This is a genomic window from Frankia sp. CpI1-P (assembly GCF_001421075.1).
GTDB classification, from domain to species: domain Bacteria; phylum Actinomycetota; class Actinomycetes; order Frankiales; family Frankiaceae; genus Frankia; species Frankia torreyi.
Window position 1 is genome coordinate 55,466 of sequence record NZ_LJJX01000011.1, and the last position, 57,671, is coordinate 113,136.

The 57,671-nt window shown below is 73.1% G+C and carries 35 protein-coding genes and 29 pseudogenes (2 of these 64 running past the window's edge); 39 read left to right on the plus strand and 25 right to left on the minus strand.

Annotated features, from left to right (window positions below; all coding sequences use genetic code 11):
- From FF86_RS09850 to FF86_RS44800, 3 genes and pseudogenes are all read right to left on the minus strand, one after another.
- Window positions 1–301, minus strand: partial view of a WhiB family transcriptional regulator gene (locus tag FF86_RS09850; protein WP_009740477.1) — the 5' portion only. Its footprint begins 32 nt before the window's first position; the window shows 301 of its 333 coding nt (coding positions 1–301); the start codon lies at window positions 299–301; its stop codon lies beyond the left edge, outside the window.
- Window positions 302–1,242: 941 nt separating this feature from the next.
- On the minus strand, window positions 1,243–1,386 hold a 144-nt coding region (locus FF86_RS44795; protein ID WP_242418498.1), incomplete at its 5' end, for a DUF5319 family protein.
- Window position 1,387: 1 nt separating this feature from the next.
- Window positions 1,388–1,659, minus strand: a pseudogene (locus tag FF86_RS44800) (DUF5319 family protein); the annotation flags it as partial.
- Window positions 1,660–2,165: 506 nt separating this feature from the next.
- On the opposite strand from FF86_RS44800, the gene guaB reads away from it, so the two are divergent.
- From guaB to FF86_RS62115, 6 genes and pseudogenes are all read left to right on the plus strand, one after another.
- The coding region (gene guaB / locus FF86_RS09860) for an IMP dehydrogenase (protein ID WP_242418499.1) at window positions 2,166–3,265 on the plus strand (1,100 nt) is incomplete at its 3' end.
- 1 nt (window position 3,266) lies between these two features.
- A pseudogene (locus FF86_RS44805) lies at window positions 3,267–3,653 on the plus strand (IMP dehydrogenase); the annotation flags it as partial.
- Between the two features lie 179 nt (window positions 3,654–3,832).
- Window positions 3,833–4,937: pseudogene (locus FF86_RS09865) on the plus strand (GuaB3 family IMP dehydrogenase-related protein); the annotation flags it as partial.
- Between the two features lie 5,180 nt (window positions 4,938–10,117).
- Window positions 10,118–10,879 (plus strand): ABC transporter substrate-binding protein (locus tag FF86_RS44810; protein ID WP_242418471.1); only part of this gene is annotated, 762 nt, incomplete at its 3' end.
- A 3-nt stretch (window positions 10,880–10,882) separates the two neighbouring features.
- Window positions 10,883–11,355: ABC transporter substrate-binding protein (locus FF86_RS44815; RefSeq protein WP_242418472.1), on the plus strand; the 473-nt coding region annotated here is incomplete at its 3' end.
- Between the two features lies 1 nt (window position 11,356).
- Window positions 11,357–11,527 (plus strand): hypothetical protein, encoded by a 171-nt coding sequence (locus tag FF86_RS62115; protein WP_255355751.1) that lies wholly within the window; start codon window positions 11,357–11,359, stop codon window positions 11,525–11,527.
- A gap of 89 nt (window positions 11,528–11,616) precedes the next feature.
- On the opposite strand, the gene FF86_RS09885 is transcribed toward FF86_RS62115, so the two are convergent.
- From FF86_RS09885 to FF86_RS44845, 8 genes and pseudogenes are all read right to left on the minus strand, one after another.
- Complete coding sequence (locus FF86_RS09885) at window positions 11,617–12,213, minus strand: ATP/GTP-binding protein (RefSeq protein ID WP_044884233.1); 597 nt, start codon at window positions 12,211–12,213, stop codon at window positions 11,617–11,619.
- The gene (locus tag FF86_RS09890; RefSeq protein ID WP_011602350.1) at window positions 12,194–12,553 is read right to left on the minus strand and encodes a DUF742 domain-containing protein; all 360 of its coding nucleotides are present in this window, start codon (window positions 12,551–12,553) and stop codon (window positions 12,194–12,196) included. The genes FF86_RS09885 and FF86_RS09890 overlap by 20 nt, the downstream gene beginning before the upstream one ends.
- 25 nt (window positions 12,554–12,578) lie before the next feature.
- On the minus strand, window positions 12,579–12,909 hold a 331-nt coding region (locus FF86_RS09895; protein WP_242418473.1), incomplete at its 5' end, for a roadblock/LC7 domain-containing protein.
- A gap of 1 nt (window position 12,910) precedes the next feature.
- Window positions 12,911–13,001 (minus strand): annotated as a pseudogene (locus FF86_RS44820) (roadblock/LC7 domain-containing protein); the annotation flags it as partial.
- Complete coding sequence (locus FF86_RS44825; RefSeq protein WP_313954315.1) at window positions 12,998–15,337, minus strand: ATP-binding protein; 2,340 nt, start codon at window positions 15,335–15,337, stop codon at window positions 12,998–13,000. The pseudogene FF86_RS44820 and the gene FF86_RS44825, both read right to left, overlap by 4 nt.
- Window positions 15,338–15,351: 14 nt before the next feature.
- Window positions 15,352–15,666 (minus strand): annotated as a pseudogene (locus tag FF86_RS44830) (hypothetical protein); the annotation flags it as partial.
- 301 nt (window positions 15,667–15,967) lie between these two features.
- Window positions 15,968–16,453 (minus strand): annotated as a pseudogene (locus FF86_RS44840) (nitrate- and nitrite sensing domain-containing protein); the annotation flags it as partial.
- 1 nt (window position 16,454) lies between these two features.
- Window positions 16,455–16,663 (minus strand): annotated as a pseudogene (locus tag FF86_RS44845) (nitrate- and nitrite sensing domain-containing protein); the annotation flags it as partial.
- Between the two features lie 850 nt (window positions 16,664–17,513).
- On the opposite strand from FF86_RS44845, the gene guaA reads away from it, so the two are divergent.
- The 8 genes and pseudogenes from guaA to FF86_RS44880 form a co-directional block, all read left to right on the plus strand.
- Window positions 17,514–18,632: glutamine-hydrolyzing GMP synthase (guaA, locus tag FF86_RS09905; protein ID WP_396229825.1), on the plus strand; the 1,119-nt coding region annotated here is incomplete at its 3' end.
- A gap of 1 nt (window position 18,633) precedes the next feature.
- Window positions 18,634–19,118 (plus strand): annotated as a pseudogene (locus tag FF86_RS44855) (GMP synthase (glutamine-hydrolyzing)); the annotation flags it as partial.
- Window positions 19,119–19,358: 240 nt separating this feature from the next.
- The coding region (locus FF86_RS09910) for a pyridoxal-phosphate dependent enzyme (RefSeq protein WP_242418475.1) at window positions 19,359–20,287 on the plus strand (929 nt) is incomplete at its 3' end.
- Window position 20,288: 1 nt separating this feature from the next.
- Window positions 20,289–20,651, plus strand: a pseudogene (locus FF86_RS44860) (pyridoxal-phosphate dependent enzyme); the annotation flags it as partial.
- A gap of 193 nt (window positions 20,652–20,844) precedes the next feature.
- Window positions 20,845–21,490, plus strand: a 646-nt coding sequence (locus FF86_RS44865; RefSeq protein ID WP_242418476.1) for a UvrD-helicase domain-containing protein, incomplete at its 3' end; no start/stop codon positions are given.
- 1 nt (window position 21,491) lies between these two features.
- Window positions 21,492–22,041: pseudogene (locus FF86_RS44870) on the plus strand (UvrD-helicase domain-containing protein); the annotation flags it as partial.
- A gap of 1 nt (window position 22,042) precedes the next feature.
- Window positions 22,043–22,592 (plus strand): annotated as a pseudogene (locus FF86_RS44875) (3'-5' exonuclease); the annotation flags it as partial.
- A gap of 1 nt (window position 22,593) precedes the next feature.
- Window positions 22,594–23,373: pseudogene (locus FF86_RS44880) on the plus strand (3'-5' exonuclease); the annotation flags it as partial.
- A 303-nt stretch (window positions 23,374–23,676) separates the two neighbouring features.
- On the opposite strand, the pseudogene FF86_RS64030 reads toward FF86_RS44880, so the two are convergent.
- From FF86_RS64030 to FF86_RS65745, 3 genes and pseudogenes are all read right to left on the minus strand, one after another.
- Window positions 23,677–24,021: pseudogene (locus FF86_RS64030) on the minus strand (esterase/lipase family protein); the annotation flags it as partial.
- A 325-nt stretch (window positions 24,022–24,346) separates the two neighbouring features.
- Complete coding sequence (locus tag FF86_RS09930; RefSeq protein ID WP_044884239.1) at window positions 24,347–25,894, minus strand: carboxyl transferase domain-containing protein; 1,548 nt, start codon at window positions 25,892–25,894, stop codon at window positions 24,347–24,349.
- A gap of 147 nt (window positions 25,895–26,041) precedes the next feature.
- Complete coding sequence (locus FF86_RS65745; RefSeq protein WP_128423508.1) at window positions 26,042–26,329, minus strand: pentapeptide repeat-containing protein; 288 nt, start codon at window positions 26,327–26,329, stop codon at window positions 26,042–26,044.
- Here FF86_RS65745 and FF86_RS44890 point away from each other — a divergent pair.
- The 14 genes and pseudogenes from FF86_RS44890 to purH form a co-directional block, all read left to right on the plus strand.
- Window positions 26,213–26,512, plus strand: a 300-nt coding sequence (locus FF86_RS44890) for a protein kinase domain-containing protein (protein ID WP_242418477.1), incomplete at its 3' end; no start/stop codon positions are given. The two genes, FF86_RS65745 and FF86_RS44890, sit on opposite strands and share 117 nt — an antisense overlap.
- A gap of 1 nt (window position 26,513) precedes the next feature.
- Window positions 26,514–28,293, plus strand: a pseudogene (locus FF86_RS09935) (protein kinase); the annotation flags it as partial.
- 1 nt (window position 28,294) lies between these two features.
- A pseudogene (locus FF86_RS62120) lies at window positions 28,295–28,366 on the plus strand (hypothetical protein); the annotation flags it as partial.
- A gap of 447 nt (window positions 28,367–28,813) precedes the next feature.
- The gene (gene sucC / locus FF86_RS09940) at window positions 28,814–29,980 is read left to right on the plus strand and encodes an ADP-forming succinate--CoA ligase subunit beta (protein WP_044884241.1); all 1,167 of its coding nucleotides are present in this window, start codon (window positions 28,814–28,816) and stop codon (window positions 29,978–29,980) included.
- Window positions 29,981–30,004: 24 nt separating this feature from the next.
- The coding region (locus FF86_RS44895; protein ID WP_242418478.1) for a CoA-binding protein at window positions 30,005–30,510 on the plus strand (506 nt) is incomplete at its 3' end.
- 1 nt (window position 30,511) lies between these two features.
- Window positions 30,512–30,723: pseudogene (locus tag FF86_RS44900) on the plus strand (succinate--CoA ligase subunit alpha); the annotation flags it as partial.
- A gap of 1 nt (window position 30,724) precedes the next feature.
- Window positions 30,725–30,877: pseudogene (locus FF86_RS44905) on the plus strand (succinate--CoA ligase subunit alpha); the annotation flags it as partial.
- Between the two features lie 192 nt (window positions 30,878–31,069).
- The gene (locus tag FF86_RS09950; RefSeq protein ID WP_044884243.1) at window positions 31,070–32,059 is read left to right on the plus strand and encodes a hypothetical protein; all 990 of its coding nucleotides are present in this window, start codon (window positions 31,070–31,072) and stop codon (window positions 32,057–32,059) included.
- A 264-nt stretch (window positions 32,060–32,323) separates the two neighbouring features.
- A partial coding sequence (locus FF86_RS44910) for a DUF6350 family protein (protein WP_242418501.1) occupies window positions 32,324–33,555 on the plus strand: 1,232 nt, incomplete at its 3' end.
- A gap of 1 nt (window position 33,556) precedes the next feature.
- Window positions 33,557–33,829 (plus strand): annotated as a pseudogene (locus tag FF86_RS44915) (hypothetical protein); the annotation flags it as partial.
- Between the two features lie 192 nt (window positions 33,830–34,021).
- Window positions 34,022–34,436, plus strand: a pseudogene (locus FF86_RS09960) (helix-turn-helix domain-containing protein); the annotation flags it as partial.
- 316 nt (window positions 34,437–34,752) lie between these two features.
- Window positions 34,753–34,983: formyltransferase family protein (locus FF86_RS44925; protein ID WP_304438119.1), on the plus strand; the 231-nt coding region annotated here is incomplete at its 3' end.
- Window position 34,984: 1 nt separating this feature from the next.
- Window positions 34,985–35,238, plus strand: a pseudogene (locus FF86_RS44930) (phosphoribosylglycinamide formyltransferase); the annotation flags it as partial.
- A 182-nt stretch (window positions 35,239–35,420) separates the two neighbouring features.
- Window positions 35,421–37,067 carry a bifunctional phosphoribosylaminoimidazolecarboxamide formyltransferase/IMP cyclohydrolase gene (purH, locus tag FF86_RS09970; protein ID WP_044884246.1) on the plus strand — a complete coding sequence of 549 codons (1,647 nt, stop codon included), beginning with the start codon at window positions 35,421–35,423 and terminating at the stop codon, window positions 37,065–37,067.
- Window positions 37,068–37,672: 605 nt separating this feature from the next.
- Here the strand turns inward: purH and FF86_RS09975 are convergent.
- The 3 genes and pseudogenes from FF86_RS09975 to FF86_RS44940 form a co-directional block, all read right to left on the minus strand.
- Complete coding sequence (locus tag FF86_RS09975; protein WP_044884247.1) at window positions 37,673–37,993, minus strand: hypothetical protein; 321 nt, start codon at window positions 37,991–37,993, stop codon at window positions 37,673–37,675.
- A 176-nt stretch (window positions 37,994–38,169) separates the two neighbouring features.
- A pseudogene (locus FF86_RS44935) lies at window positions 38,170–38,355 on the minus strand (forkhead-associated protein); the annotation flags it as partial.
- Between the two features lies 1 nt (window position 38,356).
- A pseudogene (locus FF86_RS44940) lies at window positions 38,357–38,805 on the minus strand (FHA domain-containing protein); the annotation flags it as partial.
- A gap of 1,186 nt (window positions 38,806–39,991) precedes the next feature.
- Here FF86_RS44940 and FF86_RS09990 point away from each other — a divergent pair.
- Window positions 39,992–40,297: a DUF3017 domain-containing protein gene (locus FF86_RS09990; protein ID WP_082121748.1), complete on the plus strand. Its 306-nt coding sequence runs from the start codon at window positions 39,992–39,994 to the stop codon at window positions 40,295–40,297.
- 91 nt (window positions 40,298–40,388) lie between these two features.
- Here the strand turns inward: FF86_RS09990 and FF86_RS44945 are convergent.
- Together FF86_RS44945 and FF86_RS09995 are read right to left on the minus strand one after the other, a co-directional pair.
- Window positions 40,389–40,712 (minus strand): annotated as a pseudogene (locus tag FF86_RS44945) (geranylgeranyl reductase); the annotation flags it as partial.
- A gap of 1 nt (window position 40,713) precedes the next feature.
- Window positions 40,714–41,714, minus strand: a pseudogene (locus tag FF86_RS09995) (NAD(P)/FAD-dependent oxidoreductase); the annotation flags it as partial.
- 148 nt (window positions 41,715–41,862) lie between these two features.
- Between FF86_RS09995 and FF86_RS10000 the strand changes: the two are divergent.
- The 4 genes and pseudogenes from FF86_RS10000 to FF86_RS31775 form a co-directional block, all read left to right on the plus strand.
- Window positions 41,863–42,656 (plus strand): serine hydrolase (locus FF86_RS10000; protein WP_242418479.1); only part of this gene is annotated, 794 nt, incomplete at its 3' end.
- A 371-nt stretch (window positions 42,657–43,027) separates the two neighbouring features.
- On the plus strand, window positions 43,028–43,376 hold a 349-nt coding region (locus FF86_RS44950), incomplete at its 3' end, for a 2'-5' RNA ligase family protein (protein WP_242418480.1).
- A gap of 1 nt (window position 43,377) precedes the next feature.
- Window positions 43,378–43,585 (plus strand): annotated as a pseudogene (locus tag FF86_RS44955) (2'-5' RNA ligase family protein); the annotation flags it as partial.
- A gap of 123 nt (window positions 43,586–43,708) precedes the next feature.
- Window positions 43,709–44,896 (plus strand): YihY/virulence factor BrkB family protein, encoded by a 1,188-nt coding sequence (locus FF86_RS31775; RefSeq protein WP_339325596.1) that lies wholly within the window; start codon window positions 43,709–43,711, stop codon window positions 44,894–44,896.
- A gap of 461 nt (window positions 44,897–45,357) precedes the next feature.
- On the opposite strand, the pseudogene FF86_RS65750 reads toward FF86_RS31775, so the two are convergent.
- Window positions 45,358–46,185 (minus strand): annotated as a pseudogene (locus FF86_RS65750) (D-alanyl-D-alanine carboxypeptidase family protein); the annotation flags it as partial.
- Between the two features lie 170 nt (window positions 46,186–46,355).
- On the minus strand, window positions 46,356–47,621 hold the full coding sequence (locus tag FF86_RS44960) for a DUF1003 domain-containing protein (protein WP_044884253.1): 1,266 nt from the start codon (window positions 47,619–47,621) through the stop codon (window positions 46,356–46,358).
- 848 nt (window positions 47,622–48,469) lie between these two features.
- Between FF86_RS44960 and FF86_RS10020 the strand changes: the two genes are divergently transcribed.
- A partial coding sequence (locus FF86_RS10020; RefSeq protein WP_242418481.1) for a putative zinc-binding metallopeptidase occupies window positions 48,470–49,414 on the plus strand: 945 nt, incomplete at its 3' end.
- A gap of 1 nt (window position 49,415) precedes the next feature.
- A pseudogene (locus tag FF86_RS44965) lies at window positions 49,416–49,882 on the plus strand (putative zinc-binding metallopeptidase); the annotation flags it as partial.
- Here FF86_RS44965 and FF86_RS44970 read toward each other — a convergent pair.
- The 4 genes and pseudogenes from FF86_RS44970 to FF86_RS65760 form a co-directional block, all read right to left on the minus strand.
- Window positions 49,821–50,121 (minus strand): N-acetyltransferase (locus tag FF86_RS44970; RefSeq protein WP_242418482.1); only part of this gene is annotated, 301 nt, incomplete at its 5' end. The pseudogene FF86_RS44965 and the gene FF86_RS44970 sit on opposite strands and share 62 nt — an antisense overlap.
- 1 nt (window position 50,122) lies before the next feature.
- Window positions 50,123–50,441: pseudogene (locus FF86_RS44975) on the minus strand (hypothetical protein); the annotation flags it as partial.
- An 807-nt stretch (window positions 50,442–51,248) separates the two neighbouring features.
- On the minus strand, window positions 51,249–51,722 hold the full coding sequence (locus tag FF86_RS65755) for a hypothetical protein (RefSeq protein ID WP_396229827.1): 474 nt from the start codon (window positions 51,720–51,722) through the stop codon (window positions 51,249–51,251).
- An 8-nt stretch (window positions 51,723–51,730) separates the two neighbouring features.
- Window positions 51,731–53,294: pseudogene (locus FF86_RS65760) on the minus strand (toll/interleukin-1 receptor domain-containing protein); the annotation flags it as partial.
- Between the two features lie 2,981 nt (window positions 53,295–56,275).
- On the opposite strand from FF86_RS65760, the gene FF86_RS10045 reads away from it, so the two are divergent.
- From FF86_RS10045 to FF86_RS44980, 4 genes are all read left to right on the plus strand, one after another.
- The gene (locus FF86_RS10045; protein ID WP_236705587.1) at window positions 56,276–56,542 is read left to right on the plus strand and encodes a type II toxin-antitoxin system HicB family antitoxin; all 267 of its coding nucleotides are present in this window, start codon (window positions 56,276–56,278) and stop codon (window positions 56,540–56,542) included.
- Window positions 56,539–56,766: a type II toxin-antitoxin system HicA family toxin gene (locus FF86_RS10050; RefSeq protein ID WP_006542954.1), complete on the plus strand. Its 228-nt coding sequence runs from the start codon at window positions 56,539–56,541 to the stop codon at window positions 56,764–56,766. The genes FF86_RS10045 and FF86_RS10050 overlap by 4 nt, the downstream gene beginning before the upstream one ends.
- Window positions 56,767–56,798: 32 nt before the next feature.
- Window positions 56,799–57,083 carry an SCO4848 family membrane protein gene (locus FF86_RS10055; protein ID WP_044884260.1) on the plus strand — a complete coding sequence of 95 codons (285 nt, stop codon included), beginning with the start codon at window positions 56,799–56,801 and terminating at the stop codon, window positions 57,081–57,083.
- A gap of 173 nt (window positions 57,084–57,256) precedes the next feature.
- Window positions 57,257–57,671, plus strand: part of the annotated coding region (locus FF86_RS44980; RefSeq protein WP_242418502.1) for a DEAD/DEAH box helicase (this coding region is incomplete at its 3' end). Its footprint extends 788 nt past the window's final position; 415 of its 1,203 annotated nt are in view.

Here is a 57,671-nt window from a genome sequence, read left to right on the forward strand (position 1 = left end):
GGACGCGGCGAGCCGCCCCCCGCCGCGAGCGGCCGGTGAGGATCGCCTCCCGTTCCGATTCGCTGAGCCCTCCCCAGACGCCGTACGGCTCCCGGGCGGTCAGTGCGTACTCCCCGCAGGCGCGGATGACCGGGCATCGGGCGCAGATCGCCTTGGCCGCGGCCTCGCGGGCGGCCCGGGCCGGCCCGCGTTCGCCCTCCGGGTGGAAGAACAGCTCGGTGCTCTCCCCGCGGCACGCGCCATGTAGTTGCCACTCCCACTTCTCCGCGCCGGGGCCGGGAAGTCGTCGGACGTCGGTCATCGGCCTGAGCCCCCCTTTCGACCTGAGCGGCAAGCGCCGCGGGCTCACCGTAGTACCGGTCACCCACCCGGTGATCTTGAAAAATTCACCCGGGCGACCCCGCGTCGCCTGCCGTCAGGTCTGGTGTGCCGCGCCGGCACAGCCCCCGCCCGGACGCGGCGCGGATCCACGGGTTTGTCCGATCGCTCCGTGACCGGGCCGACCCCTCCCGTTCGGTGCCACCGGCTGCCCGGACGGACCCGGGATCGGGAGGGACGTCCAGTCCGCGGGTCCGGCGGACAACTTCGTGGACGGTGATTCGCCTACCCCGGCGATCGCCTGGTCACACGGCCAGGCCGGGAACGTCGCCAGCGAATGCTTCCACTCGGGGCCGCCGGGGCGGCCTTCGCCGCCCGGCGGGTCGCCGACAGGGTCGCCAAAACGGACGAACAGGACGAACAGGACGAACGGGACGAACGATCGGGATGGCCGACAGGCGATGGCCGGGAGCGCCCCGGGTCGGCCCCGGCTGGCAGGGATCTGCCAACGGATGGCGGGCGGCGTCGGTCGGCCGGCTCGGACTGTCCGGGAACGGACTGTTCGGGCTAGCCCGAAAGTCGTATCGGCGGCGGGCCGGCGGAAGACGCGCGGCGGCGCTGGGACGCCGCCCGGGGCCAAACCCGACCGCCGAGGTCGACGAGACCCGGGCTCGGGCGGCCCAAGACGATCGTGCTGGAGGAGGGTCGTGCGGCGCAGGCGTGCCTCAGTGATCGGCCGGGTGGGCGCCGCCGACCTCGCTCGCGACCGCGATGGCCGCTGCGAGTCCGCGGAAGTGATCATGGCGGCACGGGTGTGCCCAGGCGGCCCGAAGGATGCCGTCCAGCCCGCAGGCGCCATCCGGCCGCGGGCGCCGTCCACCTCCGCCCGCGGGGCTCCAGCCTAGNCCGGGACGGGCCCGGCGCTCAGCGGGAGTCGGCCTCCGAGGCGGCTGACGCCTCGTACACGCCGTCGGCGAAGCCGCGGGCGTACTCCCAGCTCACGTAGCACGACGGGTCGGGAGAGAAGGCCGGCTCATGGACGCGAGTCCGCCCCTCGTTGAGGAGGTTNCGCAGGTTGCCGGCCAACAGCTCCCAGTCGAAGTAATGAGGCTCGGCGCAGCCCTCGCAGTCGACGACGAGGCCGCGGTAGCCGCGCGGCTCGAGCAGCGTGCGGAAGACGTCGAGGTCTCCCAGCTCGGCGAGGACCTCCTCCCGCTCGTGCAAGGACAGCGGTTCGAGCAGGTCGAGGTCGTCGACGGAGTCGAGGCGCGCGAGCTCGGCGGCCGGATCCTCGGGGTCACCCGCGAAGGGGTCGACAGGCTCGTCGCTCACGTCGACCACGCTACGCTTGCCCGGACTGCTAAGTGGTCCCGATCAGGAGTATCGGCACCGTTGTGCGGTGCTTGTGGACAGGTCCGTGTAGGTCCGTCTCCTGTTGCGTAACCCGCGTGGCGCTGGTCGGCCGCCGGAAAGGCCCGCTCCCGTCGGCTGCGGCGCGATCTCCGTCACGCCGCAACCGCCCATAAGCGCCGCCGACCTCTACGATGGGGTACATGCCGCCGCCCGGCGACCGGCTCGCCGGTAACGGGTTGATGCTCCGTTCCGCCTGGTGGGCGGCCGGGCCGGCCGCCCACGGGAACCCGGCGGGGCCGTGGCCGCCGGGCGGGTATCCCCAGCGCCGCGGCACCGGTCATCGCGGAACGGAAGGTGCCATGAACGCTCCCGTCGCCACCGATCACTCCACGTCGGCTCCCCGCACGTCGGCTCGCGCGGCGTCGGCGGGCGGCTCCGCCGACTCCCAGGTGGACCTCCTGGGAGCCGACGCACCGGTGCCGCCGAAGCTGGCGATGCTGGGCCTGACCTTCGACGACGTCCTGCTGCTGCCGGCGGCCTCCGATCTCGTGCCCGCCGAGGCCGACACCACGACCCGGCTGTCGCGGTCCATCTCCCTCGCCGTGCCCCTGGTGTCCTCCGCCATGGACACAGTGACCGAGGCGCGGATGGCGATCGCGATGGCGCGCCAGGGCGGCGTCGGGGTGCTGCATCGCAACCTCTCGATCGAGGACCAGGCGCAGCAGGTCGACATGGTGAAGCGGTCCGAGTCCGGGATGATCACCGCGCCGGTGACCTGCGGGCCCGAGGCCACCCTCGAGGACGCGAACGTGCTCATGGCGCGTTACCGCATCTCGGGTGTTCCGGTGACCGAGCCGGGTGGCCGGCTCGTCGGCATCGTGACCAACCGCGACATCCGCTTCGAGAGGGACTACTCCCGCCGGGTGCAGGACGTCATGACGCCGATGCCGCTGATCACCGCGCCGGTCGGCGTGTCGCCCGAGGACGCACTGGATCTGCTGCGCCGACACAAGATCGAGAAGTTGCCGATCGTCGATGACCAGGGCCGGCTGCGGGGGCTGATCACGGTCAAGGACTTCACCAAGCGTGAGCAGTACCCGCACGCCACCAAGGACGCCGACGGCCGGCTGATGGTCGGTGCCGCGATCGGGGTGGGCGAGGACGCCTACAAGCGGGCGCAGGTCCTCGTCGCGGCGGGCGTCGACTTCCTCATCGTGGACACCGCACACGGTCACCAGCGGGCGGTGCCGGACATGGTGCGCCGGATCAAGACCGACATCCCGACCGGGGCCGACGGTCGGCCGCTGGACGTGATCGGCGGCAACGTCGCGACCGGCGCGGGCGCCGCGGCGCTCATCGCCGCGGGCGCGGACGCGATCAAGGTCGGCGTGGGTCCCGGCTCGATCTGCACCACCCGGGTGGTCTCCGGGGTCGGTGTCCCCCAGGTGACGGCGATCTACGAGGCGTCCCGGGTCGCCCGGGAGCACGGGGTGCCGGTGATCGGGGACGGCGGCCTGCAGTACTCCGGTGACATCGCGAAGGCCATCGCGGTCGGGGCGGACACGGTCATGCTGGGCAGCCTGCTCGCCGGCGTNGACGAGAGCCCGGGCGAGCTGATCTTCATCAACGGCAAGCAGTACAAGGCCTACCGCGGCATGGGGTCGCTCGCCGCGATGCGCAGCCGGGGTGGGGCCCGTTCCTACTCGAAGGACCGCTACTTCCAGGACGACGTGCTCTCCGACGACAAGCTCGTCCCGGAGGGCGTCGAGGGGCAGGTGCCCTACCGCGGCCCGCTCGCGGCCGTGGCGCACCAGCTCGTCGGCGGGCTGCGGGCCGCGATGGGGTACACCGGCTCGCCGACCATCCGGCGGCTGCAGGACGATGCGCAGTTGATCCGGATCACCTCCGCGGGCCTCACCGAGAGCCACCCGCACGACATCCAGATGACCGTCGAGGCGCCGAACTACAACTCCTCGCGCTGAGCCGCCGCCGCGGTTACGTCCGTCGTNACTGCCGGCCGTCCCGACACCGGCGATCAGGTGCCCGGGACGGGTCGGCGCGCGCGGGCGACGTGGAGCAGGTACGTCAGTATCCGGCCGGCGTGAGCCCGCCGGCCCAACCAGGAGGCGCCAGCAGTGGCAGAGGTCGAGATCGGTATCGNCAAGAGCGCGCGGGTCGCGTACGGTCTCGACGCCGTCGGCATCGTCCCGTCGCGTCGGACCCGTGATCCGCAGGACGTCTCGCTGGCCTGGGAGATCGACGCCTACCGCTTCGACCTGCCGCTGGTGGCGGCCGCCGCCGACGCCGTCACCTCGCCGGCCTCGGCGATCGCACTCGGCCGGCTCGGCGGGCTCGGCGTCCTGCACGTCGAGGGGCTGTGGACCCGATACGAGCAGCCCGAGAACCACATCGCCGAACTCAGCGAGATCGGTGACAAGGAGGGCCAGCAGGCGGCGACCGAACGGCTGCGCGCGCTGTACGAGTCGCCGGTGCGCCCGGAGCTCATCGCGCGGCGTCTCGGCGAGCTGCGCGACGCCGGGGTGGTCGTCGCCGCGGCGCTGCGCCCGCAGAAGGTCCGCGCGCTGAGCCAGCACGTGCTGGCGGCCGGCGTCGACCTGTTGGTCATCCACGGCACGGCGGTCTCCGCCGAACACCAGTCCCGGCGCAGCGAGCCCCTCAACCTCAAGCGGTTCATCGGCGAGCTGGACGTCCCGGTGCTGGTCGGCGGGTGCGCGTCGTTCTCGACCGCGCTGCACCTGATGCGGACCGGCGCCGCCGGGGTCATCGTCGGCGTCGGTTCGGGCCTGGGCGACCGGACCCACGACGTGCTCGGCGTGGGAGTCCCGCTCGCCACCGCCATCGCGGACGCCGCCGGAGCCCGCATGCGCTACCTCGACGAGTCGGGCGGCCGCTACGTCCACGTCGTCGCGCACGGCGACCTGCAGACCGGCGGCGACCTGGCGAAGGCGATCGCCTGCGGCGCCGACGCGGTCATGGTGGACGCGGCGCTGGCGGCGGCGCAGGACGCGCCGGGCCAGGGCGGGATGTGGCCGATGGACGTGCTGCACTCCGACCTGCCGCGGGGCAGGTGGGCGCCGGTCACCCCGACGGGCACCCTGGCGCAGATCGTCACAGGGCCCGGCGCGGCCACCGGAACGGGCCTGCTCAACCTCGCCGGCGGTCTGCGGACCGCCATGGCGACGACCGGGTACGCGACCCTCAAGGAGTTCCAGAAGGCCGAGATCATGGTGACCGCCGCCTCCTGACCGGCCCGGGGGCCGTTGCCGCCGGAGCTGGCCGCGGCCGTCCCGGCGGGCGATCNGCCGCGCGGTGGGCCGATACCCGACTCCGGCAGAACAGTCCACGCCCCGACGGTGGCGGCGGTACCCGGCCGATCCGGACCCGTGGTGGACATGGCACCCTGGGAGCGTCCGTCTCCGGCACGAAGGACGACAGATGCGCCTCGACGAGCACGGCCGCTGGGTCAGCGATGACGGCGCCTACCTCTGGGACGAAGCCGCCCAGACCTGGCAGCCGTCTTCCGCCGTGCCCCCGGCCAGCTCCGGCGGCGATCCAGCGCGGGCGCAGACGGCCGGCACCCTCGACGCCGGGCCGCACGACGGCGGCGATGCGCGCACGGGCGGCCTTCCCGACGCCGCCGCGGCGAGTCCCTCGGCTTACCCAAGTTCGGGCTTCGGGTCCGGCCCGGACGGCGCGCCGGACGGTGGGCGGGACGCCGCCGCCCCGGCGCGCGGTGCGGGGCTCGGATCGCCCGCCGTGGTGCGGCACGAGGTCCGTCCCGGGGCGCCGCGTCCCGGCGGCCCGGTCGCGGCCGAACCGCCGGGCGGTGCGACCCCGCCGGGCGGTGCGACCCCGCCGGGTGTCCGTGGCCTGTTCGGTGACTCCGGCCTGACCGGCGGCGTGCGCTCGGCGGGCGGCGCGGGTTCGGCCGGTGGCCTCGGCGAGAGCGGAGCTGGCGGCCCGGCCGCCGGCTCCGGTGCGGCCGCCGGCTCCGGTGCGGCGACGGGGGAACTGGCGTCCTACGGCGGCACGGGGCAGTTTGGGCGATGGGCGTCGCCAGGTGCCGCGCCGGACGGCGACGCAGCCAGGCCGAGCGCCTCGCCGCACATCACCGCACCGACCGCGGCTACCGGGACGACCCTGGCCGGCACCACGGGCGCCGGCCCGGCCGGGCCCGCCGGTACTCCCGGGGGCTGGCACGACGGCGACTCGACCGGCGAGTTCCGGCGCGCCGGCGCACCGGCGGGCACCGGCGCCCCGCCGGCGCGGGCCACCGGCGTGGCGCACTGGGATGATGACCTCGACGACGAGGCCGACTCCGACAACGACCCTTCCCGCGACAGGGAGTCGTTCGGCGACAGGGAGCCTTTCCGCGGCGCGGAGTTCGGTCGCGGCACCGAATTCGACGGCGAGCCCGAGTCCGGCTGGGCACCGTCGGGACCGCGCAGGCCGGCGTCGGCGGTGGGCCGCCCGGTCGCCGCGGGAGGTCTGGCCGGCCGCGTCGGCGGGTTCCTCCGGCAGGCCCGCGAGCGTCCCCCACTGCTGATCGCGGCCATCGTCGTGCTGGTCTGCGTGGGCCTTGGGGTCGCGGGATTCCTCGCCTTCGGGGGCGGCGGCTCGGACGGCGGGTCGGCCGTGGGCGCCGCGGCAGCCGGCAAGGGCCACTACACCAAGGCCGTCCGCGAGGCGTACCTGAGCTCCTGCCTGGATGTCAGCAACGGCAACGAGGGCTACTGCACCTGCACGCTGGACAAACTGGAGGCCACCTACACGGAGGAGGAGTACAAGCGGTTCAACGCGAGCGTCCAGTCGGAGTNATCGCGGCGGATCGTGCGCGAGATGTACGCCGCCTGCCGTGACAAGCGATGACCACAACCCGTGTACAATGGTCAGTCGGAGCTAATACCCCATATTCTTCCGGGCTTGTGGGCGACCCGCCAGAGAGCTATTGCTTTTTTGTCGGCCGTACGGTAGGACGTCCATCACGCATAGCCACACGATCGCGGCGAGGCGGTGCACGGGGCCGCAGGCCGGGATCATACGTCTCCGAGCGGCGCTGCTCCCGACCGACTGATCTGGCTGGGTGCGGGTTGCGACGACACGGTTCAGACAATGCACGTCCACACGATGGCTGCCCACATCGTGCTGATCTGGGGGGCAGGAGATGCCGCCCGATGACCATGCACCGTAGCCCGGAGCTCGAGGGTCCTGCGTCGACCGTCCCGTCCACCCGCGCGCCAAGGCGGGGGGCAGCCCGGTGACGACCCACGATGCCGATGTGAACGGGCCGGCCCGGCCGGCTCCGCCCCGCCGCGACGACGACTTCTTCGCCGTCGAGCGGGTCGGCGAGCCCGAGTCCCGCCCGTCCGCCGCGCCCGCCCAGGTCTCCTTCGCGCCGACCCCCTGGCCACCGCAGTTCGCCGCCCCGCCGAACTCCGCCCCGCCGAACTCCGGGCCGCCGAATTCCGGGCCGCCGAATTCCGGGCCGCAGAACTCCGCCGCGGTGCCGCCCGCCGGGCCGCCGCGCCGCGCCGATCCCTTCGACGTCACCAGCACCTGGGATGGTCCGGCGCCGCGACCCGGGGGCGGGTCCTCGGCGATCTCCGTGGCGCCTCCGGTCGAGGCCGCCTCGCCGGCCGGTTCCCGGCCGATGACCAACCTGCCGTCGATGTCGCCCCCGGCGCCGCCCGCACCCGCCGGCACCACCCCGGCTGGTCCGTCCGCCCGACTGGACCCGGGCAGCGACCGGGTCGGATCGCCGGTGGCCGGTGGCCGGACCGGGCCCGGTGGCCAGCAGGCGTGGGGTGGTCCGTCCGCGGACTCGGTGCGCGTCGGTGACTCACCCCGGCCTGCCGCGCCCGCGGCGGACCGGTCCGCCGGCGGCTACTCCGACCCGTTCACCGGCGGTTTCCCCATCTCCGCCCGTCCGGTCCCCGCCACCGGTCCCCGCACCGGTCCGATCCCGCTGTCGTCCCAGCCCCAGGCGCCCTACCCGGCCGCGGCACCGCGACAGGCCGCGTACCCGCCGCCCGCACCCGCCGGCTCGCCGGCGTCCACGGGCTTTTCCGCGGCCTCCGCCCTGCCCGTGGCTGGAGCCGGGCCTGCAGCCGCAGCCACGCCGCCGGGAACGGCCGGTCGGCCAACCGGCTCGCCGTTCACGCCGGCACGCCAGCCGCAGCCCGGGACGCAGCAGCGAGTGGGGCCGGACGGCTTCGGCGTGACCGGCGCCGGCCCGCAGCCGGCTCGGCCGGCGGCGCCCGGCGGTCGCGGCACGGGTTGGACCGGCCCCGGCGGCTACGGGCCGCCGGGCGGGGCGGACCTGCCCGCCACCGCGGGCAGCGGGCGGGAGGCCCCCCGGCAGACGGACCCGTGGAATGGCCACAGCTCGCCGCGGCTACGGCTGCCGGCGTCACCCGCGGCCGACCCGGCCCAGGCGGGCTGGGAGACGGGCGGGCAGGCCCCCGACTACCCGTCGGTGCCGCCGCGCGGCTTCGGCGGGGTGGGCGCCTACCCGGCTGCGCGGGAGTCCGTCCCCGGAGCCGCGGGCGCCGGCAGACCGGGGGACCCCGGGGGGCGCGGCCAGACTGCCGGCGAGGCGTTCGCCGCCGGCGCGGCGGCGGCGCCCGTGAGCGGAGGGTTGTACGACCGCGCGGGTTCCGGCCCCCTTCTCAGCGCCGGTGCGGAGCCGGCAAGCCTGTCGGGACCCGCCGCCGGGAACGGGCAGAGGCCTGCGGTCGGCCGCGGGCGGTCCGGCGCCGCCGCGGCGCCCACCGCTCGACCGGAACGCCCCCGGGATGCGCCGCAGGGCGCGCCCGGCGCTTCGGGCTGGCGCAACCCGTTGGCCGATACCGGCAGCTTCGTCCGCCCGCTGCCGCCGCCCGGCATCCCCGGGTCGCTCGCCGATCGGGACGATCCCCTGTCCGGGCCGTTGCCGACGGCACGCCGCCGCCGCGGGCCCGGAACCGGGGCGCCTGGAGCTGGGGGAGCCGGCACCGGCTGGCGCGCGCCCGCTGCCTCGCCAGCGGGGGAGCGTCTCGTCCCCCCCGCCCGGGAGGGGGCCTCGACGGGCGCAGACCGGTCCGGTGCCGCCCCGGTTGCGCCGGACGCGGCCCCGGTCGGCCTGCGAGCCGCCGACCCGCCCCCGCGGCGGATCGAGGAGACGATGACGACGGCCCGGCCGCTGTACCGGCCGGATGCGCCGGCTACCGGCGGGCAGCCCGCCGGCAGTCCCGGGCAGCCCGGCAAGGCGGGCGGGCGCGGCGCCGGCACGGCCGGTCCGACCGGGCGGCGACCCGAGACGCCGGCCGAGATGACCTCCCTGGTCACTCGGCGAGCATCGGGCCGGGGGCGGGGCAGCGCGGCGGACCCGGCGGGGGAGGACGACAGCGGTTGGCAGCCGTCCCGGACCGTGCGGAAGCCGAGCGGCCGCAGCGTGCCCGCTGATCGCCGCCGCACGCCGAATCCGGTGACCGACACCGACAGCCTGCAACCGGTCTCCGCCCCGTCTGCGGGACGGTCCACCGCCGACGGCCGCGCGGACGGCCGCTCCGACACCGGCGAGCGGCGGCGGCGCACGGCGGCTGACCGGGCGGCCCGGGGCGGTGCGACCGGGCCGGGGGCCCGCCGCGCCACGGGTCGGCGAGCGGATACCACCGGCGGCCATGCGGGTCCGCAGCGGCGGTCCGCACGCGCGGCGACGTCCTCGGGTCTGCTGGAACCGACCGACCACCGGGACGCGACGCCCGACGACGAGCCGCCGTTCGAGGACCGGCTGGCCTGGCTCCGGCAGGGCTGGATCGGCCCGCTGGCGGTCGCGCTGGTCGTGGCGCTGCTGGCGGTCGGCGGCTATGTCCTGCTGCGCGGTGGCGGCAACGGGGGTGGCGGGACGGCCGCTCCGAGCCCGACGGCCGACACGTCGTCCGGCCCGGCGACGACCAACCCGGACGCCCTCACCGGCAAGGCGATGATCGACGGTAGCTGGCAGTGCCGCCTGGTCACCGTCACCGACCCGATCAGTCTGTCCCACGACGTGGTGGGGGTGCTGGTGGTCGCACGCACGGCCGGTGACTACACCTGGAACGGTACTGCCGGCCAGTACACGATCACTCCCGTGGCCGGCAACGACGGCGGGAATGTGATCGGCGACGTGCGGTTCACCAGCGGTCCGCTGAAGGATCTCTNGGCGATGCACATCGCCAAGCCGGGGGACGGAATCCGCGGCAAGGCGCAGGGCACCCTGGATCTCAAGGCTGGCGGGACTGCACCGCATCGAATCTGCGGAGTGAACTGAGAACATCCGTCCCTATGCTGACTGTAAGCGGGAACGGCGAAATGTCTGTTCTAACCGGGGGGTCGGCGATGCCGGCCGGTCGGCTACCTACCCCGGTTGTCGGGTTTAGACGGCGGTGCGGCAGGATCAGGTGCCATGCTCAGGTCTGACCGTGGTATGGGTGGCTGGCGGCGTTCAGCCGCCGGCAACGAGAAGGATGTGGCTGGCGGGGTGGGCGGCGGCGTCCCGGCGGCTGTCGGGACCGGTCGACCGGCCGTCGACCGGCGCAGTCTGCTCCGCTGGGCCGGAACCGCCGCGGTGGCCGCGCCGGCCGCCGGGCTGCTCGCCGCCTGCGGCGGGTCGTCGTCCTCCGATGGCCCGCGCAAGGTGCGCCTCGGGTACGTGACCTCCCGCACCGGGCCGCTCAGCTCCTACAGCGTGGTCGATTCGTACGTCGTCCAGACGATGCAGTCGCTCCTCGCCGACGGGGTCAAGGTGGGCGGCCGCAGCTACCCGGTGGAGATTTTCGTCCGCGACTCGGAGTCCGACCGGCACCGGGCCGGGATCGCCGCGACCGACCTGATCTTCAAGGACAAGGTCGACATCGTCCTGGTCGGTGGAACCTCGGACACGGCCATTCCGGTCGCCGATCAGTGCGAGATCAACCAGGTTCCCTGTATCTCGACGAACGCCCCCTGGCAGTCCTGGTGGAACGGGCGCGGCGGTAACGTCGACATGCCCTTCCACTGGACCTACCACTTTTACTGGGGGATGGAGGACGTCGTCGCCACCTATGTGGCCATGTGGCGCCAGCTCGGGATCACCAAGGTGGGGCTGATGTATCCCGCGGACGATGACGGTCAGGCATTCGCCAATCCAGACTTCGGAATTCCCACCATCCGCAACTTCGATTTTCAGNTGATCTCGCCGGCGAGCTCGGGCTACCAGCCGGGAGCGGCGTCGTTCGAGTCGTACCTGACCGCGTTCAAGGCCGCCGGCGTCCAGGCCGTCGTCGGGATCGCCCAGGCCGCGGACTTCGCCGCCTTCCGGCGCCAGACCCGGACCGCGGACTTCACCCCGAAGGCGCTGACCGTGTCGAAGGCGCTGATCTTCCAGGAGGACGTCCGGGCGCTCGGGTCCAACGGCAACGGGCTGACCACCGAGGTCGCCTGGTCGCCGTCACATCCCTACCGCAGCTCGCTGACCAACAAGACCTCCCAGGATCTGGCCAGTGACTTCGCCAGCGCCCGCGGTCGTGGCTGGACGCAGGCGCTGGGCTTCACCTATGCGCTGTTCGAGGTGGCGGTGAAGGCACTCGGCGGCGCCGCCTCGCTGGACCGGGAGGCGATCGCCGCGGCCGTCAAGGAGGTCGACGCCCAGACGATCGTCGGCCCNGTGGCGTTCGGATCCCAGTCGAACGTGCCGAAGAACGTGGCCCGTACCGCCCTGGTCGGCGGGCAGTGGGACCAGGTCGACAACGACTTCGCGCTCAAGGTCGTGAACAACAGCGGCAACAGCAAGGTCGGGGTGGACGCGCAGTTGAGCCCGCTCCCGACGCCGGTCTGAGCGGCGGCCCGCCGACGCACAACGCGAGGGGCCCCGGGACGCGCGTCCCGGGGCCCCTCGCGTTGTAGCGGGTCAGGCGTTGTAGCGGGTCAGGCGCGAGCGGCTGCCCGCGACATCGTGTGCTCGACCACGGCGATCAGCGCGCTCTTGGTCGAGTCCCGGTTGCGGGCGTCGCAGGTGATGATCGGCACGGTCGGGCTGATCTGCAACGCCTCGCGGACATCCTCGATGGAGTGCCGAAGGATTCCGTCGAAGCAGTTGACGCCGATGACGAACGGCAGTTGACGCTGCTCGAAGTAGTCGACGGCGGCGAAGCAGTCCGCCAGCCGGCGGGTGTCGGCCAGGACGATCGCGCCGATGGCGCCCCGGACGATGTCGTCCCACATGAACCAGAAGCGGTACTGCCCAGGCGTCCCGAACAGGTACAGGATCAGGTCCTCATCGAGAGAGACGCGGCCGAAGTCCATCGCGACCGTGGTCGTGGTCTTGTCGGACAGGTGGGTGAGGTCGTCGACGTGGGCTCCCGCCTCGGTCATGACGGCCTCGGTACGCAACGGGACAATTTCTGACACCGAGCCCACAAAGGTGGTCTTCCCGGCGCCGAATCCTCCCGCCACCACGATCTTCACCGAGGTCGTGGCGACGGAGGAGTTGACCCGTCTGTTGTCAGAGCTTTCGAAGGCCACTGAGAACCCTTTCGAGCAACGCGAGATCCGGTGCCTCGTCGCGGTCAGGCTGCTGGTGGACGCGGACGAAGCCTTCGTCCGCCATGTCGCCGACCAGCACACGGGCGACGCCCAGAGGCACCCGGAGCCCGGCGGCGATCTCCGCGATGGATCGCACCTGCCGGCACATGGCGGCGATGGTCTGTTGCTCGAGGTTGAGGCCGATGGCCCGTTCCTCGCCGAGCGGCGTCGTGAAGACGAGCGCCTCGATGGCGAGCTCGTAGCGTGACCGAGTACGCCCGCCGGTCATCGCGTAGGGACGGACGACCGGACCGGGCGCGTTCTCGGGATCGATACTCACCCTGACTCCCTGTGCTGCCGCTCGTTCACCGCGGAAGCGTTCCCTGCAGCTCGGCGCGCAGCGCCGGGGTGAGGACATCCTTCGCCCGGCTGACCAGCAGGGCCATCTCGTAGCCGACCAGGCCGATGTCGCACGACGGCGCTGCCAGCACGGCCATGCTCGCCCCGTCGCTGATCGACATGATGAACAGGAAGCCGTGTTCCATCTCGACGACGCTCTGCGTCACGGCGCCCGCCTCGAACACGCGCGCCGCCCCCTGGGTCAGGCTCACCAGCCCGGAGGCCACCGCGGCGAGCTGGTCGGCCCGGTCGCGGGGGAAGCCGTCGGAGACGGCCAACAGCAGCCCGTCCGCGGACNCCACCACGGTGTGGGCGACACCCGGGACGCGATCGACAAAATTGTTGATCAACCAGTTGAGGTTCTGAGCCTCAGAACTCACGGGTGTCACCGTTCCTCCTGCGGGTCACGTCGAGGATTCCTCGTGGTGTCGACTCCGACATCACGTCCCTGCCGCACGCCCTGGTAGAAGCTGGCAAGCCGGCCACCGACGGCCTCGGGAGACCTGGTCGAGGTTTCGGCGGGACCCCGGCTTGGCGCGGGTTCGGCGCTGCCGGGCACGAGATGGGTCATGGGAACTCGCACCGGCAGGCCCGATCGCGTCACGCCACCGGTGCTGGGCTGGCGCAACGACTCGGCTGCCTGCCAGCCGGCGTCCCCGGGAGAGCTCCAGCCTCCCCGGTCCGGCGGCTGTGCCGACTGGTGCTGTGGCACCGACTGGTGCTGTGCCGGCGGCTGGTGGGACTGGGCCGCCGCGGGCTGGGGCTGCGGGCCGGACCCCGGCCGCAGCGGGCCGCCGGGAGGCGGGGACTGGTGCGGCGCCGCGAACGCGGGTACCGGCGCCGGGGCGGCCGGCTCGGCCGCCGGCGCCGGGCGGGCACCCGTGCCGGGCTCGGCGGCCGGACGGGCCGGACCACGCTGCCCGAAGGCCCCGCCGATGCCGGGACGCCCGACCGGCCGGGCCGGGACCGCAGCCGGCGGCTCACCGGCCGCACGCGCGGCGGCCGCGGCGGCCGCGGGGGTCTTGCGCTGGGCCGATGCCGCGTCAGCCGGCGTCCGGCGCTGGAACCACGCGGATACGGAGTCGAAGATCGGCGAGGTTTCGACGTCGTCGGTCTCCGACTCGGCCGTGGCCTGCTCGCCGGTGATCTCGGCAGGCGCCGGCTCCGCGACGCGGCCGGGCGCGGTCGGCGTCTGCGGTCCTGCCTGTGGCTGGGGACCGGTCCGTGGCTGGGGACCGGCCGGCGTCTGCGGGCGGATCGGCGGCCGCAGGCCGGTCGGTGCCTGCGATCCGGTGGCGGGCTCGGGGCGCGGCCGTGCCTGTGGTTCGGGCCGGTCCTCAGCCCGGGCGAACACGTCGCCCGGGCGTGTGATGACCGGCTCGACCGGCTGCCGGGGTGCGTCGTGATCGGCGCGGTCCCGGAGGTTCGGGCGCTCCCGGACGGGGAGCTTCGGCGCCGCCTCGGGCTGCTCGCCCGTGGCGGGCTCGGTGTCCGCCGGCCGGGGGCGGGTCGGCCAGCGGTTGTCCCCGAACGACACGGGGCTCGTGATGTCCGGTGCGGGCTGGTCGCGCCGGGCCGCCGGCCCGCGCCGGTCGATGGCCTCGGTGTCGGGGGTGACCCCACCGGGTGACGCACCGCGGGGAGCCGCGCCGCCGGTGGCGGCACCGCCGGGCGGTGTCGCCGCGCGGCCGCGTGGCCCGGTGTCGTGGCCGGGCCGGACGCCGAGGTCGATCTCCTGGCTGTCGAAGTCCCGCGGGTCGCGGTCGTCGTCGGGGCCGTCTGGCGCCCGGTCCTGCGGCGCAGTACCCGGGAACTGGGCAGCCCGGCGTGGGGTGCCGCCGTCGACCTCGCGTGGCGCGGTCGACGGGGTCGGCGCCGTGCCGCCGGTCTCGTCGTTGCGGTCGTTGCGGTCGTCCAGGCCGGGGGAGAACTCCTCCAGACCGAAGTTGCGCCGGTCCGTGGTGGGCATCGGGCCGGTTCGGTCGGAGCCGAGCTGCGCGGCCAGCGGGCCGGTCAGCGGAAACGGGCCGGTGTTGGGGAAGCGCCGCGGACCGCTGGAGTCGTCGAAGACGTTCTCCCGCGTCGCGGGTTCCGACTCGGGCCGGTGCCCGTTGCTCATCCCGTTGCTCGCGCCGGTACCCGCCGGGGTCGCCGCCCCGTTCGCGCGGTCGGGCGCCACGCCGTTACTCGGTCGCTCGGCACTCGGTCGCTCGGCGCGTTCCGCGGGCCGTCCGCCGGGGCCGGGGCCGCCGATCGCCGGGGCGGTCGAGGGCCGGTTCAGGGCCGGGGGACGGCCGGGCGCGGTGCCGGCGGCACTGTCGCCGGTGACCAGCTTCGCGGGCAGCCGGACGACGGCGGTGATGCCGCCCGACGCCGACTCGCGCAACTGGACGCGAATACCGTGCCGGCCGGCCAGCCGGCCGACGGCGAACAGGCCCATCGTCCGCGACACCGACACGTCGACGACCGGGGGATTGGCCAGCCGCTCGTTGACCCGCTCGAGCTCCTTGGCCGGCATGCCGATGCCCTGGTCCTCGATCTCGATCATCGCGCCGGCGCCGGGGCCGAGTGAATGGCTGGTCACGAGCACCTCGGTGACCGGCGGCGAGTACGAGGTGGCGTTCTCCAGCAGCTCGGCGACGAGGTGGACGACGTCGCTGACACCGTTGCCGGCGATGGACACCGGCGCGGCCGAGGTCTGCTTCACCCGGGTGTACTGCTCCACCTCGGAGATGGCGNCCAGGACCACCTCGTTGAGGGGCACGGGGTGCGTCCAGCGGCGGGCGGTGTCCGTGCCGGCGAGGACCAGCAGGCTCTCGTTGTTCCGCCGCATTCGAGTGGCGAGGTGGTCCAGCTTGAACAGGTTGGAGAGCTGGTCGGGGTCCTGCTCGCGGTTCTCCAGGTCGTCGATCAGGCGGAGCTGGCGTTCGACCAGCCCCTGGCTGCGCCGGGAGAGGTTCACGAACATCGCGTTGACGTTGTTTCGCAGCGACGCCTGCTCGGAGGCCAGCCGGATCGCCTCACGGTGGACCTCGTCGAAGGCCCGGGCGACTTNACCGACCTCCTCGTCGGTGTTGATACCGACCGGTTCGATCGAGTCGTCGATGTCCTGGTCGGTGGAGTCACGCAGGCGGCGGACGGCCTCCGGCAGCCGGCGGTCGGCGATGTCGAGCGCCGCGGTCCGTAGCGCCAGCAGCGGTCGGACCAGCGACCGCGCCACGACGAGCGCGGACAGCAGGGCGGCGGCGAGGATGAGCACGATGAGCAGACCGGACAGCAGCGCCCGGTGCTGGATGTTGCCGCGCAGGGTGTCGACCCGGTCGTCGACGAGCGCCAGGAGCTTGTCCGTGGCGGNGGTGCTGGTGTCGATGGTCTCCTGGGTCGCCCGGTTCCACTTCTCCGACTCGATGACGGTCAGCGGCTGGCCGATGGGCGCGTCCAGGACCTCCTCGACGTAAATCTGGGTGTTGCGGATGTCGCCATTGTTTTCGGTGTCGATTGTCGGGTTGTAGATGGCGTGCTGGGCTGGTCCGGCGACGTTTTCGAGGTCGTCCCGCTCCCGTGCTCGCTGCGTCTCGGCCGAGAGGAACTCGCGATAGTCACCTTCAGTGAAGAGCTGGTTGCTGCCGCGCGGAAGCAGGCTGTAGACGAGGGCCTGCTGCTGCGCGAGGAGTTCCGTCCCCGACATGAGGAAGTAGGCCGTATTGACACCGTCGTCGAGCTGCTGGTCGTCATTTCCCTGTGGGATGAGCTGGACCAGGTTGACCAGGGAGTCGATGATCGGCTGAAAGGTCGTCTGGACGGCTTTCGGGTCGACAACTCTTTGGATCGTCTGCCGCTTNGCGGGCAGCGAGTCCATCCGGGTCTGGACGTCGTCGAGGGCTCGCCGAACCTCGCTGCCGAAGGAACCACGCCGTCCGTTGGCCACCGCCTTGTAGGCCTGGTAGGCATCGTTCACCGCCGCCTGGCTGGGCGGGACGGCGGCGGCGTCGCGAGAACCGACCGGGCCGCTCGCCACGAAGCCGGTGCTGTACGTCCGTTCCGTCTGCAGGGCATGGGCGAGCGTCGACGCGGACCGNCTGATCTCGGTGAGATCCGAGATTCGGTTCACGTCACGGGTGCTGGTCAGCACCGCGCTGGCCTCGATGGAGGAGTAGACCAGGATCGCGACGACCGGCACGGCCAGAATCGCGATCAGCTTGGTGCGGACCCGCCAGTTGGTGGGGTTGGTGGCGGCGCGACGAAGGCGCGCCAGACCGGACCCCGCGGGGTCCGGTGGCGCCGCGGGGCGATCGTCGCGCTGCCCGCCGTCTTCGGTGTCCACGGGCAAACCCGGCGCCGAGGTCGGCTCCGGATCTGCGGCGATGCCCGTGCTGCTGGCCATCGGTTGTCTGCGCACGTACCTTCGCAACCTCTCCGCCAGCCTCCCGGAACACGTCGTACCAGGATGGCTCGGTATCGGGCCCTGATGTCCCTTGCCAGGCACCATAGCGGTACGAAGTCGGCATCCGAAAGGCGCCTACCGTAAGCGCGTTGGTGGCTGCACGCCAGTTGTGGTCACGGCGCACGGAGTCACCGTCTGCGTAACCCTCGCGAAGCCCGACAACGTACGCCCATCGTGACGTAGCGGTTGTCCCAGTGAGTGGCACTGAAGGCGCAAAGCAGGCATCTGCGACATCCGTCCTTACGGGTCTTCGGGGGGTGCCCGCGATGCGCCGCCCGCTCGCGTGAACGACGCCCACGGGCGGCGGCCGGGCCCGGAAGGCCGCCCGAGCAGGCCTGGCCCACAGGTGCCGCGGGGTCCGTAGGCTTGCGGGGTGAGCGAGTTGCAGCGCAGCGATGCTGGTCACGATGCGAGACCGGGGGCCGTGGGCCCGGCGGGGGGCGCCCCGACGGCGCCGGTGACCAGGCCCGGCACGCCCGTGGGCGCCGGTGCGCCGGGGCATCCCGGATACGACACGGTGTTGGTGATCGATTTTGGCGCGCAGTACGCCCAACTGATCGCTCGGCGGGTTCGTGAATGCCATGTGTACTCGGAGATCGTGCCGTGGGACATGCCCGTGGACGAGATCCTCGCCCGCAGACCGTCCGCACTGATCCTTTCCGGTGGGCCGAAGTCGGTGTACTCGCCGGGAGCGCCTCGGGTCGACCCCGCGTTGTTCGACACCGGGCTGCCCATTCTCGGCATCTGCTACGGCCACCAGGTGATGGCCCAGGCGCTGGCCGGCTCGGTCGCCCGCACCGGAACAGCGGAGTACGGAGCGACTCGCCTGTCGGTGACCGAGCCAGGCGTCCTGTTCGACGGCCTTCCGGTCGCCCAGCAGGTGTGGATGTCGCACGGTGATTCCGTGACCGCGGCGCCGCCCGGCTTCCGGGTGACGGCGTCCACCCCGTCGACCCCCGTCGCCGCCTTCGAGGATCCGGCCCGCCGCCTCTACGGCGTCCAGTTCCATCCGGAGGTGGTGCACAGCGAGCGCGGACTCGACGTGCTGCGGCACTTCCTGCTGGTGGGCGCGGGCTGCCGGCCGACCTGGACCATGGTGAACATCGTCGACGAGGCGGTGGCGGCGGTGCGCGCCCAGGTCGGCTCGGGCCGGCTGATCTGCGGGCTGTCCGGCGGGGTGGACTCCGCGGTCGCCGCGGCGCTCGTGCACCGCGCCGTTGGTGACGCCCTGACCTGCGTTTTCGTGGACCACGGCCTGCTGCGGGCGGGCGAGGCCGAGCAGGTCGAGCGGGACTTCGTCGCGTCCACCGGCGTCGATCTCGTTCACGTGAAGGCGGCCGACCGGTTCGCCGCGGCGCTGGCCGGTGTGACCGACCCGGAGCGCAAGCGGAAAATCATCGGTCGGGAGTTCATCCGGGTCTTCGAGGAGTCGGCCCGCGAGCTGGAGGCCCGCGCCGAGGCCGAGGGTGCGACGATCGAGCACCTCGTGCAGGGGACGCTGTACCCCGACGTGATCGAGTCCGGTTCCCCGACCGCCGCGAAGATCAAGTCGCACCACAACGTCGGTGGCCTGCCGNAGGATCTGCGGTTCGGGCTGGTCGAGCCGTTGCGCACCCTGTTCAAGGACGAGGTCCGCCGCCTCGGCGAGGAGCTCGGCCTGCCCGAGGAGATCGTCTGGCGCCAGCCGTTCCCCGGCCCGGGACTCGCCGTTCGCATCATCGGTGAGGTCACCCCCGAGCGGCTCGACGTGGTCCGGGCTGCCGACGAGGTGGTCCGCGACGAGATCCGCCGGGCCGGGCTGGACCGGGAGATCTGGCAGGTCTTCGCGGTGCTGCTCGCGGATGTGCGGTCGGTCGGCGTGCAGGGCGACGAGCGCACCTACGGGCACCCGGTGGTTCTGCGCGCGGTCACCAGCGAGGACGCGATGACCGCCGACTGGGCGCGACTGCCCTACGGGCTGCTCGAACGCATCTCCAACCGGATCGTCAACGAGGTGGGGCAGGTCAACCGGGTCGTCTACGACATCACCTCGAAGCCCCCGGGCACCATCGAGTGGGAGTAGGCCCGACCGCTCGCCGGCAGGGGGCCGGCCCGGCGGCCTGACCGCCGCCGGGCGCCCCCGGTTTGACGTCCCGGCAAGTCCGGAGCACGCTGGGAATCGTGACCGTGCACAAGATGGCCATTACTTAGGCGCGCACCCGAGCTCCGGGTCCGCGCGCCATGCCTTCCGCCTGCTCGGCGGGGGGCTTTTTTGTTGCCGCGGTCACGGCGAGGTGGCCGCACAGCCGCCGGGAGAGGCATCATGACCGCACCAGCCGCAGACGACCAACCCACGCCCGGGGGCGGTGACCCCGGGCCTGGCGAGGCGGACCTGAGCATTGAGGCGGACCCAGGTGCCGCGGCGGATCCGGGTGCCGCGGCGGATCCGGGTGCCGCGGCGGATCTGAGTGTCTCGGCCATCGAGGCGGCGGCCGGGGTGCTCGACGGCGTGGCGCGGCGCACCCGGGTCGTGCATGATCCCGGCCTGTCGGCCGCGCTTGGCACGCCCGTGTGGTTCAAGTGCGAGCACGAGCAGCACACCGGCTCGTTCAAACTGCGTGGCGCCTACCACCGAGTGGCGACCGCGGACCCGGCGGCGCGTGCCCGAGGGGTCGTCGCGGCCAGTGCCGGCAACCACGCCCAGGGGGTGGCGTTCGCGGCGGCCGCCTTCGGCGTCCCGGCGACGATCTTCGTGCCGGCGGGGGCGAACCCCGTCAAGGTCGCCCGGACCCGCCGGTGGGGCGCGCGGGTCGAGGAGGTGCCTGGAGGCGTGGAGGCCGCGCTCGCGGCGGCCGCCGACTTCGCCGCTCGCGGCGGGCGCCTGCTCGTGCATCCCTTCGACGACCCGGCTGTGGTGGCTGGGCAGGGCACGATCGGCCTCGAGCTGCTGGACCAGGTGCCGGACCTGGGCACCGTCCTGGTCGGCGTGGGCGGCGGCGGGCTCGTCAGCGGGGTTGCCGCGGCACTGCGGGCCCGCCGACCCGGGGTGCGCGTGATCGGGGTGCAGTCGGTGCTGGCCCCCGCCTTCGCCATATCGCTGCGAGCCGGTCGGCGGCTCACCGCGGTGGTGGGCGCCGATCTGCCGGGCGCCGTCCCGCTGACTGCCGATCTGCCGGTCACCGATCTGTCGGTCACCGATGTGCCGGGCGCCGCGGCTCGCGGCCGGGTCATCCCGGTCATCCCCGGCAGCCGNCTGTCAGGGCGGCCGATGCTGCCCCGCTCGGCGGCGAGGCCCCGCACGATCGCCGACGGTATGGCGGTGAGCGAACCGGGCGCGCTGACCTTCGCGCTCGCCACCAGGCTGGTCGACGAGGTGGTGACCGTGGACGAGGCCGCCTTCTGGGAGGCGATGGTGCTGCTGCGGCGGGCCGGCCTCGCGGTGGAGCCGGCCGGAGCCGCGCCGATCGCGGCGCTGCTGCGCCACGGCGGCCTCGCCCAGGGGCCGACCGTGGCGATCCTGTCGGGAGGCAACATCGATCCCGGGGTGGCCAGCCGAGTCAAGTCGCTGGCCGCGGTCGCGACCGACGACGTCGGCGAGCTGCGGACCACGGCCTGAGCCGGCCCGCCGGGCGGTGGGCGGCCGAGGTGACCATAAGGTGGCGATACGTGGGTCGGTGACGTCGCGGCCGGGTGGCACTTCGCGACGGGCCGCCCCGCGGCAGGCCGCCGCCCGGCCCGTCCGGGAGGCGGCACATCCCCGGCGAGCCCGGCTCCGACCAGTCCGGCGTCGAACGTATGATCGAGGTCTGATGAGCACTCTGTTCGGTGAGTCCCCCCGCGCCTTCGGCGAGTCGGCCGCGGGTGTCGGCGGCGGCGTGCCCTACGACCTGTTCGGCCCGGCGGTGCTCGCCTCGCCCGCGGGTGGCGACGCGGGCGGCGGGGCACCCCGGCTCGACGCCGAAGGCCTGCTCGACGGGCTCAACCCGCAGCAGCGGGCCGCCGTGGTGCACATCGGCGCGCCGTTGCTGGTCGTGGCGGGCGCGGGCTCCGGCAAGACCCGGGTGCTGGCTCATCGCATCGCCTACCTGCTGGCGGCCCGGGGCGTCCGGCCCGGGGAGATCCTGGCGATCACGTTCACGAACAAGGCCGCGGCCGAGATGCGGGAGCGGGTCGGCGCGCTGGTGGGCCCGCGGGCGCGGGCGATGTGGGTCAGCACGTTCCATTCGGCCTGTGTGCGCATCCTGCGGTCAGAGGCGAAGCGGCTCGGCTACGGGTCCTCCTTCTCCATCTACGACGCCGCGGACGCGCAGCGGCTGATTACGCTGGTCACCCGGGATCTCGACCTCGACCCGAAGCGGCACCCGGCACGCGGGCTGGCCGCGCAGATCAGCAACCTGAAGAACGAGCTGATCGACTGGGAGGCCGCCCGGGACCGGGCGAGCAGCCACCAGGAGCNCACCGTCGCCGAGGTCTACGCCGCCTACCAGCAGCGGCTGGCCCAGGCCAACGCGCTCGACTTCGACGACCTGATCATGATGACGGTCAATCTGCTCCAGGCGTTCCCCGACGTCGCCGAGCACTACCGGCGCCGGTTCCGGCACGTGCTGGTGGACGAGTACCAGGACACCAACCACGCCCAGTACGTCCTGGTGCGGGAACTCGTCGGCCAGCCCGCGCACGGTGAGGCCGACGTGCCGGGGTCGGGGGCGTCGGCGGACCCGCCGGTCTCGACCGTCACGTGGGCGTCGGGCGCCGTGCCGCCCGCGGAGCTCTGCGTCGTCGGTGACGCCGATCAGTCGATCTACGCCTTCCGCGGGGCGAACATCCGCAACATCGTGGAGTTCGAGGAGGACTTCCCCGACGCCGCGGTGATCCTGCTGGAGCAGAACTACCGCTCCACCCAGACCATCCTGTCCGCTGCGAACGCGGTGATCGCGCGCAACAACCAGCGCAAGGCGAAGCGGCTGTGGTCCGACGCGGGGGACGGGGAGAAGATCGTCGGCTTCNTCGCCGACAACGAGCACGACGAGGCCGCCTTCGTCGCCGAGGAGGTCGACCGGCTCACCGACGCGGGGCTGGCCCGGCCCGCGGACGTCGCGGTGTTCTACCGGACCAACGCGCAGAGCCGGGTCTTCGAGGAGATCTTCGTCCGGGTCGGGCTGCCCTACCGGGTCGTCGGCGGGGTGCGCTTCTACGAGCGTCGCGAGATCCGCGACCTGCTCGCCTACCTGCGGGTGCTGGCCAACCCGAACGACACGGTGAACCTGCGCCGCATCCTCAACGTGCCGCGGCGCGGCATCGGGGACCGTGCCGAGGCGGCGCTCGCCGGCTTCGCCGAGGTCGAGCGGATCGGGTTCGCTGCGGCGCTGGAGCGCGTCGGCGAGGTGCCGGGGATCGCCACCCGCTCGGCGAAGGCCGTGCGCGAGTTCGCGGCGTTGCTCGCCGAGCTACGCGCGATCGAGGCGGACGGACCGGTGGCCGTCGTCGAGGCGGTCCTCGAACGCACCGGCTACCTGTCCGAGCTTCTCGCGGAGGACACGGTCGAGGCCCAGGGGCGNGTGGAGAACCTGCAGGAGCTGGTCGGCGTCGTCCAGGAGTTCACCGAGCGCAATCCGGAGGGCACCCTCGCCGAGTTCCTCGAGCAGGTCTCGCTGGTCGCCGACGCCGACCAGGTCCCCACCGACGACGGCTCCGACGGCGTCGTCACCCTCATGACCCTGCACAGCGCCAAGGGCCTGGAGTTCCCCGTCGTCTTCCTCACCGGCCTGGAGGACGGCGTCTTCCCGCATCTGCGGACCCTGGGCGACCCCACCCAGTTGGAGGAGGAGCGCCGGCTGGCCTACGTGGGGGTCACCCGGGCCCGCTCCCGGCTGTACCTGACCCGCTCGGTCGTCCGTAGCGCCTGGGGGCAGCCGGCGTACAACCCACCGTCGAGGTTCCTCGGCGAGGTGCCCGACGCGCTGGTCGACTGGCGCCGTCTCGTCGAGGCGGCGCCGGAGCCGGCCGCCCGGCCCTGGGGCGGCTCCGGCACCGGCGGGTTCGGGTCGGGCGGGTTCGGGTCGGGCACGGCCGGGCAGGGCGGCGGCCGTGCGGGCGGCGGGGGCACACCGGCCCGCAAGGCGCTGCCGAACTCACCGTTCGCCGGCCGCGGCCGCCCCTCGGCGCGGCCCGTGCTGGAGCTGCGCCAGGGCGACCGGGTGACCCACGACAGCTTCGGCCTCGGCGTCGTCGTCGCCACCGGCGGGGTGGGGGATTCGGCCGAGGCGACGATCGATTTCGGCGCGGACGCCGGGACCAAGCGTCTGCTGTTGCGTTACGCCCCGGTCGAGAAGCTCTGAGTCCCGGTCGAGAAGCTCCGACCGCTCCGGCGCCGTCGTCCCGGCCAGCCACCCGGCAACCCGGCGCGTCACCGCCCCGTTGAACGCCAGCGAGTGATGACCGAGCCCGGGGACGGTGACGTTCACCGCGTCCAGGTCCGGATGGTTAAGCGCGGCCTGGGCCGGGCGGACCACCGTGTCCCGCCCGGCGGCGACCGCGACGAACCGCGTCCGGCACCCCGGCGCTGGGCGGTCGAGCTCGACCAGCAGCGGCGAGCCCGGCCGTAACTGGGCGAGCAGGGGATAGGGCAGCGCTCGGGGTACGAGCTCGGCCAGCCGGGTGCCGCCGTGCGGGGTGGCGAGGGTGATCAGCGTGTCGACCTGCCGGTCGCCGCCCATCCGCTGGACGTGGTAGCGGGCCACCAGGCCGCCCAGGGAGTGGGCGACGATGTGTACGCGGCCGCCGTCGCCCGCCGCGGCCGCCACCGCATCGGCGAGCACCCGGGCTCCCTCCTCGACGGTGGTGGTCCACAGGGGCAGCTCGACCGCCCGCACCCGGCGAAAGCCCCGCCGGCGTAGCTGATGGTGCAGGCGGACGAAGACCGATCGATTGTCGACCAGCCCGTGGACCAGCAGGATCGGCGTCCCGGCCGCATCGGGCGCGCGCACCAGCAGGCCGCGCTGCAACGGCGGCAGACCGTCGANGGAGTACGGTTCGTCGTCTCGGTCCGGCTGGCGGCGCAGCGCGCTCGCCGGGTAGAGGGCCAGATGAGCGGCGATCCAGGCGGTCTCGACGGCGAGTCCGCGGGCGCTGTCCCCGGTGGCGCGTAGACCCGCGACGAGCGCGCGGCGGGTCGGTGCCTGCCTGGGTGCTGGTGGTAGCGGCTCGCCGATGGCCGATCACCCTCCTTGGTCGCGCCGTCACGCCGTCGCGGGGTGGACCCGTGCGCGTTCGCCCGATCTCGCCGGGACCGGATCGAGAAACGCAAAAAGATTACAGACTGTCACGTAGTTCTGTCGACCATCGCTGCTGGCGCCACTCCCGCCGCTGTGTCGGGTCCTGCCAGGAGAGCTCGGCGAGCAGCCCCGCGGCCGCCTGCGCCACCTGATCCGAGGTGGTCGCGGGCAGCAGGCAGTCGGCGAAACCGAGCCGGTGCAGATCCGTCGGGCGCAGCCCCGCCCGGTCCGCCGCCTGCTCGACCGGGATGCGCAGGGTCGTCGCGGCGCCTTCCGGTGAGAGCGCCGTGAAGTAACTGTTCGGAGTCATGGCGACCATATCGGTGACTGTTGCGGCGAGGGCGCCGCCCGACCCGCCTTCGCCGAGCACCACAGACACGGTCGGGGAGGGGCAGGCCAGGACCGCCGCCATCGCGTCCCCGATCGCCGCGGCGATCCCGGCGGACTCGGCGTGCGCGCCGCCGGCCGCGCCCGGGGTGTCGACGAGCGTCACCAGCCCGACCCCGAGCTTGCCCGCCAGCCGGGCGGCCCGGGCAAGCAGCCGGTACCCCGCCGGGCCCGGCGCGCTGCCGCGCCGGGCCCCGACCGCAACGACCACCGCGCGGATCCCGCCACCGCCGTGCGGGGCGGTCCCGCCACCGCCGTGCGGCGCGGTCCCGGCACCGAGCAGGGCACCGATGCGGGCACCGACCAGCGAATCGGGCCCGACGAGATCGACCCCGTCGGGCAGCAGCGCGCGCAGCACCGTCGCACCGTCCGCACGCTCGCCGGTCCGGGCCGCCACCACCTGTTCCCAGCCGGAGCGAGCGGCCACCTTCTCGAAACCCGCCGGTAGATCGGCCCGCACCGTGCGTACCGGCGGCGCCAGCGGCCTCGACGGCCTCGGCGGCCTCGGCGGACTCGCCCGTGCCGCCGGCTCGATCGGGCTCGGTGGGGTCAGCGCGATCAATGCCCGGTGCAGCCAGTCGGTGACGCCGTCGGGTGCGGGCGCGGCGTCGACGAGGCCGGCGGCGAAGGCGGACGCCGCGGTGTGGCTGCCGGCGGGCGGCGGCGCCCCGGTCGTCGCCGCGACCACGCGGGGACCGGCGAAGCCGACCGTCGCCCCGCCGACCGCGCAGCGCAGGTCACAGCGCGAGCCGATGGTGACCCAGACTCCGCCGGTCGTCGGCTGGTCGGCGATGGCCACGTGGCCGACCCCGGCCGCATCGAGCGTCGCGAGCGCGAGGGCCGCGCGGGGCAGCCCGACGAGCCCGGCGACGCCCTCCTGCAACCGGGTACCGCCGCTGCGCAGGAACGACACCAGCGGCCGGCGGCTCGCGACCGCCGCGGCCGCGGCCTCGGCGAAGCCGGCGGCGTCCGCCTCGCCGAAGCTGCCGCCGTGGACGGCGAAGTCCCAGACCGCCGCGACCGCCGGCACTCCCGCGATCGGGCCGGCACCCCACCTAAGCGCCGGCCGTCCGTCGTAGTCCGGCCAGCCGAGACGGTTGACCGCGGGGGCCGCCGCCGGCCTCAACGTGATGCCGGCGAGCAGGTCTGCCCGCCAGTCGGCGGACGTCTGCCGCCCCGGTCGGCTGTCACTGTCCATCTCCGCATCTTGGGGCCGGCAACGGCCGGAGCGGTGGCCCGGGCGGAGGCGGTGTTGCAGGACACGCCGCATCGGGACGCTCACTGGCCGCACCCCGGGCGATGCTCGGATGTCTCCCGACGCCAGAAGGGAAGGGACATCTGTGACCTACCGTGCAGTCTGCTTCACGGCAGTCAGCGACATACCCTTTCGTTCACAGCCCCCTGAGCGGGTGGGTGCCCGCACCACACCCGCGAGATCAGTACCCGCGAGATCAGTACCCGCGAGATCAGTACCCGCGAGATCAGTACCCGCGAGATCAGTGGAGTGAGGAGAGGGATGCTCACACCGCTGCTGGAGGACGACCCCCGCCAGATCGGCCCGTACCGCCTGCAGAACCGCATCGGCGCCGGGGGGATGGGGACCGTCTATCTCGGCTTCACCCCGGAACAACATCCGGTCGCGGTGAAGGTGGCCGCCGAGGAGCTCGCCGAGGACGCCGAGTTCCGCAGCAGGTTCGAGCGCGAGGTGCATGCGGCGCTGCGGGTGCGGGGCAACGCGGTCGCCGCCGTGCTCGACGCAGACACCGACGCCCCGGCACCGTGGATGGTCACCGAGTACGTCGAGGGCATCAGCCTGNCCGAGGCGGTCCGGGCCCGCGGCCGGCTGGAGAACCACCTCGTCCGCGGCCTCGCGGTCGGGTTGGCCGACGCGCTGGTCGCCATCCATGCCGCGGGCGTCGTGCACCGTGATCTGAAGCCGTCGAACATCCTGCTGGCGTGGGACGGGCCGAAGGTGATCGATTTCGGTGTCGCCCACATCAGCGACAGCAGCACGCTGACCCGCACCGGGCACGTGATCGGGACCCTGGCGTGGATGTCGCCCGAGCAGATGCGAGGGGATGCGTCGGACTCCTCGGCGGACATCTTCGCGTGGGCGAGCTGCGTGACCTACGCGGCGACCGGCCGCCACCCCTTCCACGCCGAGACACCGGACAAGCTCGCCCTGCGCGTACAACGGGACACCCCGGACCTCGACGCACTGCCTGCCTACCTGCTCACGTCGGTGGCCGGGGCCCTTTCCAAGATCCCCCGGCAGCGGCCGACCGCCTCCGCCCTGCTTGCCTCGCTGGTCGGCCGGGAGGTCCAGGGGGTGACCGAGGCCGATGCCGTCGCGGGTGACTTCCTCGAACGCACCTGGACCGGCACGGCCCGGGCGGCGAGCGAGGGTCTCACCGTCCTGCCCGTCGGCGAGTGGACCGGCGGGGACCGCGAGCGTGCCGCCGACGGGCCCGAGGGGGACGGGCGGTCCGACCCCGCCGTGTCGGGCGACGGCCGACCGTCCACCGCGGGTGGTTGGTCGCCCGCCGTCCAGGGGCCGCCACCCGCCTCAGGTCCCTGGCCGGTCGGCCCGCCGCCGCCCGCGTCCGCGTTCCGGCCCGCCGTCTCGCCGCCGCCGACGATCCCGCCGCCACCGCCGTTGCCGGCCTCCCGGCTGACCCCGCTGCCGCCCTCGCCACTGCCGCCGTCGTCCTCCGCGCCCTCGTCCTCCGCGCCGTCGTCCTCTGTGCCGTCGTCCTCTGTGCCGTCGACCCCGAGCCCTCCGGCCGGCAGGGTCCCCCCTGGGCCCTCGACGCCCGCCGGATCCCAACCGGTCGTCTCGCCCTGGACCTACGACATCGACGAACCGGACTCGCGGGCGCCCGTCCGGCCCCGGCGTGAACCTCGGCCTGACCCGCGCGCCGCGGGTGCGGGGCGGCCCGGGGAACTCCCGGCTCGTCCCGCGCCCCAGGAGATCCGTCCCGCGCCACCCGAGATCCGTCCCGGATCGCGCCCGGACGGTCCTGGCCCGGGGGAGAGTCGGGCACCGGATCGGGGCGCCTGGCCCGCGTCTCGCGAGACGCGCCCGCGGCCGCGGGCGGACCAGGCGGAGGACACCATCCGGCCGCCGGACCCGACCCCGCCGGCGAGGCCGCCGGATCCGTCGGAGTTCCAGGTGTGGATCAGGCCCGCGAGTTCGGCTCCCTCCTCAACCCCGGCGCCGTCGACCCCGGCGTCGTCGAGCCGGGCGTCGTCGGCTCGCCCGGCATATGCGCCGCTGCCCGCCCCACCGCTGCCCGCTCTGCCGCCGCGCCGGGCGGCCGCAGCCGCGCCGGGCGGGACCGTCGCGGCGCCGGGCGGTCGCGGGCGTCGCCTTCCCGTGACGGTGGGTGGTGGCGGGGACGGGGAGGGCTCGGACGCTCGGCGGTTCCCGCCCACCACCCCGGTGGAACACGGCCTCAACGGCCGGGCGCTGCTGTCGGTTGTCCTGGCATTGGGTTGGCTTTTCGGGCTGGGCAGCGTCGCCGCGATCGTGGTCGGCTCGGTGGCCCAGGCTCAGATTCGGCGGCACAACCAGCGGGGGCGGCGGCTCGCCGCCCTNGGGATCGCGCTGGGTTGGACCGGAATCGGGCTGACGGTCGTCAGCCTGCTGATCGTCCTCGCGGTGCGGTGAATTCCGTGCCGAGCCGGCGGGAACAGCCAGAAGGTCGACCACGATCGGTGTTGTTCCCGTGTGATTTCTGACATATATCCGATGGTCAACTCCGTGACCTCGGCCACGGCAGCTCGCGGTGCCGCGTGCGGTGGTCACGCTCAGCGTCTTTTCTCGTACGCGCGATCCGGCCCNGCGCGACGTGCCGGCGCCGCTCGGGGCGCGATGTGCACCTCATTTGTCCTGTATCGATGGGCCTGACGTGGGCACCCGGCCGGCCGGGCCCGGGCGATGGCACCATTGGCGGCACCGGCCGGCCCCTGTGTCGCCCGGCTCGTCGCCGCCGGCGGCTGCGCACGGGGGCACTCCGCGTGACGCGCGCCGTAACCGCCTCGTCAGTAGGCTCGCAGGCGTTCTGTGCCCCCCTACGTAACCCAACCCGTACGACCGCATCCGACTGGACGGACCGTGGATCTCTTCGAATACCAGGCGAAGAAGCTGTTCGCCGAACATGGCGTTCCGGTGCCCACCGGGAAGACGGCGACCACCCCTGAGGAGGCGCGCGCGATCGCCACCGAACTCGGTGGCAAGGTGGTCGTCAAGGCGCAGGTCAAGGCCGGCGGCCGAGGCAAGGCCGGCGGTGTCAAGGTGGCCGATGGGCCGGATGACGCCTTCGCGAAGGCGACGGCGATCCTCGGGATGGACATCAAGGGCCACACGGTCCATTCGGTGCTCGTCGAGGAGGCCAGCAACATCGCGGAGGAGTACTACGCCTCCTTCCTGCTGGACCGGGCGAACCGGACCTTCCTTGCCATGGCCTCCCGTGAGGGCGGCATGGAGATCGAGGAGGTGGCCGCGACCAACCCGGACGCGCTGGCCCGCATCGCGATCGACCCGCTGACCGGCGTCGACGCGGCGAAGGCTCGCGAGATCGCGGTCGCCGCCAAGCTGCCCGAGTCCGCGCTGGACGGGGCCGCCGAGCTGCTGGCGAAGCTGTGGACCGTCTTCGTGAAGTCCGACGCGACGCTGGTCGAGGTGAACCCGCTCATCCTCACCGCCGACGGCCGTGTCGTCGCACTCGACGGCAAGGTCAGCCTCGACGAGAACGCTGATTTCCGGCACCCGGAGAACGCCGCGTTCGTCGACGTCTCCGCGGTGGATCCGCTCGAGCAGAAGGCCAAGGAGAAGGGCCTCAACTACGTCAAGCTCGAGGGCGAGGTCGGGATCATCGGAAACGGTGCCGGCCTGGTCATGTCGACGCTGGACGTGGTGACCTACGCCGGCGAGGAGTTCGGCGGCAAGCGCCCGGCGAACTTCCTCGACATCGGCGGCGGCGCCTCGGCCGAGGTGATGGCGAACGGCCTGTCGATCATCCTCGGCGACCCGTCGGTCAAGAGTGTCTTCGTCAACATCTTCGGCGGCATCACCTCGTGCGACGCCGTGGCCAACGGCATCGTGCAGGCGCTGAAGATCGTCGGTGACGTCACCACCCCGCTGGTGGTGCGCCTCGACGGCAACAACGCCGAGGAGGGTCGTCGCATCCTCTCCGAGGCGAACCTCCCGGTGGTCAAGCCGGTCGACACGATGGACGGCGCGGCGAAGCTCGCCGCCGAGCTCGCCGCGGCCGCGGCCTGACCAGGGCGAAGGGATTGCGAACCGATGGCTATCTGGCTTGACGAGAACAGCCGGGTCGTGGTGCAGGGCATCACCGGCTCGGAGGGCACCAAGCACACCAAGCGGATGCTCGCCGCGGGCACGAACGTCGTGGCCGGGGTGAACCCGCGCAAGGTCGGCCAGCAGGTCGAGGGCGTGCCGGTGTTCGGCTCCGTCGCGGACGCGATCGAGCAGGCCGGCGCGAACGTATCGGTGATCTTCGTTCCGCCGAAGTTCACCAAGGACGCGGCGATCGAGGCGATCGACGCGGCCATCCCGCTCGCGGTGGTCATCACCGAGGGTGTGCCGGTCCACGACACGACCGAGTTCTGGGCGTACTGCCAGTCCAAGGGCACCACCCGGATCATCGGGCCGAACTGCCCGGGCATCGCCAGCCCCGGCCTGTCCAACGCCGGCATCATCCCGGCGGACATCACCCCCGGCGGCCGCATCGGCCTCGTCAGCAAGAGCGGCACGCTGACCTACCAGATGATGTACGAGCTGCGCGAGTTNGGCTTCTCCACCTGCGTCGGCATCGGTGGCGACCCGGTCATCGGCACCACCCACATCGACGCCCTCGACGCCTTCCAGGCAGACCCGGGCACCGACGCGATCGTGATGATCGGTGAGATCGGCGGCGACGCCGAGGAGCGGGCCGCGGCCCACATCGAGGCGCACGTGACGAAGCCGGTCGTCGGCTACGTCGCCGGCTTCACCGCGCCGGANGGCAAGACGATGGGCCACGCCGGCGCCATCGTGTCCGGCTCGTCCGGAACCGCGCAGGCCAAGAAGGAAGCCCTCGAGAAGGCCGGTGTGCGGGTGGGCAAGACCCCGTCCGAGACCGCCCGCCTGATGGCTGACATCATGCGGTCGTTGTAGATCTGTTTAGATGATGAGCCTCCGCGCCCCGCGGCGGCTCGTCATCCAGACGGTCCAGGGGTCGTGGGTCGTGGGGAGGTGAGGGACGCGGATGTCTTCCCTCACCTCCCCACGACTGCAAGACTCCTGCATCGGTGCGTGGGCGAACCGGCGTCGTCGTGCCGACCGACCTGACGAAGTGGGGTTCCCGTCGTGGCACAGATCGGCGGTCGTAGCGTCGCGACCAACGACATCGGCGTGATCGCCTCCGGGCTGGTCATGTTCATCGTGAGCTTCCTGCCGTGGTACTCGGTGAGCTACGCGTTCTTCGGCCGCAGCACGGAGTTGCACGAGAACGGCTGGGGGCTCGGGTTCAACTCGTGGTTCCCGGTGCTGCTGGTGCTCGCGGTAGCCGGTCTGCTCGTGGCGCGCCTGTTCGCCGACCTCCGCATCCCGGATGTCGGCCCGGTGTCGGCGCTGTGGATTCTGCCGGCTGCCTCGGCGTTCGCCGCCCTGCTCCTGCTCATCCGGTGGATCAGGTTCCCCGATGTGGCGAAAGGTCTGGATGCCGGGCCGAGCTACGGCTTCTATCTCGCCCTCGTCGCCGCCATCGCCCAGACGGTCTTCGGTGTCCTGTCGGCGCTGTCGAACGGTGCAACCATCCCCGGCCGCGGCCGACCGGGTGGCCCTGGCGTGCCCGGTGCCTGGCCGCCTCCTGGCCAGCCTCCCTACGGCCAGCCCTATGGCCAGCAGCCGACGCCCGGCTACGGCGCCCCGACGGGCGGTTACGGCCAGCCCGGCTATGGCCAGCCCGGCTATGGCCAGCCCGGTTATGGCCAGCCCCAGCAGGGCTACGGCCAGCCTCCTGTCGGTTATGGGCAGCCGCCTCAGGGTGGTTATGGCCAGCCGCAGCAGAGCGGCTACGGTGCGCCGCCCACCAGCAACTACGGCCAGGCGCCTCAGGGTGGCTATGGCCAGCCGCCCGCGGGCTACGGCCAGCCGCCTGCGGGTTATGGCCAGCCGCCTGCCTACGGCCAGCCGCAGCCTGGTTATGGCCAGCCATCCCAGCCGCAGGCGCCCCAGCCTCAGGCGCCCCAGCACCAGGAGTCCCAGCCCCAGGCGCCGCAGCCTCAGCAGCAGCCTGGTTATGGCCAGGCGCAGCCTCCGGGCGCCTACGGTCAGCAGCCGCCGGCGGACCGTTAGCCGCTGCGCCTGGCGTCCCGCCGCCTGACGCCGGGCGGCGCGGACGTTCGGGATGTTCCCGGCATTTCCGGGATCCGGACGGCGTGTTGTCCGGGATGGCGTGCAGCCGCGTGCGAGCGTCCTACCGTGCCCGCCTTCCCCCACCGTCCCGGCCCCGCCGGCCAGCTTCTCGACCGGTTGTGGCAGCGGGTTGGCCGGCCGGCGGCGGCGGCGATCGCCGCGTCGGCGGCCGGACTGGTCTTCATCGAGTTCATCGTCCTGGTCGTGTGGGGTGCGGACACCGGCTCGTCGACCGGGCCCGCCGCGGCCCTGCGCGTCGGGGCCGACCTGTGGCTTGTCGCCCACGGCACGACGCTGCGGCTGCCGGACGGGGTCATCTCCTTCCGGCCGCTCGGGCTGGCGCTGTTCCCCCTGGCCGCGGCGCTCAGCGCCGCGCACCGGCGGGCGGCGGCCGCCCCCGCGCCAAGCGGTTCCGCACTGCTGCGCCCAGGTCGGGGCGGCGAGGGCCGCGGGCGCGAGGGCGGCGAGGGCCGCGGCCGCGAAGGTCGAGCGGGCCGGAGCCGCCCTGGTTGGAGCCCGTCGAGCTGGGGCCCACCGGGTTGGGGGCGACCGGGTTGGGGGCGGCCAGGTGGGCCCGGATCCCCCTGGGACGGGACGGATCGGACGCCGGACGCCGCCGGCGGCGGTGCGGCCGGCGCAGGCAGTGACCCGACCGGCCGGCAGGCGCCGGCGACGGGCCGGGCTTTCGGTGCCGGCGGCACGGGCGGTTCCGGCGAGGCGGTTGGGGCCGACAACCGGGGCCGGCGCGGCGCGCTCATTGGCGTCCCCTGGGGGGCGGTGATGGCCGACATCGTCGGCGTTGTCGGCGCGCAGACGTTGTTCGTCGTACTCGTCGCGCTTGTCGTGCGTTCCGGCCCGGCGCGGCCGACCCTGCTGTCCGCGGCGCTGGGCACGATCGCGCTCGGTCTGCCCGCCGCGCTGCTCGGCACCCTCGCCGGTCGCCACCGGCTGCGGACCGCCTGGCGCACGCTGCCCGGGATGCTGCGCAGTTCCCTGCTGTGCGGGGCGGGTGCGTTCGCGTCGCTCATCGCCATCGCCGCCTTCGGCGTCGCCCTGGTGCTCGCCGCTACGCTGCCCGAGGTGGCCGGGGCGGAGCGGGCGCTCGACGTCGGGGTGCTCGGTGGGATCGGGCTCGCGGCGACGCAGCTCGCGCTCGTCCCCAACCTGGTGCTGTGGGGCCTGGCCTACGCCCTGGGGCCCGGCTTCCGGACCGGACCCGGCCTGGTCCGGGTCGATGCGGTCCATCCCGCCGAGCTGCCCGACCTCCCGGTGCTGGCGGCGCTGCCCCCGAACGCGCTGCCGCGGCCCGGGTGGGTCGTCCTGGCCCTGGTGCCGATCGTCGCGGGCATCGTGCTCGTGGCGATGGTCCACCGGTCCACCGCCGGGAGCCGCTCGCGCTACCGGCTCGCGACCGTGCTGCTCGCGGGCGTGACCTGNGGTCTGCTCACCGGGCTGGCGATCCAGGCGTCGATCGGGCGGGTCGGCGGGGTCGACGGCCACTACGGGCCGACCGCCGGCTGGGTGTGCGGGCTGCTCGCCGGGGGCGAGGTCGCCGCCGTCGGCCTGCTGCTGCTCGGCGGCATCGATCTGGCCGCCCGGCGCGCCGAGCGGCCGTTCCTGGCCGAGGACGCGGAGCCGTCGTTCTGGCGGCGCCGGATGTCGCTGCCCGGGTCCGGGCTCTCGGCGCGGCCGTCGCGGCGTACCCAGTGAGCGGCGCACCCAGTGAGCGGCGCACCTGGTAAGCGGCGCACCCGGTGAGCCGCGTCGGCCGGTGTCGGCCGGCGGGATCGTCGCCGGAAAATGTCCGTGGCGTGGGTTAGTGTGCCGGCGTTGGATCATCCTTACGGAGGTCGTCGTGCCGGTCGCGGTCGCCCACATCCGAGCCGAGGCCAGGCGCCTGCNGGCACTCGGCTGGTCCTACCGTCGCATCGCCCACAGGCTCAAGGCTCGTCATCGGCTCGGTGCGTTGGTGGCGTTCCGTCTCGCCCATGGCTGGACCCAGGAGGAGGCGGCGCGCCGGTGGAACGAACGATGGCCGGAACGGGGACCGGCCAAGACCGGTAAGACCTGGTCGTACTGGGAGAGCTGGCCGGGTAAGGGCGGTCGGGCGCCCTCGGCCACGGTGCTGGCCCGGCTGGCCGAGCTTTACCTGTGCCGGCCCGGCGACCTGCTCGACGGGCCCGACTTCGGCCAGCTCGACCCGGGGGCGGACAGCGCCGGCGACCAGACCGTCGCTGGCTGCTCGTGCGGGGCGGGCGCCGGTGGGGACGACGACGACCGGCTGGCGGGGCTGCTGTCCATGACCGCGCCGCTGGCCNCCCCGGCGGGCCGCGACATCCCGTCCGCCACGGCGATCGAGGCTCGGCTGGCCGAGTTCGTGACGGGGTGGGCACCGGCGGCGTGATCGCGGCGGCGGGGTGCTCCTGGGCTGTCCCGTGCGGCGCAGGTGGTCCAGTCAGTACAGTCGGACGCGTCGTCCTTCGCCGCGGTCGGGGACGTGAGCGTCGCGCGGTGGCGGTCAGCGCGCGGTGGCGGCCCGTCCCCCTGGCGTCCGCGGCGTGCCGACGCTCCGGTCGCTCGGGGCGTCCGGCCCGGGTCCATCGGGCCGTCCCATTCTGGTCACGGAGGGTGAAGTGTCTGCTCGCCTCGTCGTACTCGCCTCGGGTGCGGGAACCACCCTGCAGGCGGTTCTCGACGCGACCGCGGATCCCGAGTTCGGCGCGACCGTCGTGGCGGTCGGCACCGATCGCCACGACACCGGGGCAGAGCGGCGGGCCCGAGGCAGTGGCGTCGCGGTGTTCACCGTCCGGCTCGAGGATCATCCCGACCGGGAGGCCTTCAACGCGGCGACCGCCGAGCGGATCNCCGGGTTCGAGCCCGATCTGCTCGTCCTGGCGGGCTACATGAAGATTCTCAGTCGGCAGGTGATCGGCCGGTTCCGGACCATCAATACCCATCCCTCGCTGCTGCCCGCCTTCCCGGGCGCCTCCGCGGTCCGCGACGCGCTCGCCGCCGGGGTGAAGGTGAGCGGGGTGACGGTGCACTGGGTCGACGAGGGGGTCGACACCGGGCCGATCATCGCCCAGCGTCCGGTTCCGGTCGAGCCGGACGACAGCGAGNAGACCCTTCGCGCCCGGATCCAGGGCGTCGAGCGGGGACTGTTCGTCGCGACGATCGGCGAGATCGTGCGGTCGGGGAGCGCGCAGGCGGTTCCGGCCGGGGACCGGCGCGCCCCCGACCTGCGCGCGTCGGTGCGAGGTTCAGGTACCGGCAGAGGCTCAGCTCACGTCCAGGAGGAATCATGACGTCATCGGGCGAAGGCACGGCGGGCGCAAGCGGCGCCGCCCGGGGATCCGAGTCCGCTGAGGTGATCCCCACCGGGCGACGGCCGCTGCGCCGGGCGCTCGTCAGCGTGTACGACAAGAGCGGGCTTGACGTCCTCGCCGAGGCCTTCCTGGCCGCGGGCGTCGAGGTCGTCTCCACCGGGTCGACCGCGGACGTGCTGGCTCGCCACGGGCTGGCGGTCATTCCGGTCAGCACCGTCACCGGCTTTCCGGAGGTGCTCGGCGGGCGGGTCAAGACGCTGCACCCGCACGTCCATGCCGGTCTGCTCGCGGACCTGCGCAACGCCGAGCACGCGGCCGTCCTGGCCGAACTCGACATCGCCCCGTTCGATCTGGTCGTGGTCAACCTCTACCCGTTCGCCGCGACGGTGGCCGGCGGCGCGAGCGAGGACGAGGCGATCGAGCAGATCGACATCGGTGGCCCGGCGATGATCCGCGCGGCGGCGAAGAACCATGCGTCGGTCGCCGTGGTCGTCTCGCCGGACGAGTACGCGGAGCTGGCCGGGGCGGTCCGCGGTTCGGGCTACGATCTGCCGGCCCGCCGCCGCCTCGCGGCGAAGGCGTTCGCCCACACCGCCGCCTACGACGTCGCGGTGTCCTCGTGGTTCGCCGGGGTCGTCGCCCCCGACGAGGTCGCCCGGGAGACCGGCTGGCCCGACGTGCTGTCCGCGCAGTGGCACCGTTCGGACGTGCTGCGCTACGGCGAGAACCCGCACCAGCGCGCCGCCCTCTACGTCGAGGCGGGTGGCCAGGGGCAGCCAGGCCTCGCCACGGCTCGCCAGTTGCACGGCAAGCAGATGTCGTACAACAACTACACCGACACCGACGCGGCCCGCCGCGCGGTGTACGACTTCGCCGAGCCGGCGGTCGCCGTGATCAAGCACGCCAACCCGTGTGGCATCGCGATCGGCGCGACGATCGCCGAGGCCCACCGCAAGGCGCACGCCTGCGACCCGGTCTCCGCATTCGGCGGGGTGATCGCCACCAACCGGCCGGTCTCGGTGGAGCTCGCCGAGCAGATAGCGGAGATCTTCACCGAGGTCGTCGTGGCGCCGTCCTACGAGGATGGTGCCGTGGAGATCCTCGCCCGCAAGCCGTCGATCCGCCTGCTGGAGTGCCCCGCGCCCCCGCATCAGCGCGGGATCGAGCTGCGTCAGGTCAGCGGCGGACTGCTGCTGCAGTCGCGGGACGCGGTCGAGGAACCGGGCGACGAGCCGTCGGGCTGGACGTTGGAGGCGGGATCCCCCGCGGACGAGGCGCTGCTGGCGGACCTGCGCTTCGCCTGGCGCGCGGTGCGTGCGGTCAAGTCCAACGCGATCCTGCTCGCCGGCGACGGCGCCACCGTGGGCGTCGGGATGGGACAGGTCAACCGGGTCGACGCGGCACGACTCGCGGTGACCCGGGCGGCGGACCGCGCCAAGGGCGCGGTAGCGGCCAGCGACGCCTACTTCCCGTTCCCGGACGGGTTCGAGGTGCTCGCCGAGGCCGGAGTTCGGGCCGTGGTCGAGCCGGGCGGATCGGTGCGCGACGAACTCGTCATCGCGGCTGCCCGGGAGGCCGGCGTGACGCTCTACTTCAGCGGGGTACGCCACTTCGCGCACTGACGCCGGGCCCCTCGACGGGGCGACGGGGAAGCCGGCGGGCAGGTTCAACGGAACCGCCGGGGGGCCCACCGCGCCGGTGGCGCCGGCCGCGGATGCTCCGGTTCGATGACCGCTTGACCCGGGGGCTGGGGAGCCGGCGCGTTCGGCGCCGACGCCGGCCGTGGTTCGTGGGCGTCGGCGGGCCGTTCGGGTGGGGGATCCGGCGGCGGCCCCGGCCCGTCCGGCCCCTCCGGCGCGCCGGACGACGGGTCCGGGCGTCGGGCGGCGTCCGGACCCGCGCGCGCCGGCTCGGGCGCGGCTGGAGCACCGTGCGGGGACGGCCCGGCGCGCTCCACCGCCGGGTCCGCGGCCTCGGGTGGGTCCGGTCCGGCCGGCGGAGGCAATGAGCCCGTCGGGTGAGGCGATCCCGGCGGGTCCGGCCCTGGCCGGCCGTCGGCCGGGTTCGAGGACGCGACCGCCGCCGTGCCGTGCTCGGCGGACCACCCGCTCCCCGAGGGGACCCGCGCACCAGGCGGCCGTGGATCAGATCCCGGCGCCGATGGGCCCCGGGATGACTCGTCGGTGGCGCCGCCCAGCGGCGCGTCGCGCCGCCCGGTGCCACCGCTTCAGGACGCGGCGTTCGCCTCCGCGGCGGCGGAGCCCCGCCGGCCGCTCGCGCTGCCGTTCGCCGTGGTGGCCGTCGGCGCGCTCGCCGCCGCCGTCCCGCCCGGCTGGTCACCGTTGGGCACGTAGCGCTGCGCGACCCAGTCCAGGGCGTCGCGCCAGCTCGCGCCGTACAGCACCGAGATCCGATCGGCCGTCTGCCGCGCCAGCGCCTGGACGAACACCCTGTCGTCGCTGTCCAGGTGCCGGGCGTCACCGAAGGTTTCCCAGGCTCTGAACATCAGTTCCTGAAGCTTCTTGCTGTGAGGCGATTCGTCTGCCACGTCGAACTCCCTCCAAGTGGGCACCGCGGCCGGAAGTCTGCCCTAAGCGCGTGGGACGCCCACAGGTGGGGGTGTTGAGCATTGTGTTCCCGATGTGGCCGAATGGGGTGATGACCTGCTTGCATACCCGCATGTGATATAAGGGCCGCCTCCCCGGCGCCTGCTGCTCGGGGAACTCAGGAGTGCTGCATCGGCTCCGCCACGTCCAGGCGAACGATCCCGAGGCGCATCACCTCGTTCGCCAACCGTCCCCGCCGGTTGGGTCCCGGCGCGATGTCGAACTTGCGGTAGAGCCGCAGCAGGTGTTGCTTGACCGCTCCCTCGGTGACGACGAGATCCTCGGCCACCTCGCGAGTCGACGANGGGATGACGAAGGCACCCGGCGCGCCGGCCGGGCGGGACAGGGCGCGCAGTACGTCCCATTCCCGGCGGGTGAGATCGGGCGGGTCGGGGACGCGCAGTTCGGCGGTCCGGTCCCGGGCCGTCGCCCCGCTGCCCGCCTCGATGGTGAACTCGATCAGCGGACGCCGATCCTGGAAGCGCACGCCCGCCGCACCGAACCGGATGACATCGCCGTCGCGGAGGATCCGCCGGCCTACGGGCTGACCGTTGACCCGGGTGCCGTTGCGGGACAGCCCCTGATCCCAGACGTAGAGATACGGGCCCCGCCGCACGATTTCGGCGTGCAGCCGGGAGACGCTGGAATCGGCGAGCGGCACGTCGACGCCCGGCCCCCGCCCCACCGTCGTGACCTCGGTGCGCAGAGAAAAGACCTCGCCGGTGATCTCGATCCGCAGACTCGGCCCGTCCACTTCTGTCCAACCTCGCTTCCATCGATCCACGCTCGTCCCTGACCTGCCCGCGCCCGTCCCTCGCGCCGGCTCCCGCACGACCACAGGTGACCGGCTCCGGGGCGCTGGGGCAATCCTTTGGCCAGTGATCCCCGGTTGGGGGTCAGTAACACGCGACTTTTGGACGATCTGGACGCTTCAGATCCGGCGGGTGGCGGGTGGATGGCCGGGGCACGGCCTACCGTGTGTCCTGAGGATCCGTCGTGCTGGTTGGATGAGTGCTCTGCACCGTCCTGTCGCGGTGGGACCGCCGGTGACGGCGGCGCATCGCCACGATCAGCACGGCAGGCCCGTCCGAAAACGAAGCTGACCGGCGCCGGAGGTGGGGGTGACCGACGCGCCACGCCGGCCCGACCCGCCCCGGCCCGAGGACCTGCCCCGGCCCGACGCCGGCCAGGGCGAGCATGACGTGACCGCCCGGCCGCACTGGCCCGAGCAGGATCCGGCCGGGGCCGATGGCCCGTACGACGCTCGGAGCCGTCCCGTCGGCGCCCGCTTGCCCGGCGATGCGGATTGGCCCGGCGATGCGGGCTGGCCCGTGGAGGGGGGCTGGCCCGTGGAGGGGGGCCGGGGGGATGCGCGGGGCGGCGCGGGACCCGGTCGGCAGGGTGCGGTGTCGGGGCACCGATCGGCGCGCGTCCGGCCGCAGCCGTGGTACCCCGACGATCGCAGCCGCGGCGACGCTGACCGCCACCGCGAGCCGCGCCGCCGGGACGACCGACCCGTGCCGCCGGTGCCGCCGGTGCCGCCGGTGCCGCCGGCCGACCCTGCGTCCACTCGTGTCGCGCGCGGCGGGCCGCGCCGCGGCGGGGAGCAACGCAGGGCGGCCCGTGAGGTCGATACCCGTCCGAGACTCGGGGCGCGGGGTCCTGCTGTGGACCGGCGACCGTCCGCCCGGCGTGCGGCGGGAGCAGCCGGGCCGGATCCGACGGAGCTGCCCGCATCTGCCTGGCCACCCGACGCCTCCGCGGACCGTGGACCGCTCGTGGCACCCGTGGCCTCGAGGCCTGATGCCCACGCTGGGCCTGGTTTTTCGGTCGAGCCTGATGCCCTCGCGGGGTCCGGTGCTCTCGCTGGGCCCGGTGCACCCCTGGGGCCGGATGCACTCGGGGAGCCCGGTTCGACTGCTGGGCCCACCGCACCTGCGGTGGCCGGCGCGACCGGAGCCGGCCGGTCCGGCATCGTCGGCTGGCTGCGGCGCGAGATGGTGTTCGCGTCGGTGCTGGTTGGCGTTGCGGTCGGATTGACGCTCGTCTACCAGGACCGGTGGCGCCGCGGAATGCTGGTGGTCGGGGCTGTGCTGGCCCTGGCGGGACTCGCCCGCCTTGCGCTGCCCACGCGGCGGGTCGGCCTGCTCGCCGTGCGCGGGCGGGCGTTCGACACCGTGATCCTGGCGCTGCTCGGGGCATCGGTGATCATGCTTACCTCCGCGGTGCCCTACCTGGGACCTTGACGTCCTCCCCCGCCTGGAAGGCGGTCCCGCGGTGGCGCGGACGGCGTCGGGCCGGTCCGGGTGGGGCTGGTCCGGGTGGGGCCGGCTGCGGTCAGCGCCGTCCGGACATGGTGCGTCGAACGGCGAGCCGGGTGAGGGAACTGGCCGGGATCGTGCCCCGGCCGAGCCCGATCTCGACGAGGGTGTCGTAGAGCTCGGTGCGGGTGCGGGCGGCCCGCACCGCGGCGTCCATCATCGTGCGGCGCCGGCCGACGAGCCCGGCGAGCAGCGCGGTGTGCCGCAGGTGCCGACCGAGCTCAGCGTCGAGCGAGCGTCGGTATCGCCGTCCGGCGCCGGCGGGGTTCGCCGCCCCGACCGCCGCCTGCCCGGCCAGGGAGCCGGACAGCAGGGCGTAGTAGATGCCCTCTCCGGTCAGNGGATTGATCAGCGAGGCGGCGTCGCCGGCGAGGAGAACCGGACCGTTGGGCTGGCGCGGCCGATGGGTCGACAGCGGCAGGTGGTGGGCCCGCAGCGTGGTCGGGTCCGCCGGCGTCTGTGGCAGCATCCGGGCCAGGGTGCGGTGCAGGACCGTCTTCGCGCTCGTCCCGTCGTCGCCGCCGGTCAGGCGGGAGCGCAGCATGCCGTAGCCGATGTTCGCCCGGCCGTCGCCGATCGGGAACGACCACGCGTAGGCCGGCCAGCCGTCGTCGGTCATGTGGATGAACTGCTCGGGCGGACGCTCGTCGGCGGGGAGGTCGGCATACGCCCGCACCGCGATCGCCATGGCTTCCGGCGGGTTCGCCGCCAGGTTCAGCCCGCGTCGCACAACCGAGTTCGCGCCGTCCGCGCCGATGACGACCCGGGCCGTCAGCGCGCCGTTGACGACGACGACCGGTTCGCGCCCCCGCCCGTCGGGCCGCGGCCGGTCGGCGAACTCCAGGGTCCGCACCCGGCGTCGCACCAGGTGGGCGCCGCGGGCACGGGCCGCGGCCACGAGACGGGCGTCGAAGACCTCCCGGGGGACCACGTAGCTGGCCCGAGCCGACGGGGTGGCCACCTCGGCGCCCCCCGGCGTGCGCAGCCGCATCCGGTCGACCGGCTGGTAGCCGGCGACGGCGTCGGTGACGCCGAGGTCGCGCAGCACGTCCAGGCCGTGCGGGGCGATGCCGTCGCCGCACGTCTTGTCCCGGGGGAACGCGGCGGCGTCCGCGATGACGACGCTGGCCTCGGGGCGTTCCCGCAGCGCCGCCAGCGCCGCCGCGCAGCCGGCCGGACCGCCACCGACGATGAGCACGTCGATCGTGCGGTCGGGCAGATCCGCCGACTCGTCGACGCGCACGATCGGGGTCGCCGTCGTGATGGTGTCGATGTCCTTCGCTGGTCCCGCCGGGATCGGACGTGGGCCGGACGGGGTGGGCGCTGAGGACGGGGTCTGCACGCCCGCCAGTCTCGCAGCCGACCATGGGACGGTGCGCCAGCGCCCCCGGTGCCTGCCGTGGCCGTTCGTCGTCCGGTCCGGGTCGTCCGGGTCCGTCCGGGTCCGGCGGGGACCACGGCCCGGCGGAGGAGTTCGTACAGTGCGTGGCGTGGACGCACTGGTTCAGGTTTCGCAGTGGCCGGTCAGGACGGTGGCGGTCACGGTCCTCGGCCTCGACGACGCTCCCGACGCCGGGACGGTCCGAGAGCTCGGCCGGACGGGGCCGGACGATCATCCGTTCCGGCTTGCCTCGGTGTCGAAGTTGCTCAGCGCCTATGCGGTGCTCATCGCCGTGGAGGAGGGCGCGATCGGGCTGGCCGACCCGGCCGGCCCCGAGTCGTCCACCGTGGCGCACCTGCTCGCCCATGCCTCCGGGCTGGCGTTCGAGGGCGACAAGGTCCTCGCCGCGCCGGGCACCCGCCGGATCTACTCCAATGCCGGCTTCGACCGGCTGGCCGAGGTGGTAACCCGGGCGACGGGGATCGCCTTCGCCGACTACCTCGCCGAGGCCGTGTTCGAGCCGCTGGGGATGCGGCGGGCCAGCCTCACCGGCTCGGCGGCCGCCGGGGTGACGGCGACCCTGGCCGATCTGCGCAGCTTCGCCGCCGAGCTGCTCGCCCCCACCCTCCTGTCGGCCGCGACGTCGGCCGCCGCGACCTCGGTCGCCTTCCCGGGGCTGGCCGGCGTCCTGCCTGGCTTTGGCCGCCAGGACCCGAACGACTGGGGGCTGGGCTACGAGATCCGCGGGAGCAAGAACCCGCACTGGACCGGCCGCACGAACGCCCCGACGACCTTCGGCCATTTCGGCCAGGCCGGAACGTTCCTGTGGGTGGATCCGGTCGCCCGGCTCGCCTGCGTCACGTTGTGTGATCGAGACTTCGGGGACTGGGCGCGCCGGGTGTGNCCACCCCTGTCGGATGACGTGCTGGCGCAGGCCCGCCCCCAGATGGTGAATCCCTCGGCGTGACCGGACCGCGGTGCGACGGGCGGGCGGCGTCCGCCGGTTGCCCTTGTCGGAATCCTCCCACGATCGTCCCTGTCCATATGGCGGGTTGTCGCTGTTTTGGCCGGATCTGCGGGTGAGCGGGTCGCGGTCTTCTGGTCCGCGGGAGACAGGCGGGGTCCGTGGGCCATGATGTCGGCATGCTTTCCTCGGCGACACCGACCCCGACGGCCGGTCACCGACCCGGTGATGGCGCGCCCGTGAGTACCGAGAGTTACGATCTTCGGCTAGGATGCCGCGGGCGCCNCGCGTGCCACGGTGCCGGTCGCGCATGACTGAAAGGTCACTCGAACCAGGCGCCGTCGTGCGCGCGGCGGATCCGGCCCGTCCGGTCGACGCGGTGGACCTGGCCGACATCGGCGTCGCGATCGGCATTCCGGAGCCCTACCGGACCGAGCTCCAGGACTGGCGGGAGCGGCTCGGGGATCCCAATGCCGCTCTCATCGTTCCGCATGTCACCCTGCTGGGGCCGACGACGGTCAGACTGGCCGACCTGCCGGCGATAGAACGTCATCTCGCGCATATCGCCCCGCCGAACGCTCCGTTCACGATTCGTCTGCAGGGCTCGGGGACCTTTCGTCCACTGTCGCCCGTTGTCTTCGTCGCTCTCGTCGCCGGTGNGGCCCGCTGCGCGACGCTGGCGGCGGCGGTGCGGTCCGGCCCGCTGGACCGGCCGCTGAACTTCGCCTACCACCCGCATGTCACCGTGGCTCACGACATCGCCGAGGACGGCCTCGACCGCGCCTACGAGGCGCTGGCCGACTATCAGGCACAGTTCGAGGTGCGGGGGTTCGGACTCTACGAAAGAGGGGCCGACCTCCGCTGGCGGNAACTACGCTTCTACCNGTTCGGTCAGCAGGGGGACGAGTCCGAACCGAATGGCGACGGAGGACGACGCGCCGGCCTCGGTTCACAAGAATGACCAGGCGTCGTCGGGGGGACATCGACGGGTGTGACAAAACCTCGTGAGGCGGTTCGAGCCGGCGTCGGCACGGTTTCCGACACCGCCGGGGCGGTAAGGGCGAAACGTCCGTTTCTTGACCACATCATTCGGGCGTACTCCCGCTACACGGCCGACGGCGGGGACCGGCTGGCGGCGTCGGCGACGTACTTCGCCTTCCTGTCGTTCTTTCCGATCGTCGCGCTCGCCTTCGCGGTCACGGGGTTCGTGGTCGACGCCTACCCCGACGTGCAGGACAGCCTGACCAGGCAGATCAACGACTACCTGCCGGGGTTGGCGGACAGACTCGACGTCACGTCGATCGGCAACGCCAAGGTCGGTGTCGGCATCATCGGTCTGCTCGGGTTGCTGCTCGCCGGTCTCGCCTGGATCGACGCGCTACGCGACGCCCTGCGGTTGGTCTGGCACCAGGACATCGACGCCGGCAACATCATCATGCGGCGGCTGCGGGACATCACCGTCCTCGCCGGCCTGGGGCTGACACTGCTGGCCTCACTCGTGGTCACCAGCCTGTCGACCTCGGCAACCGGGACGTTTCTGGACTGGATCGGGCTGTCCGGCAGCACGGCCGCCGCGTGGGTCACCGGCATCCTGGCCCTGCTCGTCGCCCTCGCGATCGACACCGCGGTGTTCCTCTACCTGTTCTGGCGGTTGCCCGGGCAGACCGACCGGAGCCGGTCGGTGCGCGGCGCAGTCCTCGGCGCGGTCGGGCTGGAGATCCTCAAGGTCGCGGGGACCTGGCTGATCGGCAAGACCACGGGCAACCCGGTCTACGGCACGTTCGCGGTCATCGTCGGGCTGCTCATCTGGATCAACATCGTGATGCGCTGGACGCTGTTCGTCGCCGCCTGGACGGTGACCGCGCCCTACGCCTCGGACGTGTACCCCTCGGGGACGGCCGTGCCCCCCGAGGCTTACCGGCCGAACGGGTCGCCGAACCGGGACGCCTCGCGGCCCGCCGAGCCCCACGGGGCCGACTCTCCGTCCGCCCGGGGCACTGCCCCGCCGGACCCGCCCGGGTCGAACCCGTCGCCGTCGAACCGGTCGGAGCCGAGCTCCACGACGCCGTACTCCTCCGTCGGGTCCGTGACCACCGGCTCGGGCGCGACGCTGGCCGCCAGGCTGCGCGCATTGCTGCGCCGACGCCACCCGTCGGAGACCTCCGGCGGTTCTGGCTGAGGGGGCACGGCTCGGCGTGGCCGCGCGCCGAGCCGATGCGCGGCGCCGGTCGGTGGAACAGCCGACGAGGTGCCCACCACCGGCGGGCCGGGCCCGCGGTGCCGCCGACGCCCGCGGGCCGCGCGTCGGGTGAGGGCCGTCACGACGCAGGCGCCCGCCGTGAGCGTGAGCGCGATCCAGGTCATCGGGCCGATGTCGCCGACGAGACCGCCCGAGTGGTCCGCTCGGTGGACAGGCGCCGCCGCGGGCCGCGCGACCGCCTGCGCGGCGGCCGCGGGCCGGGTCGCGTCGCCGGCCACGGACGCCGCGGGGTTCGGCAGGTAGCCGACCGGCGTCACCTGTCCGGCGTGCGCGAATCCCCAGTCGAGCAGGGCGCGGGCGTCGGTGCCGTAGGCGGGGGCCGCGCGCAGCAACGCGACGATGAGTGTCCGACCGCCGCGGGTGGCGGCCCCGACGAACGTCGCGCCGGCCGCCACCGTGTAACCGTTCTTCACCCCGACGGCGCCGTCGTAGGTGCGGAGCAGCGAGTTGTGGTTCTGGATCTCGAAGCGCTGGTCGCCGCGCCCGGCGAGGGACGCCCGCGGGATGGTGAGATACCCCCGCACGCTCGGGTCGTTGAGCGCGGCGCGGCCGAGCACGGCGAGGTCGTAGACGCTGGTGACCTGCCCCGGACTGTCCAGCCCGGTCGGATCGCCGGCGACGGTCTCGCGCGCGCCCAGAGACCTGGCCAGCGCGTTCATCCGGGCCAGGACCGCCGCGGTGCCGCCGGCGGCCTCGACGAGGGTCACCGCCGCGTCGTTCCCGCTGGAGATCATCATCGCCGTTGCCAGATCCCGGACGGTGTACCCGACGCCGGGCACCAGACCGACCTTGGTGCCGTCCACCCGGGGGGCGTTCTCGTCGACGGTGATGACCCGGTCCGGTGGCAGGCCGGGAAGCACGGTCAGCGCGGTGAGGATCTTCATGGTGCTGGCCGGCAGATCCGTCGCGTGCGGGCGGGAGGCGGCGAGGACGGCGCCGCTGCCGGCGTCCGCGACCAGCCAGGCCTGCGCGGTCAGCCCCGCCGGTGCGGGCGGGGCGGGGGTGCCCTCGGGCGCCGGCTCGGGGGTGACCGTCGGATCCGCCGGGGCGCCGACGCCCGCCTGGCCGCCCGCTTCCGTATGGCCTCCGGTTCCGGCCTGAGCACCGCCGATGGCCTGACCCCCCGCCCCGGGAGCCGTCGGCGTCGCGGCTGCGGCGGCGGCAAGGGTCGGGGCAAGCCACGCCACAGGGGCGAACAGCAGGCCCATGGTCGTGAGGGTGAGGATCAGGGCGCGGCGGGCTGGCAGGCTTGAACCGGCTGGCAGGCTTGAACCGGCTGGCAGAGTTGAACCGGCTTGCAGGGTTGGACGGGAGCGACACGACCGGCCGGCACGCACCTACAGAACGCTACTGGCTCGGGCCGCTCCCGCGCGGGCGGTCACGAGACGTGTCGCGAAGTGGCGTTCACCGTGGGTGAATCGCCCGATTTCGGGCGTTCCGCCGATCGGCGGGCCGATCCAGCGTGCAGCGGGGAACGATGATGTCCGCGACTGGGCACCGCCCGGCCCGCCCGGTGGGTGGCGGAGCCGCCGGCGTCCGTGTCCGCCCTGGCTGCGTCGGCTGCCATCGGGTCGGCCGCAACCGGATCGGCCGCCACCGGCGCGCCCGCGATCCCCGCGGCGGCGGGGCGGAAACCGTCGACCGCGTTCGCGACGAGGTGCGCCGGCGTCGACCCGGGGCCGGCGTCGACCGGTTCGGTCTCATCGGTCTCATCGGTCCGGGAGATACCACCGGCGTGCCCGGCCTGGCTGACTCCGACGGGTGACGGGGAGATCTCGCTCGCGCCGTCGCGGCTCGCCGTGTCTGCCGGCGATCCTTCGGTCGGGGAGCCGCTGCCCGTCGGGGCGTCGACGGGCGTGTTCGTCAACGCGATCTTTGCGGCTCGGGCGCGCTTGGCACCCTTGGGGCGCTTCGGCGCCCTGGGGCGGGCGAGGGCGGGCCCGTCGGCATCCTCGGCGGAATCCGCACCGCTGTCGCGGGCCGCGGGCGGTGAGGCGGCCGAACCGGTCGACTCACGGTCGTCCGCGCCGGAATGAGCCGACGTACCCGGCTGGGTGATCGCGCCGGGCTGGGCGGTCTCGCCGGATCGCCGGGCGGCCTGGGGCTGACGGGGGAGCTCGACGGCCTCCCGGAGCAGGCTTTCGAGATCTCCGCGCAGTGCTTCGAGCTGGCCAGCCAGCTCCCCCCGGACGTACTGGCGCGTCGCCGCCTCGCTCTGAGCGAGCCGCAGGGCCGCGACCTCGCGGGTCAGGAACTCCGTGTCCTCGCGCATGCGGCCGGCGACGGCCCGGTCCTCGGTGAGGGAGGCCCGGTCGCGGTCGTCCTGACGGTTCTGGGCGAGCAGGATGAGCGGTGCCGCATAGGCCGCCTGGGTCGAGAAGGCCAGGTTCAGCAGGATGAACGGGTAGGGATCCCAGCGCAGCAGCGGCACCGCGATGTTCAGGGCGATCCAGACGATGACGATGCCCGTCTGGATCGCGAGATAACGCCCGGTGCCCAGGAAACGGGCGATGGTCTCCGCGAAGCGGCTGACCGTCTCCCGATCCACCCGGGGAAGTAGCGCGACCCGGCCGGAGACCGGCAGATCGAGACGATCGGTGCCCAGACCTCGACGGTCCGTCGTTCGCGTTGCTGAGATGGTCATGGAAGCTCCCCACCCGCGCGCAGGCGNCCAGCGCCGGTTCGCGCGCGCTCCTCGAGCAGGCCGCACGCGCTGTCGCCACGGCGGCCTCAGGTCGACACGACATCAATCGACCGCACCTGCTCGTGCACTGCCCGATCAGATCCCGTGGCCGAGGGCCACACGGATCCGGAAGTCGGCACCGGCGCGCAGACGCGCCGGCCAGGCCGCGGCGGGACAGGTGAACGTCACCCCGGGCCGAAGAAGCGGCGGTCGACCATGCGGCGCCCCGAGTGGGGGCCGGGGCCGGACCTCGGCCGACTTCCGAGCAGTGCCCCGGGAGTCGTCAACCCCGGGTTCGTGGACGCGGGCCGGGCGCGCGGGGCGCTCCGGCCGGAGCTCAACGCCGGCTGGCGTCCACTAGCAGGAAGCGGCCGTTACTGGAGCACCCGCCAGGACTCACAGCGGCCACCTCCTCGCGTTGGTCCTCCGTGGAGGATTTTTCGGGGGCTTGTCAAGGATAACTGCCCGATCCGTGACCGGACCTACCGGGGTATCCGTGACGTCCGTCGCGAAGGCATCACCTGCGGCGCCCGGTCGACCCGGTCCGGGATGCCGAATCTCCATCGGGTTTCTGGACGGTTACCGGCGGTGGGGTCATTCGGGGTGAGGCGGTGCGGTGCCCGCCCCGGACCTCGTGATGTCGGCGGTGGATCCCGGGTCCGTGCGGGCTGGGCGCGCGGCGGGAAATGTGGTGCGTGCGGCGGGTGCGGCGGGGTATGCCGTGGCCAATTGGCGCCGGTACACCGCGGATCCGGGGACTTTGTCCCGTTGCCGCCCGCGGGCCGGCGCCGTGCGACGAGGGGAACCCGGTGAAGGTCAACGGATGCGCTCGGTGCGGGCAGCTCGTCTTCTTCGAGAACACCGCCTGCCTGCGATGTGGGGCGCCGCTCGGTTTCGAGCCGGACCGTGGCCGGGTTCTCACGCTGGTGCCCGACTCGCCGCCGGCGGCAGGCGCCGCGGACCGTGACGACGTCCACGAACCTGCGACAGAGTTCTTCGAGCTGCCACCGGTCGCGGAGGTGGGGGCCGGGCTCGGCGCCGGGCCGGCGACGGATGGCCCGGCGGTCCCGCAGCCCTTCGCGGCACCGCGCGCCGGTGCCGGGACGGACCCGATCGCCCGAGATCTTCTCGAGGCCGTTCCGGCGTCGCGTCGGCGCCGCTACCGGCGCTGCGCCAACGCGCGGCTGGCCGGCTGCAACTGGCTCATCGCCGTGCCGGCGCCCGTGAACCGGCTGGCCGAGGCCGCCAGGGCCGCCGAGGCTGCTGCCGGACGCCCCGCCGTGGGCGGATCCGCGCCCCCGGCGGACCCCGCCTCGCCCGGTGGGCTGTGCGTCTGCTGCCGGCTGACGCGGACGCGGCCGGCGGACACGGATCCGGTGGGCAAGGAGCAGTTCGAACGGGCGGAGGCGGCCAAGCGCCGGCTCGTGGCCCAACTGCTCGAACTCGGCCTGCCCGTCGTCTCCCATGCCGACGACCCGGCGACCGGGCTCGCGTTCGACCTGCTGAGCAGCACCGAGCAGAAGGTGGTGACCGGGCACAGCGACGGCGTCATCACGCTGGACCTGGCCGAATCCGACGACGCCCATCGCGAGACGGTCCGAACCCAGCTCGGGGAGCCCTACCGCACGCTGCTCGGGCACTTCCGGCACGAGACCGGTCACTACTACTGGTCCTCGCTGGTCGACGCCGATCCCGGGCGCGCCGCCCGGTTCCGGGACCTGTTCGGCGACGCGGGCCTCGACTACTCCGCCGCCNTCGACCGGCACTACGCCGACGGTCCCCCGCCGAACTGGCGCGAGACCCATGTCAGCGCCTACGCCACGATGCACCCGTGGGAGGACTGGGCCGAGACCTTCGCCCACTACCTGCACATCCGCGACACGTTGCGAACCGCCGCCGAGTTCGGTCTGCGGGTGGCCGGCCCGGATCTCGACTCGTTCGGGGTCGCGCCGCGCAGCCTCGCCGCCGAGCCCGCCGACCTGCCGCGGCCAGGCACGGACGGGCTCGACCGGAGCTCGCCGGAGCTTGCCGAGATCATCGCCCAGTGGCTGCCGCTGACCTACGCCCTCAACGCGATCAACCGCAGCATGGGGCGCGACGACCTCTATCCGTTCGTCCTGACGCCCGCGGTCCAGGCGAAGCTCTCCTTCGTCCACGACGTCATCGCCGCCGCCCGGCCCGAGGAGGGTGGAGCGGCCGCAGCATCGGGACGAACGTCTTGACCGCCGGATCGTCCGTGACCGGTCGCGGACCGCCGAGGACAACGAAGCCGTTGCGGATATACAGCCGTCGCGCCGGCAGGTTCGCGGGAGCGACCCACAGCTTCACCGCCTCGGCGCCGGCCCGGGCGGCCCAGGTCACCGCGGTCGCCAGCAGGACGTCCGCGGCGCCGGTCCCCCGGGCCGCGGGTGCGACCCACATGGCACCCAGCTCACGTAACCAGGGCCGGCCGGTCGGGGTGNACCCCTGCACCATGCCGACCGCCTCGGCGGCCCGTTCCACGATCGCCACCAGCTCCGTCGGGGAGTCCGCCCCGGCGCCGGCACGCCGCGCCCATTCGGCCGCCGGCTGCGCCCGCGCCGCCTCGAGGGTCTGCCAGAAGGCGGCGGGCGAGTCGGCGAGCGCGGCCAGCCGCAGCCGGCGCAGCAACGGCCCCTCATCCGGCCGGATATGACGACCATGGCTGCCGTCCGTCACGGTGTTCGACTCCTCTGTCGTGGCGGTGTCTCGTGTCGTGCGGTGTCTCGCGCACGATCGGCGCCGGCCGGATCGTCCCGACATCCCGCGATCGGCGTGTCCGCCGGCGTGATTGTTGCGCGGGGAAAGAGCCGTGTTGGGCGTAATCGGCACGACCTTTAGCTCAAACGGCTCCCAGGCGCCCCCGCGAGCGCGGATACTGATCAAAGCGGCGGGACGGCGGAGGAGTTCGCTGGAGATGATCCATCGTGGGTAGGCCCGTCACACTCATCGTGCGCCAGGACGGCCCCTCGTGGTCGGCCTGGTCCCCGCAGTACCCGGGGCTCGCCATGGTGCAGCCGGCCGCGGCGGACCTGCGGGCCGTGCTGCCCGAGGTCCTCGCCTGGTACTTCGGCGAGGACGCCGTGATCGAGCCCCAGATCCACTGCGAGCGTGAGCTGCACGGTGTCATCGTCCGGCTGGCGCAGGACGCCTCGCTTTACGAACGCGAGCGGGTCGCCGAGCGGCTCGGTGCCGCCCTCGGCGTCGCGAGCCAGCGGGCGCAGTTGCGCTCCAATCCCGTCAGCGGCGCGGGCGAGGTCACCTTCGTCTGCGCCCTTCAGTCCGACCGGATCGGCTGGCTGACCGCCCAGATGGAGGACGACAACGACGCCGTCGTCGCCCTCCTGCCGGTCGCGGAGACGATGTTGTGGGCCATCCGGTTCGGTCCGGCCGGCGACGGTTCCGCCGCCGCNGTCCAGCCCTCGGCCTACCCACCCGACACCACGCTGGGCGAGGTCATCCACACCTTCGCCGGCCTCCGCCAGCAGCTACGCACCTGAGCCCTCGAACACCTGGCCGCCCGGCCGGGGGCCCGTCGGCGGGCCGCTCGCCGGTCGGGCACACGTGGCGTCAGGCCTGCGGCGCCGGCGCTGACGGGGTAGGGCTCGACAGGTTCGCGAGTTCGGCCAGGTAACGGGCACGGTTGGTCGGATCCAGTTTCGCGGCCTGTTCGAACGACTTCTGCGCACCCGTGCGGTCACCGCTGGTGTACTGGACGTGGCCGAGCAGCGTCAGCAGTTGGGCGCTGCGCGTCGAGCCGTCCGCGAGGGCGACGGCGTTGCGGTAGGCGTCGACGGCCCGCTGGTAGGCCGCCGGATCGGCTACACCCCGCGGTGGAAGCTCGACGAGTCCGAGGCCCGCCCACGCCTCCGACTGCACGGTCCGGCCGGCGGGATCCCCCGTTCCTTCCTCGATGGCGAGATGGAAATGGTGCCGGGCCGCGTCCCAGTCCGCGCTCACGGCCGCCTGACTCAGGCACGCATAGACCCGACCGAGGCCAAGGTCGATCTTGCTTTTCAGAAGTCTTTCGTACGGTGGGGCCACCTCGCCGNCCGCCTGCTGGTAGACGCCGATCGACTGGCGCAGATCGTCGACCTTCACCGTGTCGGTCGTGCAGTGTCCGCGGGACAGCAGAAAGCGGGCCTCGGCGTAACCGGTGTGGGCACGGCCGAACAGCGGATTGATGCGGATCGCCTGGTCGAACCATTCGATCGCAGCGCCGTATCGACCCGTCTTGCTGGCGGTGTTGCCAAGAAACAGATAAAGGATCTCCTTGCCGTCGGAATCCTGCCAGCCGGGTGAGTCCGCGGCCTTCTGCAGATCGGCGGTGGCATCGTCGAAGTGGCCCAGCGCGTAGTGCCCGACGCCGAGGACGAACCAGGCCAGCGCACCGGCGCGGGCGGCGAGAACGGTGCGCACCTCGCGCTGGAAGACCGGATTGTCGGCCAGTCCCGCGGGAGCCGTCACTGGCGCGCCGAACTGGTAGTAGCCGGCCAGTTCCTCGGCTCCGGGGACGAGGCTCCGGTCGATGAAGAACTCCGGAGTGAACACGACGCGGTCGGCCCCGGCCGCCCGCAGGACGCCCCGCACCACGATGTTCGCGTTGCTCCTGCGGACTACCTGATCCGCCCAACCGGCCTGGTCACCGCGGCCGGAGGGCGCCCGTCCGATCTTCGACGGACCCCAGACCTGGACGGCGAGTGACTGCTGGACGGGCTGGAGACTGCGCACCATCTGGTCCGCGACCAGCGTCGCCGCGTCGGTCGTCGATGCCGACGGATGGCGCTTGCCGGCATCGTCGACCTCGTCGAACGCGGTGACGGCGACCCGGAGATCGCCGACCATCCGGGCGGACGGCAGCCCGTCGGAGTTGCCCCGGATCATCAGCAGGCCCGCGACGGCACCGGCGACGACAATCGCGACGCCGACGGTCACGATGAGCGCCCGCGTAGTCAGCAGGGCCAGGCCGGCCCGCGGCAGCCACCGTCGTGACCGGGCGGCGTCAGCGCCGGGCGAACGGCTGGTGGGCGCGTCCGCCGATACCGGCGGAGCGTCGGTGGGCGATGCCCCGACCTCGGCAGTCGACGACCCGACCTCGGCCGGCGGCGGGGCGCCCGGGAACTTCGTGGTATCGATCCCGGCGGTCGTCCGATCCGTGGGAAAGCCGCTCGTCGCGACCCGCGCGACCACCTCGACGCCGGCGGCGACGAGAACACGGCGTCGTGCCTCGGTCTCGTCCGCGTCGAACAGGTCGACGTGGGCGATTGTCGCCAGCACGCCGGGCAGCGGACAGGCCTCCACCCGCAGCGGGATCACCGATCGGGACACGAGTGCCCCCGTCCACACCTGCGAACTCCACGGAGTATCGAAGTAGGCCGCGGAGGAGATCACCATGGTGAGCCGGGCGGCCGTCATCTGGGCGTCCGTCCACAGCACGTAGTTGGCGCCGGGAGGCAGGTCCCAGGCGAGCACTCGCGCTGACAGTCCCCAGTCCTCCAGGACGGCCGCGACCCACGTGGCCCACGGCGCGTCGTCCACCACGTGCGACACGAAGACGTCCACGTCCTTCGTGCCGGCAGGCTCAGCGGGCCGGTGCTGTGTCGTACCCATCCTCATGTCCCGCCGAGGGCCTTCGCCCGAAGCCAGGCCCGCGTCCGTCCTCGCCGCCGGTCAGCCAAGGTGGAAACGGACCATGATGTCGTAGCTCGGGGGCTCTTGCGGGAAACCCCCCGCGGGTCGGGACAGCAAGTTCCATCCGCCTCGCGGATCATCCGCATCGGTGACCAGTCGGTACCGCGCGTTTCCCTGGTCATCCGTCTGCAGGACGACGCTCGTCCGGTACTCGCTGTTCGTAGGTGAATCGCCCGCGAAATAGAAGTCGATCGCGACCCGGTCGCGCGGCCGGAAACCGGCGAGTTCCACCACGGCCTCGTCGCCGGGATGTAGATCGTTGTTGTAGTCGCGGATGACCAGCAGCGGGCTGGTGGCTCCCGGGAGCAGGGTGAACGCGGTCTGCCAGACCTGGCGTCCGTCGGTCGCCGCGACGGTGTACCTGCCGGTCGGGGTGCCGAGAAAGGGTGTCCAGTGCAGCGCGTCCAGCAGTCCGGCGGCTGCCGGGTCGTCGCAGATCATGCAGATCTCGATGCTTTGTACCACCTCATTGGAGGGCGCGGTCAACGTGATGGCCAAGCGCGTGCCTGGACCGAATCCAACCGGGCAGAACTGGTAATTCCGCAGGAGGCCCAGGCCCGCACCGTTGCGGTCCAGCCCATTGATGAGGATGACCGGGCCCGGCCCGCTGTACTCCTGGGCGATTTCCCGGCAGGTGGCAANATCGCCGCCGATGGCTGCGCCAAGGCTGAGATCCACTCCTGCGGGCGGAAGATCGTGGGCGTTGAGGACGCTGGAGCCATCGGGGGAGGACCTGGCGGGCTCGGCTCGGCTACGTGCCGGTTCTGCCTGGTCGCCGGCAACCGCCTGCCCCACGGGCTGGTCAGCGGCCGCCTGGGAGGGGGCACGGGCGGCCGCGGGCATCGATGTCGCGGTCGGGGAAGGCTCATCCGCTGCCGGACGCGCCTGTACTGCGTCGGGGGACGCCGGTCGGGTCGGGCCAAGCGTCGGCGCAGCGTGACTCACCGAGCTGGCCCCCGCCGAGCTGGCCCCCCACGGGCCGCCGTGACCCGGTGAGCTGACGTCCTGCCGAGGAACGTGCGGGGACCGGGAGGGGGAGTCGGACGGCGAGGGATCGGACGGCGAGGGAGACGTGGCGAGCGGCGACCAGGCGGAGCCGGCCGAGGGCGAGGCATCGGTCGGCGTGGGGTGCTCCGGACGCGGCGTGACGGTGTCCGCAGGCAACGAATGGTCCGCCGGTTCTGACGACCCTGACAGTGCGACGTGAGTGGATGCCGACGGCGCCCCCGCAGGGCCGGACGATGACCCCGAACATGCGGCCACCGCCAGAGGAAAGAGCGCGATGAGCAGAAGGCGGCGGTAACGCTGTGTGAAAAACTCTCGCGACGTCATGCAGCCCCCGGCACGCACATCATCACTGCTTTATGGCGATACTCGCCAGAGAGGACTATACCGCCCGGACATCGACCGCGATGCGGGGCGGTGCNCTGGTTCGACGGGCTCGCCCGAGAAGAACGTGGCGGGCCGGACCGAGAAATCGGCAGTGAACCGGGACGCTGGGCGTACCGCAAGAGCGAAATGACCGAAATTTGGCATTCCNCAAACGCCTGATGGGTCGGCGAGAACGACGACGACAAGAAGATCCCACTGCGCCGAACCGGGCGCCTCGCAGGCGACACCAGGGCATCCGCGGGAGGCGGTGTGCAGGGTAGCGGCGCCGTCCGTCTCTTCCGCAGGGATAAATCGGACGCCGAACCCTGTGGAGGAACCATGGAGGCGCGCTCCCATGCATCCGCCGCCGACGCACGAACCGTCGCCCGTTGCTCGATCGGCTGCGCGGCTCGCGGCGGTGCGCCTGGTGTGGCTAGGCTGATCTCCATGGAACGAGCGGCGCGGCTGTCGGTAGCCTGCGGAGATCTTGAAAGCGGCGCCGAAAATCTCCAGGGATAGTACGTAGGGCCGACAGAACGTCGCGGGGCCTCTTCGTCAATCCCTTGTAGAAGAGCAGAGTCTCCCTGGTTTAAAAGAGCATAATGAACCCCACCCCTCGANTATCNTGTCGTTCGACTCTNCTTCGCCCTCGATTCTGTCGGTCTACGGTTGGCTGTAATGCCAGCCAGTGCGGCAGTCCGGGGTCTACGCGGTGCCCGTCGCCGTACACTATTCCGCGGTTATGTGCACGGTAGTAGTATCGTTCGCCGGCGACTGGAGACCTGCAGGGCTTGTCTGTGCGTGCCTGTTGCGTATGGAAATACTTGCACCGGACTGGCCAGGTAGTTCCGCGAGCTACCCAAAGAGTCGTTCTTGGTGCAACGGCAAATATTGGAAAGAATGCTGCTATGAGTAGGGGCCTGGCCCTGGCATCCGCTACGTCCTGACGCGCGCGGGCTTCGAGAGTCCCGGTCGGGGCGTCCCACCAGTCTCCGGGGCGATGCTGGCGGGCGTGCCACGCCGTGAGCTGGTCGTGAAGCGTGTTACGCAGCACGACTTCGAGTAGCCCCAGAACCTCGTAGAAGGCGGCGCTGACCGAACTGTTCCACCCGTAGAACGCGATTGCGCGGGCGACGTCGCCGTCGCATGCCTGGCTCGTAGGGGCTGAGGCGTTCGGCGCTCAGCCTCCGGCGGAGCCGAGCGGCGTCGGGCGGAGGCAGGGGGCTGGACATCGGTGCACCGGATCTTCCGCAGTGGCGGTGTAGACCCCGGATGGCCTCTACCGCTCAGGTGGCAAGCCCCGGGGTTTTGTCTGTCCGCCCACCCTATGGCGATCAACGTGTCCGCACTCGCGCCCCCACACGGAGACCACCGCTCGCGGCTGGTGCAAGGCTGGTGGGGTGACTCTGTTATGACCTGGGTACTCCCCGGAGCCGGGAGCGGTCTTGTGTCTCTCGTGTGTACTCGGGTCGTTGGAGATCGTTTCTGCTCGTATGGTCGACGGAGGTCTGGTCGATCACGTCGAGGAGGTGGCGGTGAGCGCTTCGCCAGGTATGGCGGGGACGGCTAGGCTGATCTCCATGGAGCGAGCGGCGCGGCTGACGGCTGTCGTCACGCACGAGGGCGACTGGTACGTGGCGCGGGCCCTGGAGGTCGAGGTAACCAGCCAGGGAGCCAGCGTCGAGGAGTCGCTGGCGAATCTTCGTGAGGCGCTGGAGCTGTACTTCGAGGATCAGCCGTTCCCCGTCACCGCCGCGGACGGTCCCATCGTCGCTCCGCTGGACATCCGCCTGTCGGCGTGACACCCGCGCTGCCTCGGGTCTCCGGGGCGAAGGTGGTGAAGGCGCTGGGGCGTGCCGGCTTCGAGGAGGTCGCCACGCGTGGCTCGCACTGCAAGCTGCGGCACAAGGAGAACGCCCGGGTCGTGATCGTCCCGCTTCACCGGGAGCTGGCGACAGGAACTCTCGCCTCTGTTCTGCGCCAGGCAGGCATCGAGGCGGAGGAGCTTAGGACGTTGCTCACCTGAGCTGCGCGTGGTTCCGGGTGCAAGCTGGGTGGGTGACTCTGTCGAAGCGTGCGTCCTGGTTCCTGATCGCGGTGGGTGTGTGGACGTGGGCGATCTGGCCGAACTTCCTGCGGAACATCTGGAAGGATGATCGTTCCTGGGACGACGGCCCGACCGGCTTCTTCACCGTCCACCTGGTTCTGACCGTCGTCTCCCTCGCGGTGGGCACTGCGGTCGGGTGGCTTGGCATCCGCGCGGTCCGCGCCGGTCGTTCGAGCGTCGCCGAAGACGTCGCCCCGCCCAAGCAGCTGGTTGGCTCGGATTCTTCCCTGACGTAGGTACTTCGGTATCGGCCGGCGACGACTTTCGGCGAGATCACGCCGACCTGCCGACCTGCCGACCCGTTGCTCAGGGTCAGCGCCTGATGTGATGAAGGAACGGGGCCTCCGCTCCTTCCGGGATGACCTGGGCTGTTCCGGTTCTGTCGGTGGCATCGGGTAGACACCTGTCCATGGCGGTAGACGAAGCGAGCTCGGCACATCCGGTGGCCGACGGGTCCGTGGCGGGGACCGGCCCACAGCCGGCCGACGTGGCCGTCGCACCCCGGGCGGTTCCCGCGGCGGCGTCCGCGCCGGCGGCGGGCGGCGGGGCGCTGCGGGCGCGGGCGGAGGAGCTGCTGCGCGCGTTGGCCGGGCCGGCCGCGGTGCTGCGGGAGGACCAGTGGCAGGCGATCGACGCGTTGGTCACCCACCGGCGTCGGGTGCTGCTCGTGCAGCGCACCGGCTGGGGCAAGTCGGCGGTGTACTTCCTCGCCACCGCCCTGCTGCGCGGCGAGGCCGGACTCGGTCCGGTGGACCTGGGTCGGCGCACCGGGCCGACGGTGATCGTCTCGCCGCTGCTCGCCCTCATCCGCAACCAGGCGGCGG

Coding starts and splice junctions, on each gene's coding strand:
- FF86_RS65745 (WP_128423508.1), bottom strand. CDS start 26,329: ATGTTGTTCCGGGGTGAAGCCGAGATAGACGGTCCCCATCCCCCCGGC.
- FF86_RS09930 (WP_044884239.1), bottom strand. CDS start 25,894: ATGGACAGTGACAGCCGACCGGGGCGGCAGACGTCCGCCGACTGGCGG.
- FF86_RS44960 (WP_044884253.1), bottom strand. CDS start 47,621: ATGACCATCTCAGCAACGCGAACGACGGACCGTCGAGGTCTGGGCACC.
- purH (WP_044884246.1), top strand. CDS start 35,421: ATGACGTCATCGGGCGAAGGCACGGCGGGCGCAAGCGGCGCCGCCCGG.